The sequence below is a fragment of the Chelativorans salis genome (assembly GCF_025336525.1).
In the GTDB taxonomy this organism is placed as follows: Bacteria; Pseudomonadota; Alphaproteobacteria; order Rhizobiales; family Rhizobiaceae; genus Chelativorans; species Chelativorans salis.
On record NZ_JAOCZP010000008.1, the window covers coordinates 57,672 to 112,393 of the forward strand.

Annotated in this window: 60 protein-coding genes (2 of these 60 cut by a window edge); 17 read left to right on the forward strand and 43 right to left on the reverse strand. The window is 64.3% G+C overall.

Going from position 1 to position 54,722, the window contains the following annotated elements; genetic code table 11:
- Positions 1-433, forward strand: the 3' portion of a protein-coding gene (locus tag N5A92_RS21205; RefSeq protein ID WP_260906103.1) for a GNAT family N-acetyltransferase. The gene continues 278 nt to the left of window position 1, outside the view; the window shows 433 of its 711 coding nt (coding positions 279-711); its start codon lies off the left edge, out of view; the stop codon is at positions 431-433.
- Between the two features lie 34 nt (positions 434-467).
- Entirely contained in the window at positions 468-671 is a 204-nt protein-coding gene (locus tag N5A92_RS21210; RefSeq protein ID WP_260906104.1) for a hypothetical protein, read from the forward strand.
- Positions 672-738: 67 nt separating this feature from the next.
- On the opposite strand, the gene N5A92_RS21215 is transcribed toward N5A92_RS21210, so the two are convergent.
- The 4 genes from N5A92_RS21215 to N5A92_RS21230 all read right to left on the reverse strand — a co-directional run bounded on the left by N5A92_RS21215 (position 739) and on the right by N5A92_RS21230 (position 4,830).
- On the reverse strand, positions 739-1,671 hold the full coding sequence (locus tag N5A92_RS21215) for a nickel/cobalt transporter (protein WP_260906105.1): 933 nt from the start codon (positions 1,669-1,671) through the stop codon (positions 739-741).
- A gap of 319 nt (positions 1,672-1,990) precedes the next feature.
- Positions 1,991-2,656 carry a DUF1007 family protein gene (locus N5A92_RS21220; protein WP_425248625.1) on the reverse strand — a complete coding sequence of 222 codons (666 nt, stop codon included), beginning with the start codon at positions 2,654-2,656 and terminating at the stop codon, positions 1,991-1,993.
- A gap of 69 nt (positions 2,657-2,725) precedes the next feature.
- Positions 2,726-3,637, reverse strand: coding sequence for a LysR family transcriptional regulator (locus N5A92_RS21225; RefSeq protein ID WP_260906108.1), 912 nt, complete (start codon positions 3,635-3,637; stop codon positions 2,726-2,728).
- 11 nt (positions 3,638-3,648) lie between these two features.
- Positions 3,649-4,830, reverse strand: coding sequence for an amidase (locus N5A92_RS21230; protein ID WP_260906110.1), 1,182 nt, complete (start codon positions 4,828-4,830; stop codon positions 3,649-3,651).
- 546 nt (positions 4,831-5,376) lie between these two features.
- Here N5A92_RS21230 and odc2 point away from each other — a divergent pair.
- A complete protein-coding gene (odc2, locus tag N5A92_RS21235) occupies positions 5,377-6,510 on the forward strand; it encodes an ornithine/lysine decarboxylase (protein ID WP_260906112.1) in 1,134 nt (377 codons plus the stop codon).
- A gap of 86 nt (positions 6,511-6,596) precedes the next feature.
- A complete protein-coding gene (locus tag N5A92_RS21240; protein ID WP_260906114.1) occupies positions 6,597-7,181 on the forward strand; it encodes a GNAT family N-acetyltransferase in 585 nt (194 codons plus the stop codon).
- A gap of 27 nt (positions 7,182-7,208) precedes the next feature.
- On the opposite strand, the gene N5A92_RS21245 is transcribed toward N5A92_RS21240, so the two are convergent.
- The 8 genes from N5A92_RS21245 to flhA form a co-directional block, all read right to left on the reverse strand.
- A complete protein-coding gene (locus N5A92_RS21245; protein ID WP_260906115.1) occupies positions 7,209-7,490 on the reverse strand; it encodes an SCP2 sterol-binding domain-containing protein in 282 nt (93 codons plus the stop codon).
- A 113-nt stretch (positions 7,491-7,603) separates the two neighbouring features.
- Positions 7,604-8,155, reverse strand: a complete 552-nt coding sequence (locus N5A92_RS21250) for a MarR family winged helix-turn-helix transcriptional regulator (RefSeq protein ID WP_260906116.1) — start codon at positions 8,153-8,155, stop codon at positions 7,604-7,606.
- A 263-nt stretch (positions 8,156-8,418) separates the two neighbouring features.
- Positions 8,419-8,904, reverse strand: a complete 486-nt coding sequence (locus tag N5A92_RS21255) for a hypothetical protein (protein WP_260906117.1) — start codon at positions 8,902-8,904, stop codon at positions 8,419-8,421.
- A 5-nt stretch (positions 8,905-8,909) separates the two neighbouring features.
- Entirely contained in the window at positions 8,910-9,314 is a 405-nt protein-coding gene (locus N5A92_RS21260) for a hypothetical protein (RefSeq protein WP_252409736.1), read from the reverse strand.
- 30 nt (positions 9,315-9,344) lie between these two features.
- A complete protein-coding gene (locus tag N5A92_RS21265) occupies positions 9,345-9,878 on the reverse strand; it encodes a rod-binding protein (protein WP_260906118.1) in 534 nt (177 codons plus the stop codon).
- A 77-nt stretch (positions 9,879-9,955) separates the two neighbouring features.
- Entirely contained in the window at positions 9,956-10,339 is a 384-nt protein-coding gene (locus tag N5A92_RS21270; RefSeq protein ID WP_260906119.1) for a hypothetical protein, read from the reverse strand.
- A 4-nt stretch (positions 10,340-10,343) separates the two neighbouring features.
- Positions 10,344-11,090: a flagellar biosynthetic protein FliR gene (gene fliR / locus N5A92_RS21275; RefSeq protein ID WP_260906121.1), complete on the reverse strand. Its 747-nt coding sequence runs from the start codon at positions 11,088-11,090 to the stop codon at positions 10,344-10,346.
- A 237-nt stretch (positions 11,091-11,327) separates the two neighbouring features.
- A complete protein-coding gene (gene flhA, locus N5A92_RS21280) occupies positions 11,328-13,415 on the reverse strand; it encodes a flagellar biosynthesis protein FlhA (protein WP_260906122.1) in 2,088 nt (695 codons plus the stop codon).
- 398 nt (positions 13,416-13,813) lie between these two features.
- Between flhA and N5A92_RS21285 the strand changes: the two genes are divergently transcribed.
- Positions 13,814-14,878, forward strand: coding sequence for an AI-2E family transporter (locus tag N5A92_RS21285; RefSeq protein ID WP_260906123.1), 1,065 nt, complete (start codon positions 13,814-13,816; stop codon positions 14,876-14,878).
- 413 nt (positions 14,879-15,291) lie between these two features.
- Here the strand turns inward: N5A92_RS21285 and fliQ are convergent, their stop codons facing one another.
- The 29 genes from fliQ to N5A92_RS21430 all read right to left on the reverse strand — a co-directional run bounded on the left by fliQ (position 15,292) and on the right by N5A92_RS21430 (position 38,718).
- Positions 15,292-15,558 carry a flagellar biosynthesis protein FliQ gene (fliQ, locus tag N5A92_RS21290; RefSeq protein ID WP_260906125.1) on the reverse strand — a complete coding sequence of 89 codons (267 nt, stop codon included), beginning with the start codon at positions 15,556-15,558 and terminating at the stop codon, positions 15,292-15,294.
- 2 nt (positions 15,559-15,560) lie between these two features.
- Entirely contained in the window at positions 15,561-15,950 is a 390-nt protein-coding gene (gene flgD / locus N5A92_RS21295; RefSeq protein ID WP_260906127.1) for a flagellar hook assembly protein FlgD, read from the reverse strand.
- 2 nt (positions 15,951-15,952) lie between these two features.
- Positions 15,953-16,390 carry a flagellar biosynthesis repressor FlbT gene (gene flbT, locus N5A92_RS21300; protein ID WP_260906129.1) on the reverse strand — a complete coding sequence of 146 codons (438 nt, stop codon included), beginning with the start codon at positions 16,388-16,390 and terminating at the stop codon, positions 15,953-15,955.
- A complete protein-coding gene (gene flaF, locus N5A92_RS21305) occupies positions 16,387-16,734 on the reverse strand; it encodes a flagellar biosynthesis regulator FlaF (protein ID WP_260906130.1) in 348 nt (115 codons plus the stop codon). Before flaF ends, flbT begins: the two co-directional genes overlap by 4 nt.
- 41 nt (positions 16,735-16,775) lie before the next feature.
- On the reverse strand, positions 16,776-17,816 hold the full coding sequence (locus N5A92_RS21310; RefSeq protein WP_260906131.1) for a flagellar hook-associated family protein: 1,041 nt from the start codon (positions 17,814-17,816) through the stop codon (positions 16,776-16,778).
- 2 nt (positions 17,817-17,818) lie between these two features.
- Positions 17,819-19,267 carry a flagellar hook-associated protein FlgK gene (flgK, locus tag N5A92_RS21315; RefSeq protein WP_260906132.1) on the reverse strand — a complete coding sequence of 483 codons (1,449 nt, stop codon included), beginning with the start codon at positions 19,265-19,267 and terminating at the stop codon, positions 17,819-17,821.
- Positions 19,268-19,298: 31 nt separating this feature from the next.
- Entirely contained in the window at positions 19,299-20,549 is a 1,251-nt protein-coding gene (locus N5A92_RS21320; protein WP_260906133.1) for a flagellar hook protein FlgE, read from the reverse strand.
- A gap of 85 nt (positions 20,550-20,634) precedes the next feature.
- Positions 20,635-21,306, reverse strand: a complete 672-nt coding sequence (locus tag N5A92_RS21325) for a response regulator transcription factor (protein WP_260906134.1) — start codon at positions 21,304-21,306, stop codon at positions 20,635-20,637.
- A gap of 125 nt (positions 21,307-21,431) precedes the next feature.
- Positions 21,432-21,983 carry a transglycosylase SLT domain-containing protein gene (locus tag N5A92_RS21330; RefSeq protein ID WP_425248626.1) on the reverse strand — a complete coding sequence of 184 codons (552 nt, stop codon included), beginning with the start codon at positions 21,981-21,983 and terminating at the stop codon, positions 21,432-21,434.
- On the reverse strand, positions 21,952-23,232 hold the full coding sequence (locus N5A92_RS21335; protein WP_260906135.1) for a flagellar hook-length control protein FliK: 1,281 nt from the start codon (positions 23,230-23,232) through the stop codon (positions 21,952-21,954). Before N5A92_RS21335 ends, N5A92_RS21330 begins: the two co-directional genes overlap by 32 nt.
- Positions 23,229-24,374 (reverse strand): chemotaxis protein, encoded by a 1,146-nt coding sequence (locus tag N5A92_RS21340; RefSeq protein ID WP_260906136.1) that lies wholly within the window; start codon positions 24,372-24,374, stop codon positions 23,229-23,231. Before N5A92_RS21340 ends, N5A92_RS21335 begins: the two co-directional genes overlap by 4 nt.
- Positions 24,371-25,663, reverse strand: coding sequence for a MotB family protein (locus N5A92_RS21345; RefSeq protein ID WP_260906137.1), 1,293 nt, complete (start codon positions 25,661-25,663; stop codon positions 24,371-24,373). Before N5A92_RS21345 ends, N5A92_RS21340 begins: the two co-directional genes overlap by 4 nt.
- On the reverse strand, positions 25,660-26,307 hold the full coding sequence (locus N5A92_RS21350) for a hypothetical protein (protein WP_260906139.1): 648 nt from the start codon (positions 26,305-26,307) through the stop codon (positions 25,660-25,662). The genes N5A92_RS21345 and N5A92_RS21350 overlap by 4 nt, the downstream gene beginning before the upstream one ends.
- Complete coding sequence (gene fliF / locus N5A92_RS21355) at positions 26,307-27,950, reverse strand: flagellar basal-body MS-ring/collar protein FliF (protein WP_260906141.1); 1,644 nt, start codon at positions 27,948-27,950, stop codon at positions 26,307-26,309. The genes N5A92_RS21350 and fliF overlap by 1 nt, the downstream gene beginning before the upstream one ends.
- Positions 27,951-28,068: 118 nt before the next feature.
- Positions 28,069-28,983, reverse strand: coding sequence for a flagellin N-terminal helical domain-containing protein (locus tag N5A92_RS21360; RefSeq protein ID WP_260906142.1), 915 nt, complete (start codon positions 28,981-28,983; stop codon positions 28,069-28,071).
- A 181-nt stretch (positions 28,984-29,164) separates the two neighbouring features.
- Positions 29,165-29,902: a flagellar type III secretion system pore protein FliP gene (gene fliP, locus N5A92_RS21365; RefSeq protein WP_260906144.1), complete on the reverse strand. Its 738-nt coding sequence runs from the start codon at positions 29,900-29,902 to the stop codon at positions 29,165-29,167.
- Positions 29,899-30,399 (reverse strand): flagellar basal body-associated FliL family protein, encoded by a 501-nt coding sequence (locus tag N5A92_RS21370; protein ID WP_260906146.1) that lies wholly within the window; start codon positions 30,397-30,399, stop codon positions 29,899-29,901. The genes fliP and N5A92_RS21370 overlap by 4 nt, the downstream gene beginning before the upstream one ends.
- A 12-nt stretch (positions 30,400-30,411) precedes the next feature.
- The gene (gene flgH / locus N5A92_RS21375) at positions 30,412-31,119 is read right to left on the reverse strand and encodes a flagellar basal body L-ring protein FlgH (RefSeq protein ID WP_260906148.1); all 708 of its coding nucleotides are present in this window, start codon (positions 31,117-31,119) and stop codon (positions 30,412-30,414) included.
- Positions 31,116-31,625 carry a MotE family protein gene (locus tag N5A92_RS21380; protein WP_260906149.1) on the reverse strand — a complete coding sequence of 170 codons (510 nt, stop codon included), beginning with the start codon at positions 31,623-31,625 and terminating at the stop codon, positions 31,116-31,118. The genes flgH and N5A92_RS21380 overlap by 4 nt, the downstream gene beginning before the upstream one ends.
- 9 nt (positions 31,626-31,634) lie before the next feature.
- Complete coding sequence (locus tag N5A92_RS21385; protein WP_260906340.1) at positions 31,635-32,735, reverse strand: flagellar basal body P-ring protein FlgI; 1,101 nt, start codon at positions 32,733-32,735, stop codon at positions 31,635-31,637.
- Positions 32,735-33,208 carry a flagellar basal body P-ring formation chaperone FlgA gene (flgA, locus tag N5A92_RS21390; protein WP_260906151.1) on the reverse strand — a complete coding sequence of 158 codons (474 nt, stop codon included), beginning with the start codon at positions 33,206-33,208 and terminating at the stop codon, positions 32,735-32,737. Before flgA ends, N5A92_RS21385 begins: the two co-directional genes overlap by 1 nt.
- Before the next feature lie 4 nt (positions 33,209-33,212).
- On the reverse strand, positions 33,213-34,001 hold the full coding sequence (gene flgG / locus N5A92_RS21395) for a flagellar basal-body rod protein FlgG (RefSeq protein ID WP_260906152.1): 789 nt from the start codon (positions 33,999-34,001) through the stop codon (positions 33,213-33,215).
- A gap of 11 nt (positions 34,002-34,012) precedes the next feature.
- Positions 34,013-34,315 carry a flagellar hook-basal body complex protein FliE gene (gene fliE, locus N5A92_RS21400; protein ID WP_260906154.1) on the reverse strand — a complete coding sequence of 101 codons (303 nt, stop codon included), beginning with the start codon at positions 34,313-34,315 and terminating at the stop codon, positions 34,013-34,015.
- Positions 34,312-34,734, reverse strand: coding sequence for a flagellar basal body rod protein FlgC (gene flgC, locus N5A92_RS21405; protein WP_260906156.1), 423 nt, complete (start codon positions 34,732-34,734; stop codon positions 34,312-34,314). Before flgC ends, fliE begins: the two co-directional genes overlap by 4 nt.
- Positions 34,735-34,737: 3 nt before the next feature.
- Entirely contained in the window at positions 34,738-35,115 is a 378-nt protein-coding gene (flgB, locus tag N5A92_RS21410; protein ID WP_260906158.1) for a flagellar basal body rod protein FlgB, read from the reverse strand.
- A 138-nt stretch (positions 35,116-35,253) separates the two neighbouring features.
- The gene (locus N5A92_RS21415; RefSeq protein ID WP_260906159.1) at positions 35,254-35,856 is read right to left on the reverse strand and encodes a hypothetical protein; all 603 of its coding nucleotides are present in this window, start codon (positions 35,854-35,856) and stop codon (positions 35,254-35,256) included.
- Positions 35,846-37,219, reverse strand: coding sequence for a flagellar protein export ATPase FliI (fliI, locus tag N5A92_RS21420; RefSeq protein ID WP_260906161.1), 1,374 nt, complete (start codon positions 37,217-37,219; stop codon positions 35,846-35,848). Before fliI ends, N5A92_RS21415 begins: the two co-directional genes overlap by 11 nt.
- The gene (gene flgF, locus N5A92_RS21425) at positions 37,219-37,938 is read right to left on the reverse strand and encodes a flagellar basal-body rod protein FlgF (protein ID WP_260906163.1); all 720 of its coding nucleotides are present in this window, start codon (positions 37,936-37,938) and stop codon (positions 37,219-37,221) included. The genes fliI and flgF overlap by 1 nt, the downstream gene beginning before the upstream one ends.
- A 3-nt stretch (positions 37,939-37,941) precedes the next feature.
- A complete protein-coding gene (locus tag N5A92_RS21430; protein WP_260906164.1) occupies positions 37,942-38,718 on the reverse strand; it encodes a DUF1217 domain-containing protein in 777 nt (258 codons plus the stop codon).
- Between the two features lie 140 nt (positions 38,719-38,858).
- Here N5A92_RS21430 and motA point away from each other — a divergent pair, with 140 nt between their 5' ends.
- From motA to N5A92_RS21460, 6 genes are read left to right on the forward strand one after another with little or no spacing between them, the layout of a single operon-like run.
- Positions 38,859-39,743, forward strand: a complete 885-nt coding sequence (gene motA, locus N5A92_RS21435; RefSeq protein ID WP_260906166.1) for a flagellar motor stator protein MotA — start codon at positions 38,859-38,861, stop codon at positions 39,741-39,743.
- Positions 39,740-40,693, forward strand: coding sequence for a FliM/FliN family flagellar motor switch protein (locus N5A92_RS21440; protein WP_260906168.1), 954 nt, complete (start codon positions 39,740-39,742; stop codon positions 40,691-40,693). The genes motA and N5A92_RS21440 overlap by 4 nt, the downstream gene beginning before the upstream one ends.
- A 13-nt stretch (positions 40,694-40,706) precedes the next feature.
- Positions 40,707-41,066, forward strand: a complete 360-nt coding sequence (fliN, locus tag N5A92_RS21445) for a flagellar motor switch protein FliN (RefSeq protein ID WP_260906170.1) — start codon at positions 40,707-40,709, stop codon at positions 41,064-41,066.
- 43 nt (positions 41,067-41,109) lie between these two features.
- Positions 41,110-42,114 (forward strand): flagellar motor switch protein FliG, encoded by a 1,005-nt coding sequence (locus N5A92_RS21450; RefSeq protein ID WP_260906172.1) that lies wholly within the window; start codon positions 41,110-41,112, stop codon positions 42,112-42,114.
- 15 nt (positions 42,115-42,129) lie between these two features.
- Entirely contained in the window at positions 42,130-43,215 is a 1,086-nt protein-coding gene (gene flhB / locus N5A92_RS21455; protein WP_260906173.1) for a flagellar biosynthesis protein FlhB, read from the forward strand.
- The gene (locus N5A92_RS21460; RefSeq protein WP_260906174.1) at positions 43,212-43,646 is read left to right on the forward strand and encodes a hypothetical protein; all 435 of its coding nucleotides are present in this window, start codon (positions 43,212-43,214) and stop codon (positions 43,644-43,646) included. The genes flhB and N5A92_RS21460 overlap by 4 nt, the downstream gene beginning before the upstream one ends.
- A 60-nt stretch (positions 43,647-43,706) precedes the next feature.
- Here N5A92_RS21460 and N5A92_RS21465 read toward each other — a convergent pair whose 3' ends face one another.
- Positions 43,707-44,990, reverse strand: coding sequence for an NAD(P)/FAD-dependent oxidoreductase (locus N5A92_RS21465; protein WP_260906341.1), 1,284 nt, complete (start codon positions 44,988-44,990; stop codon positions 43,707-43,709).
- A gap of 1,145 nt (positions 44,991-46,135) precedes the next feature.
- On the opposite strand from N5A92_RS21465, the gene N5A92_RS21470 reads away from it, so the two are divergent.
- The 5 genes from N5A92_RS21470 (at position 46,136) to N5A92_RS21490 (ending at position 52,764) form a co-directional block, all read left to right on the forward strand.
- Positions 46,136-46,774, forward strand: a complete 639-nt coding sequence (locus N5A92_RS21470) for a hypothetical protein (RefSeq protein ID WP_260906175.1) — start codon at positions 46,136-46,138, stop codon at positions 46,772-46,774.
- A gap of 224 nt (positions 46,775-46,998) precedes the next feature.
- Entirely contained in the window at positions 46,999-47,628 is a 630-nt protein-coding gene (locus N5A92_RS21475) for a methyltransferase domain-containing protein (protein ID WP_260906176.1), read from the forward strand.
- A 297-nt stretch (positions 47,629-47,925) separates the two neighbouring features.
- Positions 47,926-49,875: a PrkA family serine protein kinase gene (locus N5A92_RS21480; RefSeq protein ID WP_260906177.1), complete on the forward strand. Its 1,950-nt coding sequence runs from the start codon at positions 47,926-47,928 to the stop codon at positions 49,873-49,875.
- 25 nt (positions 49,876-49,900) lie between these two features.
- Entirely contained in the window at positions 49,901-51,202 is a 1,302-nt protein-coding gene (locus N5A92_RS21485) for a YeaH/YhbH family protein (protein WP_260906178.1), read from the forward strand.
- Between the two features lie 11 nt (positions 51,203-51,213).
- Entirely contained in the window at positions 51,214-52,764 is a 1,551-nt protein-coding gene (locus N5A92_RS21490) for a SpoVR family protein (RefSeq protein WP_260906179.1), read from the forward strand.
- A gap of 28 nt (positions 52,765-52,792) precedes the next feature.
- Here N5A92_RS21490 and N5A92_RS21495 read toward each other — a convergent pair whose 3' ends face one another.
- The gene (locus tag N5A92_RS21495) at positions 52,793-53,833 is read right to left on the reverse strand and encodes a GlxA family transcriptional regulator (RefSeq protein WP_260906180.1); all 1,041 of its coding nucleotides are present in this window, start codon (positions 53,831-53,833) and stop codon (positions 52,793-52,795) included.
- 110 nt (positions 53,834-53,943) lie between these two features.
- Here N5A92_RS21495 and N5A92_RS21500 point away from each other — a divergent pair, with 110 nt between their 5' ends.
- Positions 53,944-54,722: the 5' portion of a class I SAM-dependent methyltransferase gene (locus tag N5A92_RS21500; RefSeq protein ID WP_260906182.1), read on the forward strand. The gene runs 304 nt beyond the window's last position; 779 of the gene's 1,083 nt are visible here — the first part of the coding sequence; the start codon lies at positions 53,944-53,946; its stop codon lies beyond the right edge, outside the window.

Sequence of the window (54,722 nt, forward strand, 5' to 3'; positions counted from 1 at the left end):
TAACCTTGCCACGGGCGAGATCGGCGGGCGGCAGGCGTTCATGCGCATCGACGCGGCCAACGGCGTGGCGGAGATCGGCAATATCTATTGGGGGCCCACGGTCGCCCGGACGCGGCTGGCGACGGAGGCGTTTTATCTCTTTGCCCGCCACATCTTCGATGATCTCGGCTATCGCCGGTTCGAGTGGAAATGCAACGACCGAAACGAAGGCTCGAAGCGCGCTGCACTGCGCTTCGGCTTCCGCTTCGAGGGAATTTTCCGCCAGCACATGGTGGTCAAGGGCGAAAATCGGGATACGGCGTGGTATGCCATGCTGGACCATGAGTGGCCGACCGTCCGGGCGGCCCTGGAAGCCTGGCTGGCGCCGGATAATTTCGACGGCGACGGGCGCCAGGCGAGGCGGCTCGAGACGATCAGGGAGACGACGGGGTGAGAGCGGTGGAGCCTGAAACGGGCAGTGCGGCGTCATGAAGGAGAACCGCGAAGCCATCATTGCCGCGGCCGTCATCCTTGTCGGTTTCGGCCTTGCCGCATTCTTCCTGCCGCACGTGATGATCGCCGTCGGCGACATCTCGACCGTCGCTGCGGTGGGGGTGGCGATCCTGTTTGTGGCCGGGTTCTTTCTGATTTTCTGGCTGCGGGCGCGCAGCCAGAGGCGGAAGGGGAAGTGAGGAAATCAGCCTTTCTGCCGCTGGCTTGAGCGGGGTGGAAGGAGCAGCGGTGGGATGTGCCGGCGCTCTACGCCAGGCTCGCTGCCAACAATGTGAGGCCCAGCAACAGCACCAGGGCGGCGCCGGCGATCTCGATGCCCGTGTGGATGCGGGCGCTCCAGGTGCCGCCGCCGGCAATGGCCACGGCCCAGTTCTTGGCCGTCACGGCGAGGGTGGCCAGGATGGAGACGGTGATGGCCGTGCCGAGCGCCATGGCGAAGACGGAGACGACGCCGCCCAGCCAGAGCGCGTTGAGGAAGGAGAAGGTGAGGACGATCAAGGCGCCGGAGCAGGGCCGCAGGCCCACCGCCGCTACTGCGGACCAGCCTGTCTTCCAATCGAGGCGGTCGCCGGCAAGCTGGGTGGGGTCGGGCGCGTGGGCGTGGCCGCAGGTGGGGCAGACCTCGCCCGGCGCATGGTGGTGATCGTGGTCCTCGTGATGATGGTGGTGGTTCCCGTCCTCATGGTGGTGATGATGGACATCTCCGGCATGGGCGGCGGACAGGCTGTGCATGGGCTGCGACGGCTCCTTGCGCGTGAGCTGGCGCAGCTTGCGCCACAGGAGCCAGGCGCCGAAGGCGGCGATGAGGGCGAAGCTGGCGCTTTCGAGGAACCATGTTGCGTCGGTCATGGAGACGGCGGTGCCGCGCAGCGCCAGGAAGACCGCCGCCATCAAGACGATCGCCGTGACCGCCTGCAGAACGGCGGCGGCGAAGGAGAGCACGACGCCGCGCTTCAGCGCCACCTCGTTGGCAACCATGTAGGAGGAGATAACGGCCTTGCCGTGGCCGGGGCCGGCGGCGTGGAAGACACCGTAGGCGAAGGAGAGGCCGACGAGCATCCAGATCTGCGAGCCGTCCTCGCGCATCGCCTTCAATGCCCCGGTGAGCGCCCGGTAAAAGGCCTGCTGCTGGACGTTGACCCATTGCAGGAGGCCGGCCAGGGGACCGCTGGGGGCCATCGACGGTTCGGCCGTGCCGATGCCCAGCGAGCTTTGGGCATGGGCGGCGGGGACGAGGATGAGCAGCGTCGCCGCTGCAATGAGCGCGAGTTTTGTCCAACTGCTAAAGCCGGATAAGAGCGGCGCCCCTTCACGCCCCCCTTGGTCCTGCCGGACATTTCCCCCACATGGGGGGAGATTGCGCTGGCCGTTTGCTCCGGCACCTATTCTGCAACCCTGGCGATCGGCGAAAGTCGCCGCGACGGCTGATCTCCCCCCTCGTGGGGGAGATGTCCGGCAGGACCAAGGGGGGCGCGAACGGGCGCAATCTTCACTCATTTTATCCATTGGCGCTGCACTGGATCTCGAGCTTGGTCGCGAAGATCTTGCTGAGGTTGTTGCCGCCCGGCTCGTTAAAGAAGGCATCCGTCAGCGTCTGCTGGTTCTGGGCGATGGCCTCGTCCGGGTCGGGGCGGATCACCTCGCGGCTGCAGCCTTGCGGCAGGTTCTCCACCGCCATGTAGCTGTCCTCGGTGAAGTCGATCGCGGTGTAGAAAGTCGGGTCGTAGACGCCGAAATCCAACTTGCCTTCAAGCTCCAGAGGCTCCTTTGGCCGCGATTCGAACAGGATGATGAGCTGCTGATCGGTGAAGTCAGCGATGAGCTTTTCCGGCGGCTGCATGGCCACGTCGCGGCCATCGGCGGTGACGATCTGGAAATAGTCGAACTCGGCGAGCGATTCGTGGACGACGTTGGCGACCTCCTTCAGTTCATCGGCGTCGAGCTCAAGGTCCTGATTCTGGTCGAACTCGACGAGCACGGTGCTGGAGAAGAGATCGTCGAAGCGCCAGACATGGCGCAACGCCTCTACCTTGCTGTCCTCGGAGACGGTGATGTCCAGCCGGGCCTCGGCGAAGACGTGGGGGTGCGCCAGTGCCGGAGCGCTCGCGGCAGACAGAACGGCGACCGCCCCCATCGCCGTTGCCATTCTCTTCCAAGAGTGCATGCGCTGTTGTCCCCGTCGGTATCGTGAGAGAGGTGCGTTATCTATCACGAAGCCGGCGAAAATGGGACATCACCAACGATCTTCAGCACTGCAATTTTCCTTCAGCCACTGGGCCAGGAAATCGACCAGGGCACGCACTTTGGCCGGCAGGTAGCGGCGGTGGGGATAGACGGCGTAGATGCCAGCGCCGTCGGTAATGTGACCGTCGAGGACGGTGACGAGCCGACCCGCCGCGATCTCCGGCGCGGCGATGAAGTCGGGCTGGAAGGCGAAGCCGAGCCCGGCCACCGCGGCCGAACGCACGGCGAGTGGGCTATTGACCTCGATGCGCGCCGACACGGGAACGGTGAACACCGTGCCGTCGGCCTCGCGGAACGGCCAGTTGTGGCGGAAGCGGCCATTGGTGTCGACGATGCAGGGAAGGTGCTGGAGGTCGCGGGGGTGTTCCGGCCGTCCCACCTTTTCAATGAGCGCGGGTGCCGCGCACAGCGGCAGGGAGAAGGGTGCCAGCCGACGGGCGATCAGCGAGGAATCGTCGAGCCTGGTGATGCGGATGGCGAGGTCGAAGCCTTCTTCAACGAGGTCGACGAAGCGGTCGTCGAGCTGGATGTCGAGCACGATGTCGGGATGGGCGGTGGCGAAATCGATCAGCGCGCGGCCGATCGGCGCGTCGGCAAAGGTGCGTGAGGCCGACAGCTTGATACGGCCCTTGATGTCGCCGGAGGTCTCGCGGACGGCCTCCGAAAGGGTGTCGATCTCACGCACGATTTCGACCGCCCGCTGGTAGTAGGTGTGGCCGGTCTCGGTCAGCGAGAACTGCCGCGTGGTGCGGTTCAAGAGCAGCGCGCCCAGCTCGTCCTCCAGCTCGCGCACGTATTTCGACAGGAGTGCCTTGGAGCGGCCAACCTTGCGGGCGGCGGCGGAGAAGCCCTCCGCCTCGACCACGTCGATGAAGGCGCGCATGCGGGTGAGTGTGTCCATGAGGTTCCTGTCTAGGAAAGAATGCTTGTGGCCAGGCGGATGAGCTGGCGGTCGCTGCCGGCGGGGCCGAGCAGGGATATGCCGAAGGGCGCACCGTGCACTTCGTCGAGGGGGATCGTGATCTGCGGCCAGCCGAGTAGGCCGGCGATCGACGTCAGCGTCAGGGCCTTTGCGCGGTAAGTCTCGAGCTCGGGCTGGGTGGCGATCTTCAAGGGCGGCGCGGATGGCTGGGTCGGCATGACCACCACCATGTCCGGGTCCATGAGGGCAGCGAAATCGGCCTGGAAGTCGCACTGGCGCTGGCGCGCTGTCTCCACCGTCGCCGTGCTGATGGAGCGGGCATAGGCGAAGCGCTCCTTCACGCCGGGGCCGAGGTCGCGATCTTTCTTCCTGAGGAACGGTGCATGTACTTCCCAGGCCTCGTACGCCTGGATTTCCTTGAAACGCTCGAAGAGTTCGTCCGGTGCGCCGGGCAGCGCCAGGAAACCCGGTTCGCGCTCGAAGTGGTCGAGGACACGACCGAGCATGGCGCCGTATGCCGTGCGTTCGGCCTCGCCGAACAGGAGCGCTTCCAGTTCGGCGATGCGCACCGGGCGGCGGAGCGTCCTGCCGTGGGTATCCTCGCCCAGAAGCACCTCGCCCACCGCCGTATAGGCGGCGGCGTCGCGGGCGAACCAGCCGAAGGTGTCGAAGGAAGGGGCGAGCGGCATGGCGCCTTCCATCGATATGCGGCCATGGGTGGTGCGCAGGCCTATGAGCCCGCAGAAGGAGGCGGGGGCGCGGATGGAGCCGTTGGTGTCGGAGCCGACGGCTATGTCGGCAAGCCCGCCTGCCACCGCCGCCACCGAGCCGGAGGACGAGCCGCCGGTGACCCTTTCGCGCGCCCGCGGGTTCACCGGCGGGGGGAAATGGGCGTTCATGCCGATCATCGAGTAGGTGAGCTCGTCCGTTTGCGTCTTGCCGGCGAAGCGGGCGCCGGCATCGAGCAGCGCATGGATGGCGGGGGCCGTGGCCTCGGCGTTGCCGCTTTCGGCCTCCTTCTGCGGGTTGCCTCCGCCGGTTGGATAGCCGGCCACGTCGTAGATGTCCTTCACGGCGAGAGTGAGGCCCATGAGGGGGCCGTCCGGGGCCGACGGCACGGGGGTTTCAGGATAGTCCAGAAACGCGTTCAGCGGGTCCCGTGTCGCCGTCATTTTCGCTCCTTATGGCATTTCGGACCCGACAATCGACGCTCGGTGGATTTTTTTCAAGCTCAGGCAGATTTTTCATTGATTGTGACAGGCGGGAAGATTATATCGCGCGTGCCCAAAGTCGCACGTGCCTGTGGGTGTCCGCCGAACCTCGAAATGGCGAGGAAGTCGGTAAGGTACCTGGAACTAACCCCTCCAGTCGGTTTCGCGGCCAACCACGAAATCGAGGACATCTTGAAGCAACGACGGTGCGGGCCTTTCTGGTGTCTGCCGGTTGTCCAAAAACCGGGGTTACTGAAGAGGCACACCTTCATTGCCGGCAGTGCGGTTGGGGTCTCCCATACCAAAGCTGAGGCAGACAAAGCAGAGCATTCGCCGCGAGGCGGAAGCTCATCGTCATGCGTCGAGCGCAACCGTGGTTTCCGGTGATTTTCCACCCTCCGGTCCATCGGTCCGTTCATCGCATCCTTTGTCCACCGCGGGCCCTAAAAGTCCGCAGAGCTTGAGCTTTGATCGAAGGCGGCTGCGGCCGCCTATGGAGAGACCCCGATGGCCACGCAGCGCATCCTCGACTTTCTCGCCACCCGACGCCCCGACGGCCCCTGCCTCGTCGTCGACCTCGACGTCGTGCACGACAACTATCGCGCCTTCGAGAAGGCCCTGCCGGATTCGAAGATCTTTTACGCCGTGAAGGCCAATCCCGCGCCGGAGATCCTGAAGCTTCTGGCGAATCTCGGCTCGTCCTTCGACACGGCTTCCGTGGCGGAGATCGAGATGGCGCTTGACGCAGGCGCGACGCCCGACCGCATCTCCTTCGGCAACACCATCAAGAAGGAGCGCGATGTGGCGCGGGCTTTCGAGCTCGGTGTCCGGCTGTTCGCCGTCGACTGCGTGGAAGAGGTGGAGAAGGTTGCCCGCGCGGCGCCGGGCGCCCGCGTCTTCTGCCGCGTGCTGACTGACGGGGCGGGCGCGGAGTGGCCGCTGTCGCGCAAGTTCGGCTGTGTGCCGGCGATGGCGGTGGACGTGCTGCGCAGCGCCAAGGTTCTGGGCCTCGATCCCTACGGTGTCTCCTTCCACGTCGGCTCGCAGCAGACGGATCTTTCCGCCTGGGACCGTGCGTTGGACGACGCCCGCTTCGTTTTCCAGACGCTGGCCGAGGAAGGCATTGTCCTGAAGATGGTCAACATGGGCGGCGGCTTTCCGACGCGCTACCTGCGCGACGTGCCGGCGGCACAGGCCTATGGACAGGCGATCTTCACCGCGCTCAGGAAGCACTTCGGCAACCGTCTGCCGGAGACCATCATCGAGCCCGGTCGCGGGATGGTAGGCAATGCCGGCGTCATCAAGTCTGAGGTGGTTCTGGTCTCGAAGAAGTCGGAAGACGACGACGTACGCTGGGTCTATCTCGACATCGGCAAGTTCGGCGGTCTGGCCGAGACCATGGACGAGGCGATCCGCTATCCGCTCGTCACCAAGCATGACGGCGGTGAGACGGCGCCGTGCGTGCTCGCCGGCCCTACCTGCGATTCGGCCGACGTGCTCTACGAGAAGACGCCGTATCCGCTGCCCATCTCGCTCACCATCGGTGACGAGGTGCTGATCGAGGGCACGGGCGCCTACACGACGACCTACGCCTCGGTGGCCTTCAACGGCTTCGAGCCGCTGCGTGCCTACGTGATCTGAGCATCGGCCCCTGGGTCGCGTGTGAGACCTGCGAGTGCGGGATTTTCGAAATGAACGTCTTTTCTTGTACCTCGGAGAGCGCTGTCATGGACGGCCGGTCGATCTCCCCCCTCGTGGGGGAGATCGATGGTGGCTGTGCTTTTGCGATCGCCCCCGAATCTCCCGCTGACGTTCCGGCGCGCGAGGCGCTGCTCGACCGGGCGATGGGCCCGAAGCGCAAGCGCAAATCGTCGGAGAAGCTGCGGCGCGGGCGTCAGCCGGCCGAGGGGCTTGCCTATGTCGCGCGCGGTCCGGGCGGTTCTCTCGTGGGAACCGTACGGTTGTGGGATGTGCGGCTCGGCGAGGCGGGTGAGCCTGCCTTGCTTCTCGGGCCGCTGGCGGTCGACCCGCAGATGAAGGGCGAGGGCGTCGGCACGGCTTTGATGCGCCATGCGATTGCCGAAGCAAGACAGCGTGGCCACGCGGCAATCCTGCTGGTCGGTGACGCGCCGTACTATGCGCGTTTCGGCTTCTCGGCGGAAAAGACCGGCGAACTTTCCATGCCTGGCCCCTATGAGCGGGAGCGCTTTCTGGCGTTGGAGCTTGTCAGCGGGACGCTTGACGGGGCGCATGGAGTGCTGAAGGCCGCGAGGCGGAATGGCCGGTCGGAGGCGTTGGCGCGCGCGGCTTAGCGCGCGCCTTGGAATTGCTCCAGCTACTCAGAGCAGCTGGCCGAGCTGCATGGCGACCGTCATGTCGCCGTCGACCTTGAGTTTGCCCTGCATAAAGGCCGATGTCGGATCCAGATCGCCGGCGATCATGGCCTCGAGATCTTCCTTGGCGAGCGTGATGATGCAGTCGGCACCAGCGCCGCTCAGGGAGACGGTCTTTCCGTCGACCACGATGGCGCCGTCGGCGCCGCAGTCGAACTTCACAGAGCTGGCGAAGTCCGAGCCGGCCACACGCTCCTGCATCTTGCCGGCGATCTCATCCATTCCCATAGCTACTCCTCGTCGCGGCGCTTGGTCGAAAGCAGGGCCCGCTTGCCTGCGCCCGCCGCAAGGGAGGCCGATGCGGGAGACGCAGAGGGAATAGCAACGGGATTACGTTTACGTCAATGTGGATCGGTCAGCATCGGACCTCTGCCTCCGGCCGGAGTGCCTAGCAGCCGGTCCAGAAGATCGGTCAGCCGCTCCAGGTTCTCCCTGCCGCCGAGGCGGTCGATCATGCGATTCTCGTGTTCATGCCAAAGCGCCGTCATGCGTTCGACGTAGCGCTTTCCTTCCTCGGTGAGATACAGGGAGTGCGAGCGGCGGTCGGCGCGACCCTTGCGCCGCTCTGCCAGCCCGCGAGCCTCGATGCTGTCCATCAGGAAGACGAAGTTCGCCCTCTTGATGCCCAGTCCCTCGGCAATGGTGGTCTGTTTCTGCCCGGGATATTTGGCGATCATGGCAAGGACGGAAAACTCCGCCGGGCGCAGCTTCAGCTTTGCCAGGGTGGTGGCGAAATCATGGAAGACCAGAAGCTGGGCGCGGCGCAGCTTGAAGTCGAGAAGCGAGGTGATGCAGGGCAGTTGGGCCTGGTCGTCGGCCGCCTCAAGCGGCGCCTCCGAGTGGGAGCGGCTATCTTCGCAAGGCTTGCCGGATTGGGCTGCGGGGAACGTCATGACACCTCCAAAATGCCGTGCCTGGCGTCGGACATTTGTTGCAGAGGAGGCTGAAAAGGCCCGGGAAATGACCGCGAGCCAACGCATTGCACGAACCGCAACGGATATGCCGGCGCAAAAAGCACGCCCGATAGATCATCAAAAAATATAACGAGCCGACTAAACAGCCCGCTCCTCAAAAATATGATCGAAAACAATAACCGGAATAGGATGGATAAGAGTGCCGTCCTGCCCTAAATACGACGTTTACTATTTCATAACCGTCATTCTGCTGGTCCGATACGGCGACGGATGGCGTTGTCGCGTATCTCGGCCTTGGAAAGGTAATCGACCTGCTCGACCATCACCTCGTGGACCAGCTTCTCACCCGTACGCTCGTTTATGCTGTCCCGTATGCCGTTGCGCAGCGCCTCCAGGTCAACACCGTTGCGATCGGTGAAGTCTATTTGCGGATTGGCGTAAAGATAGCTGTACAGTTCGTCGACAAGAAGCACGTCGGCTGGCAGCGACAATGCCTTCAACTTCTCCGGCTCGGCAGTGAAGACGAGACGGGCGAGGAAATAGCCGTCCACCTGCCCGTTCTTGACGACGGGCACCGAGATCACCTGCGTGCGCACGTAGTCGAGCCCGCCGAAGAAGGGGGGTGGAGGGGTGGCGTTCCTTGCCGCCTGCGAGGTCTGGAACGAATAGAACACGGCGCCAAGCGTGGCGGCGCTGACCCATACGGCGACCAGGAGGAACTTGAACATCGGCCCTACCGGCCGAATTCGCGGACGGTATAGGTGCCGTCCGCCTGCGCTTGCTCGATGGCCTTTTGCAGGAGGGCGGCGACCTCGCCGACGGCGCCCAGATGCGCCTGGATCGTCGCCTCGTTGGCGGCCAGCTTGCCGCGCAGGCGGAGCATGGCCTCGCGGTGGTCGGTGCCGAGGTCCTCCGGCACGATACCCTTGAAGGCCTTGCCGAGCTCGTGGAGATGGCGGCTTTTGCGGGCGTTCGAGGCCTTGATGTCGTATTTCGGGTCTGTGCGGATCGCCGCCGTCTCGGCCTCGATCGCATCGGTGATGCGCCCGATGAGGGCGAGCAATGCGCCGGTGCGCCCGTCTGTCACAATATTTTCAGCGGCGGGGGCGGTGTTGGCGGTGGGTTTCAGGTCGTGCATAGGGAGTGTCTGCTTCCGCTCGGTAAAAGGCTATTCTTCATGGGTGGAAGGCGGCGCTGCATCGGTCGCGAGGGTCTTGGCCGTCTGCCGTTCGATCTCCTGGATCAGACTGGCGGCGAGCGAGGCCTGGCTTGCCGCTTCCTCCGCCTCAGGGCCGGAGGAGACGCCGGCCACGGGCACCTTCCTGCCGTCCTCCAGCGTGTGGTCGCCGAGCACGCGGTCGGCGATGCCGATGCCGCCGCGCCTGGCCATGGCATTGCCGAGCTCCTGCGCCAGCAGGCCGCGCCACATCTCGCCGGACAGGCCTTCGCCGTAGAAGGCGGCGGTGTCCTCCGGCAGCATGTTCTGCAGGAAGCTCTGCAGCACCATGGCTTCGAACTGCACGAAGTGCTCGGGCCTGCGGGCAGGCGCAGCTTGAGCCCGTGCCGCCGGCGCGGCGACCTCAAAGGCGGTGGCCGCACCGTTGGCATGCGCCTTCAGCCTTGCCCGCGCCGCCGCGACCTTCTCAGGGTCGGCCGCCTTCGCCACGTCCAGAAGAATGTCGCCGGGGGGTGAAATCGCCACGAGCGTCTACCGCGAACCGTTTTCAATAAGTCGACTATGACAGGGAAAGCTTGCGGCAGGCTTGCTCGGCTTGCTGTTCAACGCTCGCGCTGGTGTTCCAGCATCTCCAGCACGGCTTTTTCCTCGGCCGCCCTTTCGTGGCTGCGCACGGCGCTCGTGTGGGCGCGCTCGGCCACATCCGCGCGCGCGCCGGCGGCGGCGACCATGGTGGCCTCCTCGGCAGCCCGCGCGAGGCTCTTCTCCCTGCGGGCAAGGGCGCGGGCGATGCGATCGTGATAGAGCGCGGGAAAGAGGGCCGCCAGGCTGTCTGGCGCGTCCAGGCGCCCGGCAAGCTCGGCTGCCTCGGCTTCGGCCGCGGCCGCTTCCTTCAGATGCGCGGCGCGGCGCGCCTCGTGCAGCTCCTTGAGCCGCTCCTGCAGTTTCACGAGCCGTGCCAGCCTTTGCCGTCTGTCCGTCGTCATCGCCTCATCCGCCGATCGTGGTTGGGAAGAAGCCGTCGGCGAAGAGGCGCAGGAAGGTGCCGATGCCGAAGTAGAGGAGCATCAAGCCGCCGGCGATGACGAAAGGCAGCGAGATGAAGTAGATGGGGATTTGCGGTGTCAGCTTGTTGATGAAGCCGATGGCGAGGTTGACCAGGATTGCATAGGCCACGAAGGGGCTGCCGAGCCGTATCATCACGAAGAAGGCCGCGGAGAGCGTGTCGGAGAGGTCGACAAGCGCCGATTGCGGATTGAACAGCGCATCGACGGGCGCCAGCCTGTAGGAGGCCACCAGCGCCTGGATGATGGCGTGGTGGAAATCGAACACGAAAAGCAGAAGCAGCGCGGAAAAGGAGATGAGGGTGGCGACTTCCGGCTGCGGCTCGTTCTCCTCCACCGCCACGCCGCCGCCGGCCATGCCGTAGCCCATCATCATCGCCATGGCGGCGCCGATGAACTGGAGCGCCAGCACGTAGAAGCGCGCGACGAGGCCGATCAGCGCGCCGATGAGGAGCTCCGAGCCGATGAGGACGAGCATTGTCTGGGGCTGGCGCGAGACATGGGGCACGATCGCCTCCCACAGATGCGCGAGCAGCGCCAGCGAGGCGCCGACGGCGACGAAGAGGCGCACTTGCGCGGGAACGCGGGCGCTGCCGAGGCCCGGCAGGAAGAGGAAACAGGCGCCGATGCGGCAGAATGCGAGGAAGGCGGCGAGGATGGCGGTTTCCAGCATGGGTTACCGCATTCGCCCATGGGGTGGGGGAGAGGGAACGATCGCACTCTTTCGAGCCCCCCTCTGTCCTGCCGGACATCTCCCCCACGAGGGAGGAGATTGCGCTGGCCGGTTGCTCCGGCACCTGTTCTGTAGCGCCGGCGGTTGGCGAAAGCCGATGCGGCGGCTGATCTCCCCCCATGTGGGGGAGATGTCCGGCAGGACAGAGGGGGGCGTGAAGGGGCTTGGCATCGACGGTTAGGAGACAGACCCCAGAACGTTGATCTCCACGCCCTTGGCGATCTCGACGTGGCTCAGCACCGGCAGGGTTGGGAACAGGCGCTCGACGATCATGCGGACGTAGGGCCGGGCTTCGGGTGCCGTCACCAACACGAAACGTTCGCCGGCGTCGATGTGGGTGCGGATGACCTTGCCCGCTTCCTGGCCGAATTCCTCGAGCTGGCGCGGGTCGATGTCGAACTCGCGCACTTCGCCCTTTCCGTCGCGCTTCAGCGCCTGGTGGAAGGCGAGGTCCCAGCGGTTGCCGAGGCGCAGCACCTTGAGGACGCCGCCCTCGCTCAGATCGCCGCAGATCTGCTGCGCCATGCGGATGCGCACGTGCTCGACGATCTGCTCAGTGCGGCGGATATGCGGGGCGATCTCGGCGATGGCCTCGATGATCAGGTGCAGGTTGCGGATGGAGATGCGCTCGGCGAGGAGCAGCTTCAACACCGCCTGGAGGCCCGGATAGGTGATGTGCGAGGAGCAGATTTCATCGGAGAGCTTGCGGTATTCCGGGTCGAGCCGGTCGATCAGCGCCTTCATGTCCTTGTAGGAGAGAAGCTGCGGCAGGTTGTTGCGGATCACCTCGGAGAGGTGGGTGAGGAGCACCGACATGTTGTCGGCATAGGCGAGCTGCTTGTTCTTCAGCTCTTCCGCGAACATGTCGGAGACCGAGTAGGCGCGCAGGCCGAAGGCGGGCTCCTTCACCTCCTCGCCCGGCAGGTCGGGCGCGGGCTTGCCGCCCAGGAGCACCATCAATTCGCCGACGCGGAGGCGATGTTCGGCCACCACCGTGCCGTGGATATTGATGCGGTAGCTCTTGGGCGGGATGGTGAAATCGTCGGTGAGTCGCACCTCGGGCACCACGAAGCCGTATTGCGCGGCGAATTTCTTGCGCATCTTGTTCATGCGGAAGGCGAGTTCCTGGTGCGAGGCGATGAGCCGGGTGGAAAGCTGCTTGCCGATGAGAAGCTCGATCTCCGCCGTCTTGAGCGAGGATTTGACCGAGTTGGCCTCTTCCTCGACGGCGTCGAGCTTCTCCTGGCGCGCGGTCTCGGCGGCGGCCTCCTCGCGCTGCCGCTCCCGGCGTGGCAAGAGATAGCCGAGCCCGGCCATCGTGCCGGCGAGCGCCAGGAAGGGCACGGCCGGCAGGCCCGGCGTCAGCGCCAGGATGGTCAGCAGCATCGCCGCCACGAAGAGCGCGCGCGGATAGGCGCTCAACTGCCCGAACACCGCCTGGTCGGCCGAGCCGCGCGTGCCGCCCTTGGAGACGAGCAGGCCGGCGGCCAGAGAGACGATGAGTGCGGGGATCTGCGAGACCAGCCCGTCCCCCACCGAAAGCTTGGTGAAGACGTCGGAAGCTTCCGAAAGGTTCATCCCGTGGCGCGAATAGCCGATGGCGATGCCGCCGACGATGTTGATTGCGGTAATCAGCAGCCCTGCGATCGCATCGCCGCGCACGAATTTCGATGCGCCGTCCATGGCGCCGAAGAAGGAGCTCTCCTCCTCCAGCTCACGGCGTCTGCGCTGCGCCTCCTTCTCGTCGATCATGCCGGCCGAAAGGTCGGCGTCGATCGACATCTGCTTGCCGGGAATGGCGTCCAGCGTAAACCGCGCGCCCACCTCGGCGATGCGGGTGGAGCCTTTGGTGATGACGACGAAGTTCACCACGATCAGGATCAGAAAGACGATGAGCCCGATCACGAAATCGCCGCTCATCACCAGCTTGGAGAAGCCGCCGATCACATAGCCCGCCGCATTCACCCCCTCATGCCCCTCCGAGAGGATCATGCGCGTCGTCGCGATGTTGAGCGAAAGCCGCATCATGGTGGCGATCAACAGGATCGTCGGGAAGGAGGAGAAGTCGAGCGGCCGCTGGATCCACAGCGCCACCATCAGGATCAGCACGGAAAAGGCGACGGAAAAGGCCAAGCCGATATCGATGAGGAAAGGGGGGATCGGCAGGAACAGGATGGCCAGGATAACCACCACCCCCAGCGCAAACCCGACATCCCGCCCATGCCTGCGCGGCTCAGTCCCTAAAACACCCTCGCTCAACGCCATTCACGCCTCCATCGGGCAGGCAGGATAGGGGGCGAAGCTTGTGCGAGGGTTGGGGAGGAGAGGGAGAGTTCTCTTGTGCTTAACCGGGAGGATGCGCCGGAAGATGCCAGTTAGATTGTTTTTTCGAACAACTGCAGCGGGGCCGAAAGCTGCCCGTCCGCTATCAGGATGGAGTTAGCAACAAGCGGTCGTTTCGCTGACGTGAAGAGTTTCGGGTGCCGGAGGCGTACGAAAGTCGCCGAGGAACGAACCCGGCACGGTAAAAGTGGACTTTCTCCAGACATCGCCGCCACGCGTCCTTCACGTGAGAGACCTCTACATTCCAGAGTGTACGACAGCGCCTGTTGTAGGCATGATAAGGATTACTGGGCCTAGGTCGCAGGAAAGGATATCTGTCTTTGACGCCGACTGTGCAGGGAATCAGTTTTGCCACTGTAGTGGTCTTCGTGACTGCAGCTTTCGTCTGGCTGCTCCTGCCATTTTACGGGGCAGTACTATGGGCTGTAATTCTCGCGCTGTTGTTCAATCCGCTGCATCGCAGTCTTGAGAGACGACTTGGCGGTCGGCGAAACCTTGCGGCTATGCTAACTCTATTGGCCTGCATTTGCATTGTGGTCATCCCTGGCTCGCTGATCCTCGCGTCGCTCGCCCAGGAGACGACCAGCCTCTATAATCGCATCAGTACGCGAGAGTTGGATCTCGCCCTAATACTGGAGAATTTTCATAGCGCTTTGCCCTCCTTCATTGTGGATGGGCTCGCAGTATTCAATCTCGGCAGTTTTGAGGAGATTCAAACTCGGCTGACCTCATTCCTGGGCGAAGCCGCCCAAGCTATCGCCACAAGAATAGTGTCCATTGGGCAGGGAACAGCTCAGCTTTTCATTAGCCTCGGTATAATGCTTTACCTGCTCTTCTTCCTGTTTCGAGACGGCCCCAGGTTGGCGGCCACGATCCGCAAAGCCAGTCCGCTCAGCGACCATCATACCAATCACATACTGGGAAAGTTCAGTGAGGTCGTGAAGGCAACCGTCAGGGGAAACGTGATTATCGCGATTATCCAAGGAGCTATCGGAGGCATCGCGTTCTGGATGCTCGGGATTGAGGCCGCGCTTCTCTGGGGTGTTCTCATGGCGGTGTTGTCGCTTCTGCCGGCCATAGGTGCCTTTCTAGTCTGGGGACCAGTCGCAGCCTATCTGCTGATATCGGGTCAGTATCTGAAGGGTGCCATTCTGCTTTCGGTGGGCGTGTTGATCATCAGCATGATCGACAACTTGTTACGGCCACCACTGGTTGGAAAGGGTACGCGCCTGCCCGACTACGTAGTCCTTATTTCCACCCTCGGCGGGATCGCGATTATTGGAATGAACGGGTTTGTCATCGGCCCGCTGATTGCTGCCCTGTTCTTCGCCGTTTGGTCTTTATTCACCGACGACCAAATTCGCTCACAACGGGGGGACAAGTAAGTCAGTCATTCGTCTTTGTTCGTTTTGAGGAGATCTTGGCTGCACTGACCTGCCACTGAAGTGGCATCCAGCAGCGATAGTGAATAGCCCCGAGTTTCTTGGACGCCTCGGGTTACATTTCCAGTTGCCGTTCGAACTCGACGGGCGACAGCATCCCAGAACACTTGTCCGAAAACGGACGTTCCGCTTCCACCATGCACGAACCCGCTTCGCGGGAGGGTGCGAGCGGACATTTAGCATCGAGGAGAGCAAGGTCTCCTCTGGGTCCAACACGTGCCGTTACGTGCGCCAATTTCGTCTACAGGCCCAGCACTCTGGCTCAAACTGTGATTAAAATCTGCATCTCTTTTCCGCTAAACTTTTGAAGAACAATACAACCAAACCTTTTTTCACACCATTTTTTCCCGCCCCGCCTAAAACCCGTTCTGGATCCTTTGAAAGATCACCGTCGTGAAGGACGATATCTGCGCGCCCACGAATGGGCCGGAAAACGCCACGGCGAGGAGGATGGCGACGATCTTGGGGACGAAGGTGAGGGTGATTTCCTGTACCTGGGTGAGTGCCTGGACGAGGGCGATGCCGATGCCGACGACCATGGCGACGATCACCGCCGGGCTGGCGGCGATCAGCACCGTCCAGATGGCGTATTGGACGATGTCGAGGGCGTCGGCCTCGTTCATCTCTAGCGGATGACGACGCCGGGGCCGACGATCACCTCCTGGCCGCTTTCGAGCGTGGCGACGACGCCGTCGCTGTAGAGCTTCACTTCCGAGACGGTCCCCGTCACCGTGCCGTCGGAAGAGGTGATCTCGCGGCCGACGAGGCCGCTTGCCTGGGAGAGGGAGGCGGCGGCGAGGATCTGCTCCAGCTTGTCGTTGATCTGCACCGACTGTTCGACCTGGGAGAACGAGGCGAGCTGGGCCACGTAGTCGGTGGATTCCATCGGGCTCGTGGGGTCCTGGTTCTTCATTTCGGCGACGAGCAGCTTGAGGAAGGACTGGTAGTCCACCGTCTGCGGTGCGGCGGCGCTGGTCTGGTTCTGTGTGGTGCCGGTTACGGTCGATACGTTCATCTCTATTCCCCTACGGCCTTGGCGAAGACGGTTTCTGCTTGTCGGCGCGGCCCTTCCAGGATTTCGTCTTCCAGCGGATAGAGGGCGCGGATCGCCTTCAGCGCCTCGTAGACCTCGCCCTCGCATACGAGTGTGTCGATGCGCTTCAGCCCGGCCAGCACGCGCTCGTTGCGGAATACGGAAAGCAGGTTGGAAAGAGTCTGGCGGAAGAGTTTTTGCGCCCTGTCCCCGCCGTCGGGGTTCATCAGCATGATCTGCACGACGAAATAGAGCTGGCGCAGCGGCGTCTTCGCGTCCTCGGGCTGGAGGACGTGGTTCTGCAGCAGGAACTGCACGTCGTTCAGGAACTCGAGTGAGACCTTGCGGTCGACCTTGATGACGGCGCCGTTGACGTAGATCTTTTCGCCTGCCTTGAGCGATATCTTAAGGGTATTGGTCATTTCAGCCCGTCGCGGATGATCTGCGAGACCTCGATAAGCCCGTCGAAATTGTCCGAGCGGCCCTGGCGCACCTCCTCGCCCTCGCGCAAGAGCCAAAGGCCGATGGAGATCAGGTTGGCGCGCAGCTCCTTGGGCAGCTCGTTGTCCGGGCTGCCCAGATCGCTGATGAGGGAGGTCCACACCCGGTTCATGAACAGGATGGCCTCGGTCGCCTCGCCGGCGTTCGGTCCGGCGTCGCGGGCGGTGGTGAGAAGGTCGATCGAGCGCGTCAGCAACTGGCGCTCGCGGTCCTTCGCGTCGGCAACCGAATCCGTCTGAACCTCGCTATAGGAAAACTGGTACATGGGCTCTGAGGTCTCGCTTCCTGGTCGTCACGGATATGTCGTCACAGATATCGTAAGAGGCTGAGCTGCTGGATGCGGGCGGTCAGCGCGTAGGCGGTTTCGATCTGGGTCAGGAGGTCGTTGACCTTGGTGGCGGCCTCGAACGGGTCGACGCCTTCGAGATCCGTGACCAATGTGTTGAACAGGTCGATCTGCGAGGAGATACGTTCGCTGGCCTCTTCGACACGGGTTTGGGCAAGGCCGACCTCAGACTGCGTGTGCGCGAAATCGGCCACCGCCGCGCCGACCAGCTCGGTGGTGCGCCCGTAGAGCGTTTGCAGCGCCTCGTCGCCGAGGGGTATCTGCATCAGATCGGTGAGCGCCGCGGTGGCCATGGCCAGCTTGCGCATGCCCGGGCCGTTGGCCGTGGTCGAGGTCTCGGCGGTCTCGTTGAGGGTAATGCGGCTGGTGATCTTCTGGTCCGAAGCTTCGGACCAATCGGCCCAGCCGGTGCCCATGAAGCTCGCCTCCAGGTCGTCGAGGAATGCAGCCATTTCCGCGCCGGTGATGTTTGCGGCGGCGGGGTCGGACTGGGCGAAGCCGAAATGGGTGGAGAAAAGCGTGTCGAACTGCGCCTTATTGGGCGAAGCGGGATCGGTGAAGTCGTTGAGCGGCTTCACGTCGGTGTTGATGCCCGCGAACAGGTATTCGCCGTTCAGATTGCTGTTGAGGATGCTCGTCATCGCACTCAGCGCCTGCCTGGCGCTGGCGCGGATGACCTGTGGCTCGCTGTCCCCGGAGGAGGCGGCGGTCAGCGCCTCCAGCATGTCCTGGGCGATGCCACCGAGTTGATCCAGGCTGTTTTGCGTGGCCGCGAGCCGACCGGAGGCCAGGCCGTTGGCGTCGATCAGGCTTTCCAGCCGCGCCATGTCGCGGGTCATGGAGAAGCTGACGCCGGCGCGGGCGCCGAGCGTCACACCGGGGTCGGCTGCACGACCGGTGGTGGCTTCCTGCTGGCGGTCGGCAAGCTCCACCTGCATACGCATCATCTGGTAGCGCAGGGTCTGCGAAATGCTGGAGGTGGAGATGAAAGAGGTTTTCATGGCTAGCGCGCGATCTCCATCAGCGTGTACAGCATCTCGTCGACCACGCTCATCAGCCGAGCCGAGGCCTCATAGGCATGCTCGAGGTCGAGCAGCAGCGCCATCTCCTCGTCGATGTTGACGCCGGTGGCGTTGGAAAGTGCGGTGGCCGTGTGCGTGGCCAATGCTTCCTTGGCCTCCACGCCGCTGGCGGCATCCTTCCGCAGGCTTTCAAGCCAGCCGATGGACTGGCTGGAGAAGGCGGTGAGACTTAGCGTGGCGCCGAGGCCGGCGGCCGGATCGAAGCCCGCGGGCTCGTCGAGCTTGGCGAGATAGGCGTTGAGAAGGTCGGCGTAGGATGCTCCGCCCTCGGTATTGTGGACATAGCCGGCGCCGTTGGCGCCACCGTCGCGCAGCAGAGTGGGATCGGCCTCGAAGGCGGCATTGAGCTGGATATTGCCGGCCAGCCCGTCTTCCAGCGCGCCGCCTGCCGGCAGGCCGGGGCCGCCGGGCCAGGTGAACAGACCTGCCGCATCGGCGAGGGCGCCGCCGGGATCGGTCTCGGCGAAGGCGGAGATCAGACCGCGGGCGATCTCGTCGAGCTGGCGCTGCATCCCGACGGCCACCTCATCGCGTAATTGCAGGTTTGCAGCGAGGCTGCCCGAGGCGGTCGTGTTGCCGCCGTTGCCGGCGGCAAGCGGCACACCGTCGATGTAGATCGCGTTGCCGGCCGTGCCGGCGGTGTAGGTGTTGTTGGGGGTGAAGGTGACGGGGCGTGCGACGGTTTCGAACAGCGTCACGCCGTCGGCCGTCAGCACGACCATGTCGTTGTCGGCGCGGGTGATGGTGGAGACCGGCACATAGGCCGAGATCTTCTTCAGGAGCGCGTCTCGCCGGTCGAACGCATCGGAAACGTCGCGGCCGGTGCGGGTGCCGGAGGTCACCTCCTTGTTGGCTGCCTCGAAGTCGGCCAGGAGCCGGTTTAATTCTTCTACGGAGATGGCGATCTCGCGGTCGACATCGGCGCGGAAGGACTGGACGGCGGCGGTTCCGTTGTTGAGGGAGCGGACTATGCCGTGCGCTGCTTCGAGCGCGCTTTGGGCCACGGTGCCGTTGGAGGGCGCGGCGGCGTAGGTCTGCAAGGCCTCCTGCAGCTTGTTGAGCGCGGATGCCGGGGAGGTGGCGTTGTCAACGCCGTTCACCCGGGACTTCAGCGTGTCGAGACCCCGCGACAGGGCGGACTGGCCCTCCCAGCCGGAGAGGGCGGAAAGGTTGTGGCGGAAGAGTACGTCATCGGTCGCCCGCTGGACGCCGCTGATGCGAGCGCCGGGCGCGGTGCTGGTGGTGATGCCGGAGCGGCGCGCATAGTCCGGGTTGGAGGCCTCGGCGACGTTTCGCGAGACGATGCTGGTTTGGCGCGATGTGTTGAACAGCGCCGATTGGGCGGTACTCAGTGCGGACGTAAGCGACATTGCTTCCTTTCTCGACCCCTCTTCACGTCAGTTACCTTTTCAGATTCACCAGAAGCTCCATGAGCTCGGAGCCGGTCTGGAAGACCTTCGAATTCGCCGTGTAGCTGCGCTGGGATTCGATCATGTCGGTGAGCTCCTGGGCGATGTCGACGTTGGAGTTCTCCAGCGCCCCCGAGACGATCTTCCCAAGCCCCGCCTCTCCGGCAAGTCCGATGCGCACTGCGCCGGAATTCGCGCCTTCGGCAAAGACGTTGCCCGAGACAACCTGCAACTGATCCGGGCTCGGCACCGTGGCCAGCGGGATGCGGTAGAGCGGGCGGAAAGAGCCGTCGGAGTATTGCGCATAGACGATGCCGTCGGTGCCGATCTCGACGCTCTCGATGCCGCTGGGTGGCGTGCCGTCCACCTTGGCATCGGCAACGGCGAAGGCGGAGTCGAGCTGGGTGAGGCTGGACAGGTCGAGATCCAGATTGTCACCGCCGGGGACCGGTATGGTGATGCCGGTGGTAGGGCCGGTGAGCTTGCCGGTCGTCGCGTCGAAGGTGAGCGTCTCTGTGGCCAGGGGGCCCGAGGCATAGGGGAAGGAGGTGTCGGCCGCTGCATCGGCGCGGTCAAAGACGGCGACTTCCCAGGTGTCATCGGCCGTCTTGGTGAAATAGACGTCGAGCAGGACCTCCTCGCCGCGGTTGCCATAGGCGACCAGCGAGGTCTTGGCCGAGTATTGCGCGGTCGCCGTGTTGCCCGAAGGCAGGTCGGCGACGACGTCAGCATCGAGCGGCAGGTTGCCGGCGAAGACGCCGTTGCGGGACGGCGTGGCCACGATCTCCGCCTGGGTGATGGTGACGGGCTCCAGGCCTGCATAGCCGTTTGCCGTCGGGGCCGGTGCGCCGTTTGCGTAGCTGTAGCCCATCAACTGGAAGCCGGCCGCGTTGACCAAGCGGCCTTCGCCGTCGAGGACGAAAGAGCCGGCGCGTGTGAGATAGGGCTGGCCGCCCGAATCCTGCACGACGAAGAAGCCGTCGCCCTCGACAGCCAGGTCGGTCACAGAGGTGGTGTATTGCAGCACACCTTGCGTGGAGATCAGGTTGCGCACCGATGTGGTGACGCCGCCGGAATTGTAAGAGCCGGATGTGCTTGGTACGACCAGCGTGGAGAACTCGGTCTTCGCCCGCTTGTAGCCGTTGGTGCTGGAATTGGCGATGTTGTCGGCGACCGTGGACAGCCGGTTGGCCTGGCCGTTCATGCCGGACACGCCGGTTCTCATCATGCCATACAGACTCATCGCGGACCTCTCGTGGCTTTGCGCATTCAGGACAAAGACTAGCCTGCGGGGCTTGCGCGAAGCTGGTCTGTCGCCCGCCCAATGCTCAGGTGATCAGCCGGTATCCGAGGTAGCGCTTGGATTCGATGGGATCGAAGCCCAGCTTGGTGCGCAGTTTCTTGCGCAGCTTGCTGATATGGCTTTCCACCACGTTTTCTTCGACCTCTTCGTCGAAGATGCCGTAGATGGCATTGAAGATCTGCGTCTTGGTCACGCGGCGTGAAGCGTTGACCGCGAGGTATTCGAGAATGCGCCGCTCGCGGCGCGGCAGGGGCAGGGGCTCGCCGTCAATCTCCGGATCGCGGCCGTCGGCGTAGATGCGCATCGGCCCGACCTCGGTAAAGTTCGTCTCCTGCTGCTGGGTGCGGCGGCTGATGGCGGCGATGCGGGCGAGGATTTCGCGCACATGCACCGGCTTGCGCACCACGTCGTCGACGCCGTATTCGAAAAGCCGCAGCGTGTCTTCGAGCGAGTTCTGCTCGCTCAATGCGATGACCGGGGCGTTCGACCTGTCGCGGATGCTTCGCGCCGGCTTCTCCGGCGTGTCGCATTGGCCGAGCAGAAAGGCGCTGACCGCCTTCAGGTCGTCCTCGGCCGCCGTTTCCACCCATTCGCTGAATTCGCCGGGTCCGAAACTCGCCGTGGCAACGCCTTCCCGGCCGAAAAGTGATGTATACCCCTCGGTTACGAGTTCGCGCTCGTCAACCACGACAATCATCAGCCCGCCTCCGAATCAGTTACCCCACCAAGAGGTACCCGGTGAGAGGAATCCTGCACAACTATTAATTTTGGTAACAAATCTTTAGGGAGTTTCCGATCCGACGATGCGAATGGCTTTTTCAATCAGGAGTGGCAGAATGCGCGCGCTTGAGGTGTCCACTCGCCGAAGCCGGTGGCGACCATGTTGGTGATGACCCGGCACAGGTAGCGCTTCTGCGCCGGATCGTTGTCAGGCCCTGCGTGATAGCGTGCGACGGCCATGGACCAGGTTCCGTGTTGCCGCTTCAGATGTGTGAGGAAGCGGGCGGCGTAGTCGACGTTGCGGCGTGGGTCGAGCATCTCGGCGATGCTGCGGAACCGGTCGCCGTGGTAGTGGTGGTTGATCTGCATGCAGCCGAGGTCGATCAGCTTGACGCCGCGCTCTCGCGCCTTGGCGAATTCCTTTGCCGCCGCCCTGGCGCTACGGGCGAAGACGGCCTTGCCCTGGATATTCAATGCATAGGGCTGCAGGCTGCCTTTCACGCCGGTTTCCGTGAGGCCAACCGAATAGAGAATGCCGGGCGGAACGTCGTATTTCTGTGCTGCGCGCAGGATCTCGGCCTCGCACGGATTGGCGGCGGCGAGGGCGGTCGAGAAGAGTAGGCTAGATATAAAGACCGCGGCCCGCATCAGCATCGCGATGTTCCTCGCCCCTTCCTCCGGCGCCGTGCCGTTCACTTCTGCCGTCGCCTTCACCGCGTGCGCCTCCACCTTGCCGTCCTTCGCCGGCGGTGGGATGGAAGCCGGGTTCGCGGCCGCTCGTGCCGCCGCCCGTGTTGGCATTCGCACCGCTCGGCATCTGCTGGACGGTTACGCGGTCCACCTCATAGCCGAGCGCACGCAGCGCCCGCGTCATGGCTTCGCCGTCGGCGTTGAGCTTCTGCCGGGCCTCCACGGTCTCGACCTGCAATTCAACCAAAAGTTTATCGCCGGAAATGCTGAGGCGAGCCGTCACGGAGCCGAGTTCGGCCGGGTGAAGCTGGATTTTCAGGGTGTGCAGGGTTTCGTTTCCGCGCTGCCCGCTGGCGGCAATGGCTTTGGCGGATTCGGTCGCGGCTGTTGCGAAGGCGGGGCTGGTCTCGAGCGTGGAGATCAGGGCGGCGCTCGTGGGGCTCGTGCCGAGAGGGGAGGCCGGTGCGGGCGCGGACTGAACGCTTACCACGCGCACCGGCGGCTTGCCGTTTTCGGCGTCCTGGCGGCCGCCGCCGGAGGGCCTGTCCTGCATGGCACCGTCCTGCGCCGCCAGTGCCGAGGCGGCACGGGTGGCGGCCTTTGTGGAGGGCTCGCCGCCGTCCGTTGCGCGCGGTGGCGCCGGCTGCTCGGCTTTGGGCGGAGAGGATTCCTGCGGGGTCTGCCGGGTGTTGCCCTTGTCGGCGGTGGGTACGTTGGCGGGCAGTGCACTGTCGCGGGGGATGGCTGTGTCGTTCGTATCCGGCGCATCGGCCGACGCGGATGATGGGAGGGTGGTGGCCGGTTTGTCGGAGCTTGCGTCCTTTCGCTCCGGCACGGCCGCTTCTGCTTTTACGGGATCCACACTGGCCGCGACTTTATTGTCTTCCGCTTCATCGGTGGTGGGGGCAGTTTTGGATTCCCCATCCTCCTGCTCCGGCACGTTCTTTGTCACCGGCAGCATGTCGAGGGCTTCGCCTTCTTCCTCCGATGTGCCGGCCTGGCGTTGCAAGGGCAGGGAGAGCTTTTCGGCGAGACCGGCGAGGCGCCATGCGCGGCTGTCCGGTTCCCGCCGTAAGGTCGGAACCTTGTCGGCGTTCTCCAGCAAGGCATCGCTAAAGGCCGGGAGCTGGAGGGACGGTCCCTTATTGCCGCGCGTGCCTTCCCGTGCACCGAAGATGGCGGCCGAGCCGGTGGCTTTCACGGCCTCGGTCATGGTCTCTCCTCCTTAAGCAGCGCATCGATCGCTTGCAGCCTTTCCAGTGTGTCGGCGACGAAGGCGGTGTTCTCTGCATTCGCGAGCGATGCCTCTTCTTGCGCCATGGTCTTCAGGGAGACCGGGCGCGCCACCACTCTCTCGGCAATCTCCGTCGCCGCTTTCAGTAGTCGCCGGTCGTTTGCGGAAAGGCGCCGCGCATCGATGCCCTTCAGTGTCTCCAGGACCTCGCCCGCATTCTGCGACGTCACGGAGGCGACGTTGGCGTAGAGGACGGCGCGCGGGTCGCTCTCTTCTTGTTCCTCGGCCACGTATTTCTCGGCATTGCGGGAGGCGAAGGCGAGCAGTCTTTGGTGGCCCTCGATGGCGCTTTGGCGGGCGATCCGCAGGTAGATGGCCTGCGCCTGCTCGGCGTTCATCTCCGCCGCCACCTCCTCGATCAGCCCGAGATCGACCTCTTTGTGCAGCGTGATGATGGCGGAGACGAAAGCCTCGGCGAACTGGCTGGCATAGGGGGAATGCAGGAAGCGGCGGACATACTGCGAGGCTGCCAATGCAAATCGGTCGATGTCGTGCAGCGTGGCGCTGACGGCGATGCTGCGGCGCAGTGCTGCCTCTTCGATCAGAGTGCCGGGGCTCAGCAGCCGCGCCTTATCGAACAGGTGAAGCGCGCCTGCTGGATTTTCCTGCACCAGGAGCGAGCCGATCACCAGCGCCAGCGGGGCCGATAACTCATCGGCTACCGCCAGCGGCTCGATGTCGCGCAAGATCTCACGTGCGCCGGAGAAATCACCGCGGGTGTAGCGCACGAGGCCATCGCCCAGCGTGCGCTCTGTGCCTTCCAGGGCGAGGCGCGAGACGGCCATGTCGAGGGTCGCGGGATTGCCGCCGCTGGCACCGTATACGAGGAGCGCGTGGAAGTTGCGTGGGTCGTCGAACTCCTCCGGCGCGGCGGCGCGCAGGCGTTCGTCGATGATGCCCAAAAGCTTGCGTTGCATGGGCAGGGCGGCGTGGTCGCCGTCGGCGATCCGGTCCTGCACGCGCTGCAGCGAGCGTACCATCTGAAAGGGCTGCAGCCCGCCGGCCAGGGCTTGGCCGGAGAGCATGGCGGCGAGGGCAACGGCGCCGAGGTATCGCTTCATCGCGGCACCTCCAGCAGGATATCGATGCGGCGGTTGGCGTCGGCCAGGGGGTCGTCGGGCAGCTTCAGGCGTCGGTCCGCAAAGCCCGCCACTTCCGCTATGCGGGCCTCGTTCAAGCCGCCGCGCACCAGCATGTACTGCGCCGCATGGGCGCGCGCGGTGGAGAGCCGCCAGTTGTCGTAATCACCGCTGTTGAACGGCCGCGCGTCGGTATGGCCGTGCACGCGGATGGCGCCTGGGCGTTCGGCGAGCGTGCGGCCAATCTTTTCCATGGCCAGCACGAGCTGGCGCACCGGCACTGCAGAGCCGACGGCGAACATGCCGTTTTTCACCTCGTCGGTGACGGAGATCAGCACGCCGTCCTCTCCCGAGGTTACGGCGACGGAGGTATTGAGCCCCTCGCTCTCCAGCGCTTCCATGATCTCCGCACGCACGGCGTCGGCGGTTTTCTCGCGCGTCTCGGTGATTTCGGCTTCTTGTGCCTCTTCTATATCGCGCGCCTGCTCAGCCTCTTTCGATTGGCCTGCAAGCGGCTCCACCTGGGGGACGGGTGCGAGCGCGGCGATCTCTTCCTGCTGGCTCTCCGGTTCGAACTCCGCCTCGTCGGCTGTCAGCAGGTGCTTGCCGGTCTCAGTGGCTTCCGCGTCGGCGCCGGCGGGCTGCTCGCGGGCCTCGTCGGGATCGCCTTCGACGCCGATCTGCGGGACGGCGACCTGCTGCGACCAGAAGTCCGGCGCGAAGGGATCGCGGTAGGCTTCGCCCCCGGAGGCGCCGGAGGAGGGGCCGGCGTCCTGCTGACCGCCTTCGCCCTTTTCGGAGATGTTTTGCTCGGTGCCGATGTCGGCGGCAATCTCCGCGAGCACCGAATAGGGGTTGGAGAAGAAGTTCTGATCGGAATATTTGCGCGTGTCGGCGAGATCGGCCGAGTTCTTGAAGGTCGAGGGGCCGGAGGTCTTGTCGTTTTCGCCGGCCGGGGTGTTGGTGATCTTTTCCGCGTCCGTGTCGCTCGACGTTGCTTGCGGGCCCTGACCGATCTCTTCCAAGCCCTTGCGATTGGTGTTGCGGTCGATGAGCTTGACCGGGTTGAAGTAGCTGGCGAGAGCGGCGCGCGTCTGCTCGTTAGCGGCATTGATGAGCCACATGACGAGGAAGAAGCACATCATCGCCGTCATGAAATCGGCGAAGGCGATCTTCCATACCCCCCCATGATGGCCCTCGTCGACATCGTCGCCGCCGCGGCGCACGATGATGATTTCCGGATGGCGCTCCTCGCCGTCGGCCATGCTCATGACAGGACCTCGGCCAGCGCCTCGGACCATTCGGCAAGGCGCGTTTCGAACAGGCTCTCATCTATCTCGGCCGTCAGGTCGAAGCCGGGCGCCTCGGTAAAGCTCACCTGCTGGGCGCGTTCGCCGAGCTTGCCCTTCAGGGCGTTGCACAGAAGCGTGGTGCCACGGATGCGTATGCGTACCGCCTCACGGTCGTCCAGCGCCGCCTCGACGATGCGCGCGAGCTCGTTGACGGCGCGCTTCTGCAGGTCTTCGGTAAGCACGGCGCCGAGAATGTGCGCCGTGAGCGCGCCTGTGAGCGTTGCCACCTCACGCTGCATTTCTGTGAAGCGGGCGGCGATGGCAGCACCGGCCTCCTCACCGAGGCGGCTCACCGCCGCCTCCATCTCGGCGGCGTGGCGTTCGCGCTCGGCCGCAAGCTTTTCCTCATGCTCCCGCTCCAGGCGCTCGGCAAGCGCGGCTTCGGCTTTCGCAACGATCTCCTCGATCGTCGGCCGTCGTTCGGCTGCAGCGGCCGGGGCAGGCGGTGGGGCTGACTCTCGCAGCGTTCCAAAGGCCTCGTCCGCGGCGGGCTTTCGCTCGGCGGGGGCGGGTGCTCCGGCGCCGAAATCCGGCAGCGCGTCGGCGAGGGCAGCTAATGGCATCAGCCTGCGGCCTCCGCTTCGGCGCGTGCCCATTTGCGCAGGATGTGGGCCGTGCGCTCCTCGCTAAGATCGACCATGCGGGCAAGGCGCGCTTGCGGCGCCGGCCTGATCTTCAGCCGGAAATCCTGGCTTTCTTCTTCCATCTCCGGGCTGTCAGCATCCTCATCACCGGCAGCGGGCAGACGCGCCTCGCCGGCGGGGTTGGGTAGCGAGCGCTGCGCGGCCTCCAACTCCAGCTCACCGGCGGTGGCAGGCCGCGTCAACGCGGTGCCGAGCGGCTTCAGCCCGAACCAGGTGACGAGGAAGGCGACGAGTACGAAGGCGGCGGCGTTGATCAGCGTGCCGGCGTGCTGGCTGACGAAGGCCAGCGGGCCGGGTTCGACGATCTCCACCCCATCGAGCCCGTCGATGAACTCGACCGCGGTGACGTTCAGCACATCACCGCGCGTTTCGCTGTAGCCGGTGGCAGAGGCCACGACCGCCTGGATCTCCTCGATCCGCGCCTGCACCTGATCGGGCGCGGCGCCCTCGCCGAGGATGGCTGCAAGGCGAGCCTGGTTCACCACCACGGCGATGGAGAGCTTGGAGACCTGATAGCCGTTGCTGGTGGTGGCGATGCGCTTGGTGTTGAGTTCGTAGTTGGTGGTCTCTTCGCGCCGTTCGCGCTCCTCAGTGGAGCGTGGCAATTCGGCGGCAGGCGTTTCCTCTTGCGGCAGGTTCTGGAGCACGGTCGTCGGCGTGGCTGCCGTTTCCTGGGTGGCGTTGTCGCTGGAGCGCACGATCTGAACGGAGCGCTCGACGCGCGAATCCGGATCGTAGATGATCTCCTCCACCTGGCGGGCGTCGGTGTTGACCGTGGCCTTGACGCTGGCGCGGAAATTGTCGGGGCCGAGATAGGGCGCGAGCGCGCGGCGGATGTTCTCTTCCACCTGGTTCTCTACCGTACGCTCGATGCCGATGGAGCGCTGGGCGGTGTTGTTGGCGGGATCGTCGCCGGCGGCGAGCAACGCGCCCGAGGAATCGAGCACGGTCACCTTCTCCGCCTCCAGTCCCGGCACGGCGGCGGAGACCAAGTAGCGGATGGCCGCGGCCTTGTCGACGCCGTTGAGGCCGGTGGCGCGGATGACGACGGAGGCGGAAGGCTCTTGTTCTTCGCGGCGGAAATTGCCGCGCTCGGCCATGACGATGTGCACACGCGCGGCCCTGACGCCGGAGATCGACTGGATGGTGCGGGCGATCTCGCCCTCCAGCGCGCGTACGCGCGTCACCTCCTGCATGAAGGTGGTCAGCCCCAGCGAGCCGACATTGTCAAAGAGCTCGTAGCCGGCATTGGTGCTGGTCGGCAGGCCCTTTTCGGCGAGCAGCATGCGCGCCTGCGCCGTCTTGCCGGCCGGCACCAGCACCGCGGTGCCGTCCGAAATCACGTCGAAGCCGATACCCGCCTCGCCGAGCACGAGGCCTATCTGGTTCACGTCCGAACGCTCCAGGCCGACATAGAGCGTCTCGTACGCGGGGCGGTTGAGATAGAGGGCGCCGGCGACAATCACCGCCATGACCAGCGCCAAGACGCCACCCATCATGGCGAGGCGCCGCGGCCCCAGGCTTTTCAGATTTTCGACGACGGTCTGAAGCTGCTCCGGCAACGACACGATACTCCCAGCAATGAACCAGGAGCGAGACTAGTCATCGAAGCTTGTGCGAAAATGAAATGGGGCCGCACGAGGCGGCCCCAGCTTCCTGCTTGGTGGTGTGTTCCCTGGACTAGCGGAACAGCGACAGGATGCTCTGAGCGTTGGAGTTGGCGATCGACAGCGCCTGGATGCCGAGCTGCTGCTGAGTCTGCAGGGCGGCGAGGCGGGTCGATTCCTCGTTCATGTCGGCATCGACGAGCTGGCCGACGCCGCGGTCGATGGCGTCCATCAGGGCCGAGGTGAAGCTCGTCTGCAGGTCGATGCGCGACTTGGCGGCACCGAGCGAGGCGGCGCCGGTGGAGACGCTGGACAGAGCGGTCTCAATGCCGGTCAGCATGTCGTTGAAGTCGGTGTCGTCAAGCCCTGCCGCAGTGATGTCAAGCGTCAGGACCGACGCCGTGGCGGCGCCCGCTCCGGTGGTGGTGAACTCCGTGTCGAGGATGCCGGTGTCAGCGCCGCTATCAACCAACCGGATGTCGCTCAGCGTCACCGAGATCTCACCGGTCGTGACAGCGCCGGTAGAGTCACGGCTGTAGGAGGAGATGACACTGAACTCGGTCGCCGCGGCCGTGGAGTCGGTCGTCAGAAGGCTGGAACCGGCATAGCTTGCTGCGGCGGTCTCGGTGAGCTGCGCCTGCAGGGCCGTGATCTCGCTCTGGATCTTGGTGCGATCCTCGGTGCTCGACGTCTTGGCGAGCAGGACCTTTTCCTTGATCTGGTCGACCACATCCTTGGCCGAGTCCATCGCCGTGTAGGCGGTGTCGATCTTGCCAGCGGCGAGGCCGAGGGCGTCCTGGACAACCGAGTTGGCCTTGTTGTCCGAACGCATCGTGGTGGCGATCGACCAGTAGGCGGCGTTGTCGGAAGCCTCGTTCACGCGCAGACCGGTGGAAATGCGGTTCTGCGTGGTGGCGAGGTCCTTGTTGATGTTGGTCAGGGTCTGCAGCGCCGTCATTGCGGACGCATTGGTCAGAAGACTGGACATAGAAAGTGCCCCTTTGATTCGAAATGGAGATTTTTGAGGGACATACCGGGCGATCCGGTATGGCGGGACGGCATCATGCCCGTGAGCTCTTGTTCGAGATCAGCCCGCCATGCGTTCGGCGCCCTTTATGGCGGGAACTTCCTACCAAATCGTAATCAGGTGAAACTTTTCGTGAGACTATCTATGCGAACGAGCGCACGAGGCTGCCGACAAGCAGATTCCAGCCGTCGATAAGCACGAAGAACAGGATCTTGAAGGGCAGGGAGACGACGGTCGGCGGCAGCATCATCATGCCCATGGACATGGTGATGGTGGCGACGATCAGATCGATGACTAGAAAGGGCAGCACCACAAGGAAGCCGATCTCGAACCCGCGGCGGATCTCGGAGATCATGAAGGCGGGGATAAGCACGCGGAGATCGGCCGTCTCGAGCGAGACCTCCACACCACTGCGATCGGCCGCCAGATCGGCGAAGAGGTTGTAGTCCGTTTCCCGCACATTGGCGGCCATGAAGGCGCGGAAGGGCTCGGCGATGCGCGTCACCGCCACTTCCTCGGAAATCTCGTTGTCCATCAGCGGGCGCATGCCATCGTTCCATGCACGGTCGAAGGTCGGCGCCATGACGTAGAAGGTCATGAAGAGCGCGAGGCTGATGAGGATAAGGTTGGCCGGGGTTGTCGGCAGGCCCATGCCGGCGCGCAGGATGGAGAAGGCGATGACGAAGCGGGTGAAGCTCGTCACCATGATGAGCAGGCCCGGGGCGATGGACAGCACCGTCAGAAGGCCAAAGAGCTGGATGATGTAGCCGACGGTCGTGCCGTTCGCCTCGCTGGCAAGCGCACCGAAGTCGAACGTCTGCGCGGCGGCGGGAGTCGCGGCGGCGATGAGGATCGCTATGGCGAGGCTGAGGCGCTTCATTCGTAGAGGAAGGTTATGACGAGAACGTCGCTGACGCGGCCCTCGCTGCGGATGCGGGCGCGCTCGCGCAGGTCCGCCTTGAGGTACTGAAAGCCACTGGCGCTTTCGATCTGCCGCAGCTTGACCGTGCGCATATAGGCAAGCAAGTCCTGGTGGATCGTGTGGGCAAGTTCCTGGTCCGGCTCACCGTCGAACGCGATAGCCAGTTCCATGCGCACCCACACCTCTGTCGGGTCGGCGAGATTGGTGGTGATGGGGTCAAGGGCGGTGACGCTTGGCGCAAGCTGGCTCTCCCCGTCCGGCTGCTCTTCCACCCCCTTGGCGTGGCCTTGATCCTTGATGGTGCCGGGCTCGGAGACCGGCGTCTGATGGCCTTCGAGATACCCCCCGGTGTACCATCCCATGCCGACGGCCAGCGCGGTGACGGTCAGAAGCGCAGCCACCTGCACGAGGGGCGAGGGACCTTTCTTCTGTTCTTCCTGGGGGACCAGCGCCATGTTCCTCGCTCCCTAGAACGGCAACACGGTGTCGAGGATCTGCTGCCCGTAAGGGGGCTGCTGCACCTCGGTGAGCCGGCCGCGGCCGCCGTAGGAGATGCGTGCTTCGGCAATACGCTCGTAGGAGATGGTGTTATTGGGGCCGATGTCGGCAGGGCGCGCGATGCCGGCGATGGTGAGCACCCGAAGCTCGGCATTGACGCGCACTTCCTGGGTGCCGGAGATGCGCAGGTTTCCGTTCGGCAGCTTCTCCGTCACGATCGCCGCCACTACCAGCTTGATGTCCTCCGAGCGTTCGGTGGCGCCAGTGCCGGTGGTCGACGTGCCGGAGCCGATCTCGCCTTCGGCTTCGGCCGCGCCGCTGGCGCCGCCGGTGCCGAAGGAGCCGGCGAGGCCGAGGCTGCGGCTTACCTGGCGTGAGCGCGCTGACTCGTTCTTGAAGCGCGCCTTGTCGTTGATGACGATCTCGACGGTCAGGATATCGCCCACCTCGAGGGCGCGCGGGTCGGTGAACAGGCGGCTCTGGCGGTCGCTCCACAGGGAATAGCGGGTGATCGGCCGGTCCTGCTTACCGGCGTAGTGATATGCAGGCAGCATGGTCGGCTCCGCACCGGCGCCGACGGGCGAGAGGGTCGGCGGCCTGCCCAGCTCCTCGGTCGAGGCGCAGCCGCCGAGCGCCAGGGCGGCGGCGAGGAGCGAAATGCCCCCGGTCTTTCTCATGACGGGTCCTCTGGGCGGGCCGCGCTCGCCATGATGGTGGTCAGGGTGGCGGCTTTCTTGCTGTTCATCTCGTTAAGGATGACGCCCGCCATGCGTGGCTCAAGCTTCATCAGGATGGCGGCGGCAAGCTCCGCCCGCACCTCGGCCAGGCGCTCGGCGGCGGCGTCGGGCCGCATGTTGGAGTAGATCTGGACGAGGTTTCCCTCCGCCTTCGCCAGGAAGGCGTCGCGGCGGGCGAGCCAGGCTTCGTATTCGGTGCGCTTCTCCTCGAGAGCGGCGATGCGCGCGTCGACTTCTCCGCGCAGGTTATCCAGCTCCTGCGCCTGCAGCGCGTAGCGCCGGTCGCGCGCGGCATCGGCGATGTTGGTACAGAAGCGCTCCACCTCGTCCTGGGTGATGCCTGTGGTATCGGCGGCGCGGGCGCCGGGAACGGAAAGGAGAACGACTGCGGCGAGGGCGGCCAGCGGCAGCTTTATCCGAATTGTCGGTATTGCAGTTCTCTTCATCGCACGCTCCTATTGCAGCACAAGCTCGGCCTGCAGCGCGCCGGCGGATTTGATTCCTTGCAGGATGGCGATGATGCCGTCCGGCTTCACACCGAGCCGGTTGAGGCCGGAAACGAGGGTCTGCAGGTCGGGCCCGTCGAGCACGGCCACATTGGCGTCGGGCTGGTCGGCTTCTATGACGGTGAAGGGCTCGATCTCCGTCTCGCCGCGTGAGAAGGGCTCGGGCTGGACGACGCGGGGCATCTCGGTCACCCGCACGGTCAGCGCACCGTGGCTGATGCCGACACGGGAGATGCGCACGTCATTGCCTATGACGACGGTGCCCGTGCGTTCGTCGACGACGACGCGCGCTGGGGCATCGGCCTCCACCATGAGGTTTTCCAGCTCCGCATAGAAGCGGGCAGCGGAAACACCCTTCGGCTTGCGGATCACCACCGTCCGCGAATCCTGCTCGGCGGCGAGGCGGGCGCCGAAGCGCCGCTCGGTATAGGCGTTGATGGTGTCGGTGATGCGCACGGCGGTAGAAAAATCCGGGTTGCGGAGCTGCAGCGTGAGCATCAGCATTTCATCGAAGGAGGCGGCGACGTGGCGCTCGATGATGGCGCCGTTGGGCACGCGGCCAGCTGTCGGCACGCCCTGGGTCAGCGTCTCGGCCTGGCCCTCGGCGCTGAAGCCGGAGACGACCACCGGACCCTGTGCTACAGCGTAGATCTCCCCATCGGCGGCGCGCAGCGGGGTCATAACCAGCGTGCCGCCAGCCAGCGACGTGGCATCGCCCAGCGAGGAGACCGTGGCATCGATGCGCGCGCCCGACTGCACGAAGGGCGGCAGGTTGGCGGTGACGATGACGGCGGCCACATTCTTCGCCCGCGCCCGGCCGCCTTCCGTGGCGATGCCCAGGTTCTGCAGCATGGCGCGGATGGACTGTTCGGTGAAGGGCGCATTGCGCAGGCTGTCGCCGCTGCCGTTGAGGCCGATCACGAGGCCGTAGCCGACGAGCTGGTTGTCGCGCGAGGCTTGAAGCTCGGCCACGTCCTTGATGCGCGAAGAGGCCGCCGCGGGGAAGGCGGCGGCCACGAGGCCAAGCGCGAGAATGAGGCCGCGCAACATCATGACGCGCCGACCCTGACCGTGCCGTCACCCATAACGATGCCGGTGATGACGGCGCCGCTGTCCATATTGCGCAGCTTGATGAGGTCTCCGGCAGCACCTGATTGCAGGGGTACGGCCAGCAGGGAAATCGTCAGCGCGCCTTCGGTGAAGACCACCGTCACGGCCGCGCCCTGCTCCACCAGATAAGGTTCGCGTACGGAAGAGATCGGCACCAGCCGGCCCGGCAGAAGCGTGCGCCGCGCCACCTTGCCGTCGAGGTCCTCGGGCAGGCGAGCGATGGTTGCCATGCCTCGCTGCGGGCGGCGCAGCAGCACTTCGTCCAGCATGTCGGCGGAGACTGTCTCGCCGGGATAGATCACCCGGACGGGGACAACCACCGTCTCCTGGGAGGCAGCGGGTGCGGAAAGGAGCGGCAGGGCTGCAATGAGCCCCGCCAGCCAGACACGCCGTTGAAGGAAGCCGCCGCGCATCGCCCTACCGCATCGACTGGGTCACGGTGGCGGCCATCTCGTCGGCCGCGCGGATGACTTTGGAGTTCATCTCGTAGGCGCGCTGGGCGGAGATCAGGTCGGTGATCTCCTTCACCGGGTCGACGTTGGAATCTTCCAGATAGCCCTGCTCGACGGTGGCGAAGCCGGGATCGCCCGGCACGCCGACATTGGCGGGGCCGGAGGCCTCGGTCTCGCGGAAGAGGTTGTTGCCGATGGGGGCTAGGCCGGCTTCGTTGGAGAAGGTGGCCAGCGTGAGCTGACCGAGTTCCTGAAGCTCGTTCTGGCCGTCGATGCGGGCGAAGACCTGGCCGGACTTGTTGATGATGACGTCGACCGCCTCTTCCGGCACGACGATGGCCGGCATGACGGGGAAGCCGTCGACGGTGACGAGTTCGCCGTTGGCGTTGGTGTTGAAGGCGCCGGCGCGGGTATAGAGCGGCTCGCCATCGGCTCCGCCGATCTCGAACCAGCCCTTGCCGACCAGCGCCACGTCGAGCTTGTTGCCGGTGTTGTTGAGCGAACCCTGGATGTGCACGTTGCGCACGGCCGCCGTCTTCACGCCGAGGCCGATATTGGCCCCTTCCGGCACGATGTTCTGGTTCGCCCGCTCCGGCACGCCCTGAAGTCGCTCCACCTGGTAGAGCAGATCGGAGAACTCAGCGCGGGCGCGCTTGAAGCCGGTGGTGTTGATGTTAGCGATGTTGTTGGCGATGACTTCCAGGTTGGTTTGCTGGGCGTTCATGCCGGTCGCGGCGATGGAAAGGGCTTTCATGGGCGTGCTCCTCAGATCGCCATGCGGCTGATGTCGAGATAGGCGGTGACGATCTTGTCGCGGATGGCGATGGCTGCCTGCAGCGACTGCTCGGCACTCATCACCGCGTCGACCACGGCCCGCGTCTCGGCCTCGCCCTCGAGCGCCTTGAACGACAGGCCCTCGGCGTTTTCGAGCCGTGCGACCGTGTTGGTGGCAAGCTCGGTGACCATTGCCGAGAAGGCGTCGCCGGTGGCGGCCTCGGCGGTCTTCGCCTCGGGGAAGATCGATTGTGTGCCCGAAAGCGGGGCGATGTTGCCGATGCCGGTGATCATGAATTGCTCCGCAACAAGTCGATGGTCATGGAAATCATCTCGCGCGCCTGCTTGATGGTCTGCAGGTTGGCCTCGTAGCCACGGTTCGCCTCGCGCATGTCGGCCATCTCGACCAGCATGTTCACGTTCGGCATCTTGACGTAGCCGAACTCATCGGCGGCCTCGTGCCCTGGCTGGAACTCGACGGGAAAGGCCGTCGGGTCGCGGGCGATCGCCGAGACCTCCACGATGCTGCCGCCGGTGGCGCGGTCGAGCTCGGCGGAGAAGCTGACGGTCTTGCGCCGGTAGGGATCGCCGCCGGGGAGGTCGCTGGTGGACTGGGCGTTGGCGAGGTTTTCCGAGACGATGCGCATGCGCTCCGACTGCGCAGTGAGGCCGGAGCCGCCGACTTTCAGGGCGGTGGAAAGGGCGTCGACCATCCTCTAGCTCCTCGTCGTCATCGTCATCATGCGGTGGAAGGCCTTGACGATGGCCGTGTTGAGCTCAAAGGCGCGGCGGATTTCACCGGACTTGACCAGCTCCTCCTCCAAGACGACGCTGTTTTCCGACGGCAGGAGCTTCGGGTCCTCCTGCTCGTTGAGGGCGAAGGAGGCCGCGGTCGCGCCGGTCTTCTGGTGCACGGCGTGGGTTGCCTGCATGGCGACGCGGCTGTTGGTGAGCACGTTCTCGAAGGGCTCGACGTCGATGGTCTTGTAGCCGGGCGTGTTGATGTTGGCGATGTTGCCGGCCACCGCCGCCTGGCGCACCGAGAGCCAGCGCGCCTGCTGCGTGGCCAGATCGAACAGGTTGACGGGTTGCATGGCGACTCCAACGGGATTCGTGTCGGAGGCTATGTCGCCAGTCTTGCGTGGGCCTTGCGTGAGATGAGCCACCGTGAATCCCTTCCTTGTGGGGAGGGATTGAAGGTGGGGGTGTCGTGATCGCGATTGCCTGGAAAGCTAGCGCGACACCGCAATCTCGGCGTCCTCGGAAGTGACGAGGATCCAGGTATTGTCGCGCCGCAATATGTTCGCGACACGGCTGCCATCGGGCAGGGGTGAGCCGCGCTCGACGATCCAGAAGCCATCATCGTCTTCGATCATCGCCCGGCCGTTGCCCGCGTCGACCAGGCGGAAGCTGCGGCGGTCGCCGGGGAAAGGCTGTTCCGGCAGGTCGTCTTCATCAAAGGGCGGGGTGCTGGGCACTGTGCCGGTAGGGATGAAGTCGAGCTGCGGGAAACTATCGGCGGCCAGGGGGATGCGCTCGCCCACGAGCTCGGACCGCGCAGCAAGGCTGTCCGCGCCGAAGCCGCCCGGTTGCCCGGAGAACTGCAGCGGTCTTATGCCGAATGCCTCCTGATTAAAGAAGATGTACCAGGGAAACAGCGCGCAGACGACTGCCAGCCCGATGCCGCAGCCGATGGTCAACCAGTCGCCGCCGCCGGTGCGCGGGGGTTTGCGCCGACCGAAGCGGATCTTTCGCTTGTTCTTGGTCGCCTGCTCCGCCAGGTCTTCCACCGGCGTTGCGTCGGGCAGGACGAGGCCGGCGAGCTTATCTGTCACGGGGTGCCTCCCTGGCCTTCAGTTGCGTGGCGAGTTCGGCGAAGGGGTCGGCCACCGGTGGGTCTTTTGGGCTTTGCCGCAGCACGTCGTAGATGACCGGCACCTGGCGCACGGCAAGGTCCAGTTCCGCATCGAGGCCGGCCTGGAAGCCGCCGAGAAGCCGGATGTCGCGGGTTTCCTCGAAACGGGCGATCATGGCCTTGAGGCGCTGGATCAGGAGGCGCTTGTCGTCGCTCCAGGCGCGGTCGGCCAGCCGCGAGATGGAGGCCAGCGGATTGACGGGCGGGTATCGACCCTGTTCGGCGATGGCGCGGTCGAGGACGATGTGACCGTCGAGGATGCCACGCACAGAGTCGGCCACCGGGTCGTTATGATCGTCGCCGTCGACGAGGACGGAGAGGATGGCGGTGATGGAGCCGTGTCCGCTCTCGCCGGGGCCTGCGCGTTCGAGAAGCTTCGGCAGGTCCGTGAAGACGGAGGCGGGATAGCCGCGTGCGACCGGCGGTTCGCCGGCGCCGGTGGCCACCTCGCGCGCGGCGTGCGCGTAGCGGGTGATGGAATCGAGGATGAGCAGGACCTTTTCGCCGCAGTCGCGGAAGCTTTCGGCGACCCGCATGGCGGTGTCGGCGGCGCGGCGGCGCATCATGGCGCTTTCATCGCTGGTGGCGACCACGGCGACGGTCTTCTTCATGCCGGCTTCGCCGATGGTGTCTTCGAGGAATTCGCGGACCTCGCGGCCGCGCTCGCCGATCATCGCAACCACCACCGTGTCGAAGGCCTCGGCCCGTGCCAGCATGGCGAGCAAGGTTGACTTGCCGACGCCGGAGCCAGCGAAGACCCCCATGCGCTGGCCGTGGCAGAGTGGGGTGAACAGGTCGATGACGCGCACGCCGGTGAGGAACGGCATGGCGACGCGCTGGCGGCGCAGTGCCGGCGGTGTGCGCGGCTTGTCGGCGGGAGCCCCGGCGGGTGGGCGGATGAGGGGCGGGCCATCGTCCACCGGGCTTCCCAGCGCATCGATGACACGGCCGCGCCAGCTTTCATGCGGGACGACGTCGAGCGGGCCGGCGGTGAAGACGGGCTGGCCGAGGCTTGCCTCGGAGTTTCGCGCGAAAGGCGCCACCAGCACGTCCTCGGCGGAAATGCGCACCACCTCGCCGCGATGCTCAGCGCCATGGCTGCGGTAGGAGACAACATCGCCCAGGCGCGCCGCCCGCGACAGGCCGCGCACGCGGTAGTGCATGGGGGTGACCTCGGAGATGCGGCCGCCTTGCTTGACGATGTGGCGCGGGTCGCGGAAGCGCAGATACGCGCATTCCAGCGCCGTGAGGGCGTTTTCCTCCGCCTGCTCGGTGCGGTCCATCAGGAGCCCATCGTCTTGATGGCGTCCTTCATCGAGGTGTCACTGTCGCGCATCAGGGCGGTGACCTGCTCGAAGGCGCGCTGCACCTGGATGAGGCGCATCATCTCCTGGACGGCGTTGACGTTGGAATCTTCAAGGAAGCCTTGCGCCACGCCGACATCCGGCTGGTCGACCACCGGCTGCGGTTGCATGCCCGGCAGGAAGCCGGAATTGCCGTAGCGCTGGGCGTTGGGGCCGGGCGTGAAGGCGAAGAGGCCGATGGCGCCGAGAAGCTGGCCGTTCTGGCGCAGCGTGCCGTCGGCCCCGGCCTCAGGCGGGCCGGCCTGCGGGTCGAGCACCAGTGGTGCGCCGCCCGCGTCGAGCACGGCGTGGCCTTCCAGCGTGACCAGCTCACCCGTCTCGAGCATCGTGAAGCGGCCGTCGCGCGTCATCATCGGTCCGGCCGGAGTCTCGACGGCGAACCAGGCGTTGCCCTGCACGGCAAAGTCGAAAGGGTTGCCGGTCTCCTGAAGGCCGCCGGCCTGCGTGTCGTAAAAATCGTCGCCGGCGGAGACGAAGCTTACTGATTTGTCGGTGAGCCCGCTCATCACATCGTCGAAGGTGATGCCGCCGGCGCGGAAGCCGACGGTGCCTGCGTTGGCGACATTGTCGGCAAGCGTCGTCAGCCGCCGCTCCAGCGCCATCTGAGAAGACAGGGCGACGTAGAGTCCGGTCTGCACGGTCTATTTCCTCATTTGGGCAATGGTCAGGAGAACATCGGTCGAGATGCCGAATTCGGCGGGCTGGGTGAAAAGCGCGGCGATGGAGCTTTGCGCGTTGTTGCTCGGGTTTTCGACCTCCCAGAGTGCGGTGAAGCGCTTAAGGAAATTGTCGAGCTTCTCGGGGTCCTGAAAATCCGCGAGGTCGATCCGGGCCTTGAACATCTCGACCTGCTTGTCGATGTCGGCCTGGGCAAGCTGATCGGGAAAGCCGAGCGCGGTGCGCACGACCTGCGACATGGCGGGGTCGGCCAGCACCTCGTAGAAGGACTTCAAGCTGCCGGCCTTGCGCTCGAAATAGAGGGCCAGGCGCACGCCTTCGTTCTGCTTGCCGGCATCTTCCTCGAGCGATTGGCGCAAATATTTGTCGACCGTGCCGGTTGTGGGACTGTAAAAGCTCGTTGTTTCCGCGCCGTATCGGGCGAAGTTAAAGGTTTTCACGAAGTCTTTGTAGCGCTTGTCGGTGAGCTTGTTGGCGAAGCTGTCCTTGTCGTCGATGCCCTCTTCCAGCGCCTTGACCATCAGGGCCTTGGCGTAGGCCATGTCGTCCAGCCCATGCGCCTTCATCGCGTAGCGGAAGAGGCGGTCGTCGGCGACGAACTCCTCGATCGACTTCACGTTCTCGATATTGGCGCGGTAATACTCGGTCTCGCGGCTCACGATCGGCTGCGCTTCGATGCGGCTGATGGACTGGGCCATGTCGCGCGTTATCAGCTGATAGCTCGTGTAGGTGTTGATCACGCCCGGCTCCCGCAATTCCGTGGAATGAAGCTAGCGAGCCTGCCTTGTGCGAAGCTTTCTTCGGCCTGTCGCCCTTTCAAGCCTCACGCAAGCCACGGCGGCTACTTCGGGGAAGTTGTTCTTCATACGAAGGTCGTGACGTGGGCATTCTCATCGGACTGGTTGTCACCTTTGGCTGCGTGATCGGCGGGTTCATGGCCATGGGCGGCCATCTGGGCGTGCTCATGCAGCCATGGGAGCTGGTCATCATCGGCGGTGCAGCGCTCGGCACCTTCCTCGTCGCCACTCCGATGTCGACGGTGAAGGACACGGGCAAGGCCTGCCTCGAAGCTTTCAGGCACGCCGTGCCGAAGCAGACGGAATATCTGGAGACGCTCGGCGTGCTCCACAGCCTGATGCGCGAATTGCGCGCCAAATCGCGCAGCGAGGTGGAAGCGCACATCGACAACCCGGACGAGTCGGCAATCTTCCAGGCCTTCCCCACGGTGCTGAAGAACCGGGATCTGATGAACTTCATCTGCGACTACTGCCGCATCATCATCATCGGCAATGCGCGACCCTTTGAGATCGAGGCGCTGATGGACGAGGAGATCCAGACCATCAAGCGCGACAAACTGAAGCCTTATCACGCCCTGACAGCGGTGGCGGATGGCCTGCCGGCGCTCGGTATCGTCGCGGCGGTGCTCGGCGTCATCAAGGCCATGGGCGCGCTCGACCAATCGCCGGAGATCCTCGGCGCGCTGGTGGGAGCGGCGCTTGTCGGCACCTTCCTCGGCATCTTCCTGTCCTACGCGGTGGTGGGCCCCATCGCCTCCAAGATCAAGATCGTGCGCGAGAAGAACAACCGCCTCTACGTCATCGTCAAACAGACATTGCTTGCCTACATGAACGGTTCGCTGCCGCAGGTGGCGCTGGAGTTCGGGCGCAAGACCATCTCCGCCTATGACCGTCCGTCCATCGATGCGGTCGAGCAGAACACGCTGGCGCCGGGTGCGCCGGGCGATGCGGAGAAGAAGGCAGCGTGAGCGAAGTGAAGGCGCAGGTCGAAAATCCGGAGCTGATGCGCAAGCTCGTCGTCGAGCGGCTGGTCGGCGAGACTGGAGACCCGCGCCACGTGGTCGAGGCGGCGCGTGCGATGGCCTTGCGGGCGTTGCCCATCGTGGCCGATACCTTCAGCGACAGGTTTCCCACGCCGATGGCGGTCGACGTTATGAGCGTCGACGTCGCCCGTATGGCCGAACTGAAGCCAGAGAAGGATTCGCTTGACGCCATGGTGGTCGTTCCTGCGGCGACCTCGCGCGATGCGCTGACCATGCGGCTCGACCCACAAGCGCTTTCGCTGCTCGTCAGCACCCTGTTCGGCGGCGATCCGGACATTCCGCCGCCGCCGCTCGAGAGGGTGCCGTCGAAGATAGAGCTCGACGTGGCGGCGATGGTCTTCGAGGTCTTCGCCCAGGCTCTCAACGGTGACGGGCCGCGGGCGCTGGGCCTGCGCCTGCCGGTGCCGCAGCCGCTTTCCGGGACGAGCGACTTCAAGCGCTTCGTCGTTCGCGATGGACCTGGCGTGCGCATCACCTTCTCCCTCGGCGCCGGCGACGAGGTGGGGCGTCTGACGGCTTGGATGCCACAGCGGGTGCTTCTGGAGAGGAGCGCGGCCGCCCACCCGGATACGGCCGAGGAACGGGCGCAGGCGGCCGCGTGGCAGCAGCATTTCAACGGTGAAGTGCTGCGCTCCAATGTCGAGCTGACGGCGACTATCCCGCTCATGAAGATGCCGCTCAAGGCGCTGGCCGGGCTCAAGGAGGGCCAGGTGCTCGAACTGCGTGAGAACGCGCAGGCCGAGACCCGGCTTTCGGTGCGCGGCCGCACGATCTTCATCTGCGAGTTCGGCAAGCTGGGGCAGCATTACACGGTAAGGGTGAAGCAGCCGTTCGACGCCAGGCGGGACGTCCTGGACGGGCTGCTGGCCGGCTAATCAGGAGAGACCGATGGGAAAGAGCGATCCGGCGACCGACGAGAGCGACGACGAACAGCTCAACAAGGCGATCGAGGAGTTGCGCGACGTGCTGCATGACGAGGCCGCACCCGGTGCCGGCGGCCATGCCGGCTTCGTCATGAACATCCCCGTCGAGGTGCAGATCGTGCTTGGCAGCGCGGAGATGCCGGTCTCCGAACTGATGGCCTTGCAGAAGGGCTCCACGGTCTCGCTTGACCGGCGCATCGGCGAACCGGTGGACATCATCGTCAACGGCCGGCGCATCGCGCGCGGCGAGATTACCCTTCTGGAGCACGATCCGAGCCGTTTCGGCGTGCGCCTGACCGAAATCGGCGGCTCGGCGGGTAAATGATGGCTTCTGTTTCATCTTCTCCGGATAGGCTCGGAGGCAGCCGATGGGGTTGCCCGTGAAGCTCACGCAGGCACAGAAAGCGGCGGCCATCCTCGTCGCCATGGGTAAACCTTCGGCGGGGCGGCTCCTGAAGTTCTTCAAGCAGGAGGAGTTGAAGGCGCTCGTCGAGGCCGCGCGGCGCCTGCGCACCATACCGCAGGCTGAACTGGAAAAGGTGGTGCAGGAATTCGAGAGCGAGTTCACCGAGGGGGCGGGCCTGCTCGATTCTGCCGACAGCATGGACAGGATCCTTACGGACTCGCTGACGCCGGAGGAGGTCAGCGTGCTGATGGGGCGTAGCGAGCCGCCGCCCGCCAGCATGGAGGAGGTATGGGGCGAAATAGAAAAGCTCGATGCAGACCGCCTGGCGCAAGTTCTGGCGCGTGAGCATCCGCAGACCGTGGCCGTCATCCTCGCCCATATGTCGCCGCAGGCCGCCTCGAAGGTGGTGCTCGTTCTTGGCAAGGCGCAGCGCGGCGAGGTGATGCGGCGCATGGCTTCCATGGGGCAGGTTCCGCCTGCCGCACGTACCGTTATCGAAAAGCGCATTGCCGAAATCCTACGCACTGAGGCCAACGGCAAGGATACCTCCGCCGGCCAGGCGCGGGTGGCAAGCGTGCTCAACGAGATGGATAAGGAGCAGATCGACGAGGTCATCGGTGACCTGGAGGAGGCAGGCTCCGAGGACGTCGCGGCGATCCGCGGGCGGCTCTTCACCTTCGAGGAGGTGGTGCACCTGCCGCAGAAGGCGCGTGTGGCGCTGTTGGACGGTCTGGCTACAGATCTCGTCACGCTCGCGCTGCGCAACGCGCCGAAGGATCTGGCAGAGGCAGTTCTTTCAGCGCTCGGCGCCCGTTCACGCCGCATGATCGAGGCCGAGCTTGCCATGCCGGCGGACGGTATCCCGGCCGAGGAGATTATCCGGGCGCGGCGGCGCATCGCTGCCACCGCTGTGGAGCTTTCCCAGCAGGGCCTGTTCGCGCTGCCGTCGGCACAGAAGGCGGCGTAGCGGGCCGGGGCGTCAATGGCTGAAGGGCCGGATAAGGAAAGCAAGACAGAAGAGGCCACGGAGAAGAAGGTCCGCGACTCGGTCGAGAAAGGGCAGTTGCCGTTCTCGAAGGAGGCGCCGGTCTTCGCCTCGTCTCTCGCCATCCTCGTCTTCGTCCTGTTTTTCGCCCGCGACAGCGCCGTAGATCTCGGCCAGTTCCTTTCCATCTTCATCGAGCGGGCGGACGACTGGTCGCTCGAGACGCAATCGGACGCGATCGCCCTTTATCGCATCGTCTTCTTGGAGACCGCCAAGGTTATCAGCACGGTTATGCTGCTCCTGGTCTCGGCCGGGATCGCGGCTTCAGTGCTGCAGAACATGCCGCGTTTCGTGCTCGACCGCATCCAGCCGAAAGCCTCGCGCATCTCGCTGGCCAAAGGCTGGTCGCGCCTCTTCGGCCCGCGCGGGCTGGTCGAGTTCGCTAAGTCCTTGGGCAAGCTCCTGGTTGCCGGCACCTTCGTCGCCTTCATGCTGCGGGCGGCAGATGCGCGGCTGCTCTCCGGCATGGTCACCCACCCGTTTGCCTTCACGGTTACCATCCGCGACATCGCCGTCGATATCCTCGTTGCCGTGACGCTGGTCATGGCGCTGATCGCGGTGGCGGACATCGTCTGGTCGCGCTTCAACTGGCGGCAGGACCTGCGCATGACGCGCCAGGAGGTGAAGGACGAGCAGAAGCAGACTGAGGGCGATCCGATCGTCCGGGCCAGGCAGCGCTCGCTGGCGCGCGACCGGGCACGGCAGCGCATGATGGCGGCAGTGCCGCGTGCCACGCTGGTGATTGCCAACCCGACGCACTATGCAATCGCCATGCGCTACCAGCGCGACAAGGACGCCGCGCCCGTGGTCGTCGCCAAGGGGCAGGATCTCATCGCGCTAAGGATCCGCGAGATCGCGCGTGAGCACGACATTCCTGTCTTCGAGGAGCCGGCACTCGCCCGCTCCATGTACAAACAAGTTTCGGTGGATAGCATGATCCCGCCTGAGTTCTACAAGGCGGTGGCCGAGCTTGTGCGCCGTGTCTACAGGCTGGCAGAGGGAGAGAAGGGCGACATGAGATGAACCGGCAGCCGCATTCCGCCGCCCGCGAGATCGTCGTGGCAAACGCCATCCAGGACGTCGCCAACGAGCTGCGGCTCATCGAATTGGCCGACTATGTGGCCTTCATCCGCCTGGAGAGCATGGCGAGCATCGCCGACATCGTGGAATCGGCGGCCGAGCTCTACTTCATGCCGGGCACGCTCCGGCTCGGCCATGGCTGTGAGGCGCATGTCACCTGGACAGATGCGCCGCGCATCGCGCTCGACCTGGAATTGCGGCCGGAGGGAGCGACCGTCTATTTTACCCTGTCGCTGAGTGCGCTGCAGGCGTCAGTTGAGGTCAGCTATGTGGCGTTCGATCGGCCTTCGGACGATCCAGAGGATAATTCCGCCTTCCTGGAAGCCGCGCTCGCCAAATCCCGCATTCGCAGGACGCTGCCGAGCTGCGTCTAGATCGGATCCAACCCTTTGCAATTCCGGACGGAAAACCGGTTTTCACTCTCCTGGAATTGCTCATGTCATCATCCGCATGAGGTGAACGGCCTGCGCACCCCATTCGAGCCCGGCTTCCTGCAGGGCACGCAGCGGCCGCGGGCGGGGCGGAGTGACGGGTAGAGGCAGGTCGGCCTCGGGAAGGGCGCCGAGGATGTGCTGCGCCAGGACCTGGCCGAAAACCGTGCCGGGGGCGATGCCGCGGCCATTGTAGCCGCTGAAGCCGACGATATTAGGCGCCAGGCGGTGGAATTTCGGCAGGTGGTCGTTCGTCATGCCGATCATGCCGTACCAGGCGTGGCTGAAGGAGACGTCTTCCAGCGCGGGGAAAAGCCGGCGCAGGGTGCGGCGTGCCCAGGCGGCATGCACCTGGCGCCCGGTGCCGCGAAGCGCGCCGACGCTGCCGCAGACGAGCCGGCCCTGGCGTTCCATCCGGAAAGAGGTCAGCACCTTGTTGGTGTCCCAGGCGCCCTGGCCCTCGGGCAGGATGTGTTTTCGCAGCGCCTCGTCGAGGGGCTCGGTGGCGAAATTGAAATAGGGCAGGTGGACGATCTCGGCACGCAACTCGGGCCACAGGTGTTGAGTGTAAGCGTTGGTGGCCGCGACGACCCAGTCGGCCATAACACTGCCCGAAGGTGTCGTGACACGCCAGCGCGCGCCGTCGCGTTCGACCGTCATGGCCGGCGAACGTGTGAAAATCTGTGCGCCAGCAGCGATCGCCGCGCCCGCCAGGCCGCGGGCGTAGGCAAGGGGCTGGAGGGTGCCCGCCCGCTCGTCGAGCAGGGCTCCGGCATAGGCGTTGGAGCCAGTCTTGGCGGCGGTCTCGCCCGCGTCGAGCAGGCGGACGGGCGCGCCGTGCGCCTGCCACTGCCGGGCGCGTTCCACCAGCTGGCGGAGGCCGCCTTTGCCTACTGCGCAATGCAGCGTGCCTCTCCACTCCGGCTCGCAGGCGATGGCGTGTTTCTCGATGCGGTCGAAGACGAGGCGCGGGGCACCGCCCAGGAGGGTGAGGAGCCGTTCGCCGTAGACGTCTCCGAGCGTGCGCGGCAGGTCCTCCGGCATCACCCACATCCCAGCATTGACGAGGCCGACATTGCGGCCCGAGCCGCCATGGCCGATCTCCGCCCCCTCCAGGACCACCGCCTTCGCCCCGGCTTCGGCCAGATGGAGGGCGGCTGAAAGGCCGGTGAAACCGCCACCGACGATGGCGACGTCGGCGGTAAGCGGGCCGGAGAGGGGGGCTGTTTCGGGCGCGGGCGGGGCGGTCTCGGCCCATAGGCCCTGACCGTCGGCATCGTTGTGCATCATGGGTAAGCTCATGGCTTGAATGAATACGGCTGGAGATTTCGCACGCGGCGAGGGAATTGCCAATGGACTGGCCAGGCCTCCGATGCTTGCCAGGGGCGGTGGGAGCGGGGTGAGGGGTTGAGGGCATCCGTGTGGGGACGGGGGAGCGTTTTTGTACGGGAGCGGTACGGATCGAATCATCCTCTCCCCGCTGCCTATCAACCATTTCCGCAGTCCAGTCTTTGACGAAAGGTAGCCGCCGCGAAATATCGCGCGCCTTCGCCACTATGACGGTTCTCTCGTTTGCACGTCGTTTCCTGCACGGCTGCTTACGGCAAACATACAGCTTAAACTGACGTAAACGTGTCGGCGGTGTCTATCCTGCCGCTGATTCTCGCGCTTATGCGCTGCGGCACCAGTTTCCAGTCTGCCCTATGCATGGAGCGTTGGCCGCATGCGCGAAGCGCGCCCATAGCGGGTGGAGCTGCAAACGAATGATTACAGGGATATACGAAATCGCAACAAGCACTCCTTGTCCGGCAATGGATGGAAAGCGCCACCGCTTGCACAAGCGCAAATCCGCACGAACCGCAACCGCCTCCCTCTTTGTCGCAGTCGCCCTGCTTCTGGGCGGCCACGCAGGGTGGCGCAGGCGCAAAACACGCCTCCGCCGTTCGATGGTTGCGACGGGACAATGTATCTTATGCAGGAAAGCCCCACAAACGCCCAGCGGGTCGATACGTCGGAAAATCCATTTAAATTTGAAGATCTAGCGGGAAATCCACAGCCAACATTATCACAACGCGGGCTTTCAACCCCGATGGCAATTATATCTATGCAATAAAAACGCCACCACCGATTTGGTGCAGGTTGGCAAAGACGGGACGGTGGATGACAGCTTGGGAACCGGATCCAATCCACCCCCGAACCCAACTTTGGCTACGCGGCGGGCGAGATCGGCGAGGACGGATTTTACTATGTCAAGTCCGGCTAGTCTGAGACGCCCTCTACAAGGTCGATTTGGACACCCGGACGGCGAGCAAGGTCGATCTCGTAGATGAAAACGGGAGCTACAGATTGAGTGCGGAGGATGTGGTGAATGCGGCGCCGTCAAGCCCGGAAAATTCGTCAATCGGGCGCAGATCGTGCTGGGAGACGAAGTGATGACGGCGGTCTCCAATGTCGCCACGGCCGAGGTGGAGGTGGTCATCGAGCCTATCTTCGATTGCGGCGACGTCATCGGCAAGGTGTTCGACGACATCAACCGCAACGGCTACCAGGACGAAGGCGAGCCTGGATTGGCGGATGTGCGGGTGGCTACGGTCGATGGCCTTCTGATCACCACAGACCAGCATGGCCGCTTCAATGTCGCCTGCGCCGACCTGCCCGACGGCCGCATTGGCTCGACCTTCATTATGAAGCTCGACCCGCGCACGCTGCCGACGGGCTACCGCATCGTCAGCGAGAATCCGCGGACGGTGCGGCTGACAGCGGGCAAGGCATCGCGCGTCAACTTCGCCGCCGCCGTCGGCCGGGTGGTGCGACTTGACCTCAACGACGCTGCCTTCGAGCCCGGCCTGGCCGACCTCAGGCCGGAATGGCTGGTGCAGCTGCCCCGCCTCATCAGCCTTCTGGAGGTCGAGGAGTCGGTGCTCCGGCTGGCCTATATCGACGCTGCCGCCGACCGCAAGCTGGCCGGTCATCGGGCCCGGAAACTGCGCCGCACCATTGCCGACCTGTGGAAGGTCCGGCCGCGTCGGTACCGCCTCGAGATAGAAACTCGGATCGAGATGCGCCAGTGAGAAACGCCAGAACCGCCCCGGCAATCGCAGTGCGATGGCCGGGGCAGGCGGTGAGTCAAGAAGTCCGGGGGTCCCTGCTTCTCACTTGCCTCCTCTTTCGGCCTGCCTTGCGCGGGGGCAGGCCATTCTCCACAATCGTTGGCGGACAAGAAATGCGGAGCGGTTCATGAGCGAATTGCGGGAACGTACCGGGACGGGGAGGCCGGGCGGATGGACGCACTCCCTTGCAGATCGCCGCGGATGAGGGCTGCCGTGACATGACGAGTGCGCTTCATCGCCGCCGCATCAATACCGTCGTCGCCGAACTCGACAGGGCGGACGTAAAGAGTGTGCTCGATCTCGGCTGCGGCGACGGAGATCTGGTCCTGGCGCTGACGGCGCTGCCGCGGGTTCGCCGCATCGTGGGTATCGACGTTTCGGGGGAGGCGGTCGCTGTAGCGCGGCGACGTGTGGCGGAAGCCGGCACTGGGAAGGATATCGAAATCGTTCAGGCGTCGCTGACGGAGCCCGCCGAGCGGCTCAAGGGTTTCGATGCCGCCGTTCTGTTAGAGGTGATCGAACATATCGACCCGCACCGCCTTCTCGGTGTGGAGCTGGCGGTGTTCGAAACTCTGGCTCCCTCAATCGTGATCGTGACGACGCCGAATAGCGCGTATAATCCCTTTCTCGGCGTCCCGCCGCAAAGGTTCCGCCATCCCGACCATCGCTTCGAATGGGATCGTGAACGGTTTCGGGCCTGGGCGGACCGCGTTGGACAGCGGAACGGCTATGCCGTCAGATATACGGATGTGCCTCCGGGGCTTCCGCGTCTCGGTGGGCCTTCTCAGATGGCGGTGTTCAAGCGAACACACTGACGATCACTCGTCCAGCTTCGGCCGAAAGGCGTATGCCGCTAGGCAAGAATCTACCGAACAATTGCTGCGGGGGATGGTTAGGTCTGCAAAAGCACGAAAGCGTGCTTAGATATAATAAGAGTGGGCGAGGGTGGAGAACGCACCTATCGCCATAAAACGGTCTGCGGTACGCTTCAATATTGGTTGAGTCGCGTAGTTCCTGCGAGGAACCTTTGAAGGCGAGAAATCGTTCCGACCAATGCAGGAGCCGACAGGTAGTGTCCCGGACCTCTAACCGCCCTGTCACGAGAGAGAACGATGCAAAGGAGCGAATCAGAAGTCTTTGATCTCTTTTCCGAGATCTACACCAGCGCAACGCGCGAGGAGATGAGCCTACAGGAGTATCTCCTTGCCTGTCGCGACGAACCCTCCATGTATGCCACCGCACCGGAGCGCATGGTGGAGGCCATCGGGGAGCCGACCCTCATTGACACCAGCGCGGACGAGCGGCTCGGCCGCATCTTCGCCAACCGCACCATCAAGATTTATCCTTCCTTCGCCGACTTCTATGGCATGGAAGATACGATCGAGCGGATCGTCGGCTATTTCCGCTATGCCGCCCAAGGGCTGGAGGAGCGCAAGCAGATCCTCTACCTGCTGGGTCCCGTCGGCGGGGGCAAGTCCTCACTGGCGGAGCGGCTGAAGAAGCTGATGGAGCAGCAGCCGATCTATACGCTGATGGTCAACGGTCAGGTCAGCCCCGTCTTCGAATCTCCGCTGGGGCTCTTCCATCCCGAGCGCATGGCCGACCTTCTCGAGGATAAGTACGGCATCGCGCGGCGGCGGCTCACCGGCCTGATTTCGCCTTGGGCGACGAAGAGGCTGGACGAGGTCGGCGGGGACATCTCCAAGTTCTCCGTCGTCAAGCTGACGCCTTCCCGCCTGCGCCAGATCGGCATCGCCAAGACAGAGCCGGGCGACGAGAACAACCAGGACGTCTCGGCGCTGGTCGGCAAGGTGGATATCCGCCAGCTCGAGAATTACAGCCAGGCCGATCCCGACGCCTATTCCTACAGCGGCGGCCTCAACCGCACGACGCAGGGGCTGCTCGAGTTCGTCGAGATGTTCAAGGCGCCGATCAAGGTGCTGCACCCGCTTTTGACAGCGACCCAGGAGGGCAACTACAACGGCACCGAGAACTTCGGCGCCTTCCCATATCAGGGCATCGTTGTCGCACACTCCAACGAGTCGGAGTGGCTGCAGTTCAAGAACAACAAGAACAATGAGGCCTTCCTCGACCGCATTCTGGTGGTCAAGGTGCCGTACTGTCTGCGGGTGACGGAAGAGAAGCAGATTTACGAGAAGCTCCTGCGCGAGAGCGAGTTGGCGAGCAATCCCTGTGCGCCGGAGGTGCTGGAGATTCTCAGCCGCTTCACTGTCTCCACGCGGCTCGCCGAGCACGAGAACTCACCGCTTTACACCAAGATGCGGGTCTATGACGGCGAGAACCTGAAGGACATCGACCCCAAGGCCAAATCCGTGCAGGAATACCGTGACGCCGCTGGTGTCGACGAGGGTATGACCGGGGTAAGCACGCGGTTCGCATTCAAGGTTCTGTCGGAGACCTTCAATTACGACACAAAGGAGGTCGCCGCAGACCCTGTGCACCTCATGTATATCACGGAGCAGGCGATCCGGCGCGAGCAGTTTCCGAAAGAAGCGGAGACGGCATATCTCGACTTCATTAAGTCGGAGCTCGCCACGCGCTATGCCGAGTTTATCGGCCACGAAATCCAGAAGGCGTATCTGGAATCCTACAGCGAGTACGGCCAGAACCTGTTCGACCGCTACATCGCCTATGCGGACGCGTGGCTGGAGGATCAGGACTTCAAGGACCCGGACACGGGGCAGATCCTGAACCGGGAGATCCTCGACAGCGAGCTGTCGCAGATCGAGAAGCCGGCGGGTATCGCTAATCCGAAGGACTTCCGCAACGAGGTGGTGAAGTTCACGCTTCGGACGCGCGCCAAGAACCATGGCCGTAATCCGTCCTGGACCAGCTACGAGAAGCTGCGCGAGGTGATCGAGAAGCGTATGTTCGGACAGGTCGAGGACCTTTTGCCGGTCATCAGCTTCGGCTCGAAGAAGGACAGCCAAACAGAAAAGCAGCATGCGGATTTCGTCGAGCGCATGGTCGAGCGAGGCTATACCGAACGTCAGGTGCGGCGGCTGGTCGACTGGTACATGCGCGTGAACAAGGCAGGCTGAGGAAGCGGGACCCACGGGACCACCCATGCCGAATTTCATCGACCGCCGCCTCAACCCGAAGGACAAGAGCCTCGGCAACCGGCGACGCTTCCTGAAGCGTGCGCGGGAAGAACTGAAGCGGACGATCAAGGAGCAGGTGAAGGCCGGCAAGATCGCCGACGTCGACGCGAAACACTTCGTGCCGATGCCCGAGGATGGCACCAGCGAGCCCTCGTTCCAGAGCGCCAGGGGCAGCGGGAAGAGGGAGTACGTATTGCCCGGGAACAAGGAATTTGCCCCGGGTGATCGTATTCCGAAGCAGGGTTCGGGTGGCGGCCAAGGCGGCTCCCGCGCGGGCACGGGCGATGCCGAGGACGACTTCCGGTTCGTTCTGTCGCGGGAGGAAGTGCTGGACCTGTTCTTTGAGGACCTGGAGCTTCCCGACATGGTGAAGCTGAGCCTCAGGGAAGCCATCGCATACAAGCCGCGCCGCGCCGGCTTTGCCACCACCGGCTCGCCCACCAACATCAACGTCGGGCGCACCATGCGCAACAGCTACGGCCGGCGCATCGCACTCAGCCGGCCCAAGCGCGAGGAGGTGGAGGCGCTGGCCGAAGAGATCACCGCGTTAGAGGCGAAGCCGGCCACCGCCGAGAGGCGCCGGCGCCTGGAGGCGCTGCGCCAGGAATTGGAGAAACTGGAGCGCCGGCGGCGGGTGATTGCCTATGTCGACCCCGTCGACATCCGCTTCAACCGCTTCGAGCCGCAGCCGCTACCCAACACCAGCGCCGTGATGTTCTGCCTCATGGACGTCTCCAGCTCCATGGGGGAGCGTGAGAAGGACCTGGCAAAACGCTTCTTCGTGCTCCTGCACCTTTTTCTCAAGCGGCGCTACGAGCGCATCGACATCGTCTTCATCCGCCACACGCATGAAGCGCGCGAGGTGGATGAGGAGACTTTCTTCTATTCGACGCAGAGCGGCGGCACGGTGGTTTCCACCGCGCTCGAAGAGATGCTCAGCATCATCCGCAAGCGCTATCCGTCGAAGGAGTGGAACATCTATGCCGCCCAGGCCTCCGACGGCGACAACATCGCCGGCGATTCAGAGCGCTGTGCCTCGCTTCTTCATGAGGAGGTAATGCGGCTGTGCCAGTACTATGCCTATATCGAGATCATCGATGAGCGCGAGACGGAGATTTTCGGGGCGACTGACAATGGAACGTCGCTGTGGCGCGCCTACCGGACCGTCGGTGCGGACTGGCCGAATTTCCAGATGACCAGGATTGCCCGGCCGGCGGATATCTATCCAGTCTTCCGCAAGCTTTTCGCCAAGCAGCCCCTTAGCTGACGGCGGCCGCGATGAAAAAGAGCGAATCCACGTCAGATCTGCTGTTTCGGAGCTCGGACTGGAACTTCGAGAAGCTTTCCGATGTCTATGCCGCGATCAGCGAGATCGCGCTCGGCGACCTGAAGCTCGACATCTACCCGAACCAGCTGGAAATCATCTCGTGGGAGCAGATGCTGGATGCCTATTCCTCCATCGGCATGCCGCTGATGTACCAGCACTGGTCCTTCGGCAAGCGCTTCGTCTTTGAGGAGCACCTTTACCGCAAAGGGCACCGGGGGCTTGCTTATGAGCTGGTCATCAATTCCAACCCCTGCATCTCGTACCTGATGGAGGAAAACACCATGGCCATGCAGGCCCTGGTGATCGCGCATGCAGCCTTCGGCCACAATCACTTCTTCAAGAACAACTACATGTTCCGGCGCTGGACAGAGGCGGCAAGCATCCTCAGCTACATGGACTTCGCCAAGAAATACATCGCCCGATGCGAGGAGCGGCACGGGACGGCGGCGGTGGAGAGAATCCTCGATTCGGCCCATGCACTCATGGACCAAGGCGTCTTCCGCTATCGCCGCGCGCCGCGTCTTTCCTCGGAGAAGGAGCGAGAGCGGGCGCGCGAGCGGCTGGAATACGAGGAGCAGACCTACAGCGACCTGTGGCGCACGCTGCCGAAGAAGAAAGACGACGGCAGGGAGGACGAGCGGGAGCGAGAGGCGCGGGAGCGCAAGCGGGCGCTCCACCTGCCGGAGGAAAACCTGCTGTATTTCCTGGAGAAGACCAGCCTGATCCTGGAGCCCTGGCAGCGTGAGCTCCTGCGCATCGTGCGGGTGATCGCCCAATATTTCTATCCGCAGCGGCAGACCAAGGTGATGAACGAGGGCTGCGCCACCTTCGTCCACCACACCATCATGAACCGGCTCTACGACGACGACAAGATCAGCGAAGGCGCGATGCTGGAGATCCTGCAGAGCCACTCGAACGTGATCTTCCAGCCCTCCTTCGACGATCCGCGTTTCTCCGGCATCAATCCTTACGCGCTGGGCTTCGCCATGATGAAGGACATCGAGAGGATATGCACCGAGCCGACATCGGAGGACCGCGACTGGTTCCCCGACATCGCCGGCAGCGGCAACTGGCGCGAGACTCTGCTGGATGCCTGGGCGAACCACCGGGACGAATCCTTTATTCTGCAATATCTGAGCCCGGCTCTGATACGCCACTTCCGGCTATTCCAACTGACCGACGATGCGGGCGAGCCCTATTGTGAGGTCGCTTCGATCCATAATGAGCGCGGCTACGAAGCAATCCGCTCGGCACTCGCCCGCAGCTACGATATCGGCATCATCCAGCCGGACGTTCAGGTCGTCGATGTCGATCTTCTGGGCGACCGCCACCTCAAGCTTCAACATGGGGTAAAGCAGGGTGTCGTGCTCGACGAATCCGCCCGCAACGCCACGCTGCGCCATGTGCGCCGCCTGTGGGGCTATGATGTGAGCCTTGAGGGCGTGGACGCGAGGAGTGGTGAAAGGCTCTACGAGTGCTCAACGAAGCAGATCGGGGAGTAAGGGCGCGGCAAGGCGGTAGCGATGGTCCTCAGACCCTGGCGGCCTCGGCCATACCGATATAGCGGTAGCGCTGACGGTAGCGGGCGGGGGTGGCGCCGGTGATGCGTTTGAACAGACGTCGGAAGAAGGCGGGGTCGTCATAGCCCGCGAGGTGGGCGATCATATCCGTCGGCTCAGCTGTGGTCTCGAGGAGCTGCTTCGCTTCCTCGATGCGCAGGGCCTGCACATAGTCGATTGGCGCATAGCCGGTTGCAGCCTTGAAGCGCCGCTTGAAGGTGCGCTCCGGCAAGCCTGAGAGAGCCGCCATCCGGGCCACCGGATTGGCCTCAGTATAGTGGTCTGCAAGCCATTCCTGACATCGGCCGATCACCGCATCCTGATGGCTGGGCACCTTGCGCATGGAAGCGAAGGGCAGTTGACCCTCGCTACGGTCGCCGAGCACGAAGACCTTGGCGATGCGCACGGCCTCCGCTGTGCCGCAGAATCGAGCGATGAGGTAGAGCGCGAGGTCCGTCCAGGTGCCGGCACCGCCGCCCGTAACGATGCGGTGCTCGGGCCCCGCCGGACACAGGATGCGGTCCGGGTGCAGTTTCACCTGCGGATAATGTGCAGCGAAAATACGCGTAACGCCCCAATGGCTGGTGGCTTCGACGCCATCGAGCAGGCCGGCCTCGGCCAGGAAGACCGAACCGGTGCAGACCGAGCATATGGTTGCTCCTTGCCGGGATTGCTCGCGCACCCAGGCCGCTTCCTCTCTCCACTTTCCACGCGGGCTTTCCTCCGGCGCGAGCGCCAGGTCGGTGACGATGACCACATCGGCGCGGCCGGTATCCTCAAGCGCCGCATGCGGCGCGATCGGCACGCCGAGCGATGAGGGAAACGCGTCGGCCTGTCTTGCCACGATGCGCGTTTCCAGGCGTCGCACGTCGACCTCTTCACCGGTTATCTCGCGCCAGGCTACGCCCACCGCGGAAAAGATTTCGTGCAGGCCGTAGATCGACGTCGGCGTCGTCTCCGGAAGGGCGAGCAGGCAGATGCGGGCCGGGGCCGTGTCACGCGAAGTGTTCATGGGAGCGCATAAATGGCACAAAAGCCTCGTTCTTGTCCATTTTGTCACTTCTGCACAATGCCTTCTCCGGCTAATCCGCCGCCCTGTTTCGTTCGTGAAGGAGAAAAGCAATGTCTTTAACTGCGGAAGCGCCGGCGCTGGATATGGCGGGGGCGGAAGCCTTTGCCGAAAATGTCGGTGGCGTGCTCAATTCTGGTGCGGTGGCGGTGATGCTTTCCATCGGCCATCGGCTTGGGTTGTTCGACGTGCTGGCGGCGCTGCCGCCGTCAACGAGCGCGGCGATTGCGGAGCGTGCGGAACTTTCCGAACGTTATGTGCGCGAGTGGCTGGCGGTGATGGTGATGGGCGGCATCGTGACCTACAATCCGGCGGCAAAGACCTACGACCTGCCGGCCGAACACGCCGCTTGTCTGACGCGCGAAGCGCCGCTTGGCAATCTTGCCGTCTATGCGCAAGCGATTGCCCTGATAGGGCAGATGCAGGAGCGACTGCTTGCCTGTTTCGAGACCGGCGAGGGACTGGCCTATGGTGACTATCCCTGCTTCCACCAGTTCATGGCGGAGGACAGCGGGCAGACCGTCGTCCCTCAGCTCTTCGATGTCGTCCTGCCTCTGGTCGAGGGCATCGCGGAACGGATGGAAATCGGCATCGACGTGCTCGACGCGGGCTGCGGGCGCGGTCTGGCGCTCATCGAGATGGCGAAGCGCTTCCCGAACAGCCGCTTTACAGGCTACGACCTGTGCGCGGATGCCATCGAGTTCGCCAACGAGACAGCGCGGAAGGCAGGTCTTGCGAACGTCCGCTTTGAGCAGCGGGATCTCACCGGATACGGCGAAAAATCCCGTTTCGACTTCATCACCACCTTCGATGCCGTGCATGACCAGAAAGA

Bases quoted from the DNA above. Each gene is read 5' to 3' on its own strand.
- N5A92_RS21210 (WP_260906104.1), top strand. From the start codon at position 468: ATGAAGGAGAACCGCGAAGCCATCATTGCCGCGGCCGTCATCCTTGTC.
- N5A92_RS21215 (WP_260906105.1), bottom strand. From the start codon at position 1,671: ATGGCCCCCAGCGGTCCCCTGGCCGGCCTCCTGCAATGGGTCAACGTC.
- N5A92_RS21220 (WP_425248625.1), bottom strand. From the start codon at position 2,656: ATGCACTCTTGGAAGAGAATGGCAACGGCGATGGGGGCGGTCGCCGTT.
- N5A92_RS21225 (WP_260906108.1), bottom strand. From the start codon at position 3,637: ATGGACACACTCACCCGCATGCGCGCCTTCATCGACGTGGTCGAGGCG.
- N5A92_RS21230 (WP_260906110.1), bottom strand. From the start codon at position 4,830: ATGACGGCGACACGGGACCCGCTGAACGCGTTTCTGGACTATCCTGAA.
- odc2 (WP_260906112.1), top strand. From the start codon at position 5,377: ATGGCCACGCAGCGCATCCTCGACTTTCTCGCCACCCGACGCCCCGAC.
- N5A92_RS21240 (WP_260906114.1), top strand. From the start codon at position 6,597: ATGGACGGCCGGTCGATCTCCCCCCTCGTGGGGGAGATCGATGGTGGC.
- N5A92_RS21245 (WP_260906115.1), bottom strand. From the start codon at position 7,490: ATGGGAATGGATGAGATCGCCGGCAAGATGCAGGAGCGTGTGGCCGGC.
- N5A92_RS21250 (WP_260906116.1), bottom strand. From the start codon at position 8,155: ATGACGTTCCCCGCAGCCCAATCCGGCAAGCCTTGCGAAGATAGCCGC.
- N5A92_RS21255 (WP_260906117.1), bottom strand. From the start codon at position 8,904: ATGTTCAAGTTCCTCCTGGTCGCCGTATGGGTCAGCGCCGCCACGCTT.
- N5A92_RS21260 (WP_252409736.1), bottom strand. From the start codon at position 9,314: ATGCACGACCTGAAACCCACCGCCAACACCGCCCCCGCCGCTGAAAAT.
- N5A92_RS21270 (WP_260906119.1), bottom strand. From the start codon at position 10,339: ATGACGACGGACAGACGGCAAAGGCTGGCACGGCTCGTGAAACTGCAG.
- fliR (WP_260906121.1), bottom strand. From the start codon at position 11,090: ATGCTGGAAACCGCCATCCTCGCCGCCTTCCTCGCATTCTGCCGCATC.
- flhA (WP_260906122.1), bottom strand. From the start codon at position 13,415: ATGGCGTTGAGCGAGGGTGTTTTAGGGACTGAGCCGCGCAGGCATGGG.
- fliQ (WP_260906125.1), bottom strand. From the start codon at position 15,558: ATGAACGAGGCCGACGCCCTCGACATCGTCCAATACGCCATCTGGACG.
- flgD (WP_260906127.1), bottom strand. From the start codon at position 15,950: ATGAACGTATCGACCGTAACCGGCACCACACAGAACCAGACCAGCGCC.
- flbT (WP_260906129.1), bottom strand. From the start codon at position 16,390: ATGACCAATACCCTTAAGATATCGCTCAAGGCAGGCGAAAAGATCTAC.
- flaF (WP_260906130.1), bottom strand. From the start codon at position 16,734: ATGTACCAGTTTTCCTATAGCGAGGTTCAGACGGATTCGGTTGCCGAC.
- N5A92_RS21310 (WP_260906131.1), bottom strand. From the start codon at position 17,816: ATGAAAACCTCTTTCATCTCCACCTCCAGCATTTCGCAGACCCTGCGC.
- flgK (WP_260906132.1), bottom strand. From the start codon at position 19,267: ATGTCGCTTACGTCCGCACTGAGTACCGCCCAATCGGCGCTGTTCAAC.
- N5A92_RS21320 (WP_260906133.1), bottom strand. From the start codon at position 20,549: ATGAGTCTGTATGGCATGATGAGAACCGGCGTGTCCGGCATGAACGGC.
- N5A92_RS21325 (WP_260906134.1), bottom strand. From the start codon at position 21,306: ATGATTGTCGTGGTTGACGAGCGCGAACTCGTAACCGAGGGGTATACA.
- N5A92_RS21330 (WP_425248626.1), bottom strand. From the start codon at position 21,983: ATGCTGATGCGGGCCGCGGTCTTTATATCTAGCCTACTCTTCTCGACC.
- N5A92_RS21335 (WP_260906135.1), bottom strand. From the start codon at position 23,232: ATGACCGAGGCCGTGAAAGCCACCGGCTCGGCCGCCATCTTCGGTGCA.
- N5A92_RS21340 (WP_260906136.1), bottom strand. From the start codon at position 24,374: ATGAAGCGATACCTCGGCGCCGTTGCCCTCGCCGCCATGCTCTCCGGC.
- N5A92_RS21345 (WP_260906137.1), bottom strand. From the start codon at position 25,663: ATGAGCATGGCCGACGGCGAGGAGCGCCATCCGGAAATCATCATCGTG.
- N5A92_RS21350 (WP_260906139.1), bottom strand. From the start codon at position 26,307: ATGCCATTAGCTGCCCTCGCCGACGCGCTGCCGGATTTCGGCGCCGGA.
- N5A92_RS21360 (WP_260906142.1), bottom strand. From the start codon at position 28,983: ATGTCCAGTCTTCTGACCAATGCGTCCGCAATGACGGCGCTGCAGACC.
- fliP (WP_260906144.1), bottom strand. From the start codon at position 29,902: ATGAAGCGCCTCAGCCTCGCCATAGCGATCCTCATCGCCGCCGCGACT.
- N5A92_RS21370 (WP_260906146.1), bottom strand. From the start codon at position 30,399: ATGGCGCTGGTCCCCCAGGAAGAACAGAAGAAAGGTCCCTCGCCCCTC.
- flgH (WP_260906148.1), bottom strand. From the start codon at position 31,119: ATGAGAAAGACCGGGGGCATTTCGCTCCTCGCCGCCGCCCTGGCGCTC.
- N5A92_RS21380 (WP_260906149.1), bottom strand. From the start codon at position 31,625: ATGAAGAGAACTGCAATACCGACAATTCGGATAAAGCTGCCGCTGGCC.
- N5A92_RS21385 (WP_260906340.1), bottom strand. From the start codon at position 32,735: ATGTTGCGCGGCCTCATTCTCGCGCTTGGCCTCGTGGCCGCCGCCTTC.
- flgA (WP_260906151.1), bottom strand. From the start codon at position 33,208: ATGCGCGGCGGCTTCCTTCAACGGCGTGTCTGGCTGGCGGGGCTCATT.
- flgG (WP_260906152.1), bottom strand. From the start codon at position 34,001: ATGAAAGCCCTTTCCATCGCCGCGACCGGCATGAACGCCCAGCAAACC.
- fliE (WP_260906154.1), bottom strand. From the start codon at position 34,315: ATGATCACCGGCATCGGCAACATCGCCCCGCTTTCGGGCACACAATCG.
- flgC (WP_260906156.1), bottom strand. From the start codon at position 34,734: ATGGTCGACGCCCTTTCCACCGCCCTGAAAGTCGGCGGCTCCGGCCTC.
- flgB (WP_260906158.1), bottom strand. From the start codon at position 35,115: ATGCAACCCGTCAACCTGTTCGATCTGGCCACGCAGCAGGCGCGCTGG.
- fliI (WP_260906161.1), bottom strand. From the start codon at position 37,219: ATGGACCGCACCGAGCAGGCGGAGGAAAACGCCCTCACGGCGCTGGAA.
- fliN (WP_260906170.1), top strand. From the start codon at position 40,707: ATGGGAAAGAGCGATCCGGCGACCGACGAGAGCGACGACGAACAGCTC.
- N5A92_RS21450 (WP_260906172.1), top strand. From the start codon at position 41,110: ATGGGGTTGCCCGTGAAGCTCACGCAGGCACAGAAAGCGGCGGCCATC.
- flhB (WP_260906173.1), top strand. From the start codon at position 42,130: ATGGCTGAAGGGCCGGATAAGGAAAGCAAGACAGAAGAGGCCACGGAG.
- N5A92_RS21460 (WP_260906174.1), top strand. From the start codon at position 43,212: ATGAACCGGCAGCCGCATTCCGCCGCCCGCGAGATCGTCGTGGCAAAC.
- N5A92_RS21465 (WP_260906341.1), bottom strand. From the start codon at position 44,990: ATGCACAACGATGCCGACGGTCAGGGCCTATGGGCCGAGACCGCCCCG.
- N5A92_RS21470 (WP_260906175.1), top strand. From the start codon at position 46,136: ATGACGGCGGTCTCCAATGTCGCCACGGCCGAGGTGGAGGTGGTCATC.
- N5A92_RS21480 (WP_260906177.1), top strand. From the start codon at position 47,926: ATGCAAAGGAGCGAATCAGAAGTCTTTGATCTCTTTTCCGAGATCTAC.
- N5A92_RS21485 (WP_260906178.1), top strand. From the start codon at position 49,901: ATGCCGAATTTCATCGACCGCCGCCTCAACCCGAAGGACAAGAGCCTC.
- N5A92_RS21490 (WP_260906179.1), top strand. From the start codon at position 51,214: ATGAAAAAGAGCGAATCCACGTCAGATCTGCTGTTTCGGAGCTCGGAC.
- N5A92_RS21495 (WP_260906180.1), bottom strand. From the start codon at position 53,833: ATGAACACTTCGCGTGACACGGCCCCGGCCCGCATCTGCCTGCTCGCC.